Annotated in this window: 28 protein-coding genes and 1 riboswitch (1 of these 29 running past the window's edge); of the genes, 5 read left to right on the plus strand and 23 right to left on the minus strand. The window is 72.0% G+C overall.

All coding sequences use genetic code 11. The features are described from left to right. Window positions 1-407: 407 nt before the first annotated feature. Window positions 408-1232: a slipin family protein gene (locus QSK30_RS21490; RefSeq protein WP_285505240.1), complete on the minus strand. Its 825-nt coding sequence runs from the start codon at window positions 1230-1232 to the stop codon at window positions 408-410. 389 nt (window positions 1233-1621) lie between these two features. On the opposite strand from QSK30_RS21490, the gene QSK30_RS21495 reads away from it, so the two are divergent. From QSK30_RS21495 to QSK30_RS21510, 4 genes are read left to right on the plus strand one after another with little or no spacing between them, the layout of a single operon-like run. Continuing rightward, a complete protein-coding gene (locus QSK30_RS21495; protein ID WP_502871862.1) occupies window positions 1622-4000 on the plus strand; it encodes a phosphoketolase family protein in 2379 nt (792 codons plus the stop codon). After that, window positions 3976-5088, plus strand: a complete 1113-nt coding sequence (locus QSK30_RS21500; RefSeq protein ID WP_285505243.1) for an acetate/propionate family kinase — start codon at window positions 3976-3978, stop codon at window positions 5086-5088. The genes QSK30_RS21495 and QSK30_RS21500 overlap by 25 nt, the downstream gene beginning before the upstream one ends. Then, window positions 5085-7718, plus strand: coding sequence for a magnesium-translocating P-type ATPase (mgtA, locus tag QSK30_RS21505; protein WP_285505245.1), 2634 nt, complete (start codon window positions 5085-5087; stop codon window positions 7716-7718). The genes QSK30_RS21500 and mgtA overlap by 4 nt, the downstream gene beginning before the upstream one ends. Beyond that, window positions 7715-8617, plus strand: a complete 903-nt coding sequence (locus tag QSK30_RS21510; protein ID WP_285505247.1) for a universal stress protein — start codon at window positions 7715-7717, stop codon at window positions 8615-8617. The genes mgtA and QSK30_RS21510 overlap by 4 nt, the downstream gene beginning before the upstream one ends. 698 nt (window positions 8618-9315) lie before the next feature. On the opposite strand, the gene QSK30_RS21515 is transcribed toward QSK30_RS21510, so the two are convergent. From QSK30_RS21515 to QSK30_RS21605, 19 genes are all read right to left on the minus strand, one after another. Next, window positions 9316-11154: an FG-GAP repeat domain-containing protein gene (locus tag QSK30_RS21515; protein WP_285505249.1), complete on the minus strand. Its 1839-nt coding sequence runs from the start codon at window positions 11152-11154 to the stop codon at window positions 9316-9318. Next, window positions 11151-12134, minus strand: a complete 984-nt coding sequence (locus QSK30_RS21520) for a hypothetical protein (RefSeq protein ID WP_285505251.1) — start codon at window positions 12132-12134, stop codon at window positions 11151-11153. Before QSK30_RS21520 ends, QSK30_RS21515 begins: the two co-directional genes overlap by 4 nt. Before the next feature lie 55 nt (window positions 12135-12189). Further along, window positions 12190-12738 carry a WxL domain-containing protein gene (locus QSK30_RS21525; protein WP_285505252.1) on the minus strand — a complete coding sequence of 183 codons (549 nt, stop codon included), beginning with the start codon at window positions 12736-12738 and terminating at the stop codon, window positions 12190-12192. A gap of 222 nt (window positions 12739-12960) precedes the next feature. Continuing rightward, window positions 12961-13398: a Cif family virulence factor gene (locus QSK30_RS21530; RefSeq protein WP_285505254.1), complete on the minus strand. Its 438-nt coding sequence runs from the start codon at window positions 13396-13398 to the stop codon at window positions 12961-12963. Window positions 13399-13439: 41 nt separating this feature from the next. Next, entirely contained in the window at window positions 13440-14597 is a 1158-nt protein-coding gene (locus tag QSK30_RS21535) for an amidase domain-containing protein (RefSeq protein ID WP_285505256.1), read from the minus strand. A 197-nt stretch (window positions 14598-14794) separates the two neighbouring features. Further along, window positions 14795-15109 (minus strand): SIP domain-containing protein, encoded by a 315-nt coding sequence (locus QSK30_RS21540; protein ID WP_285505258.1) that lies wholly within the window; start codon window positions 15107-15109, stop codon window positions 14795-14797. A gap of 119 nt (window positions 15110-15228) precedes the next feature. Next, the gene (gene metE, locus QSK30_RS21545) at window positions 15229-17511 is read right to left on the minus strand and encodes a 5-methyltetrahydropteroyltriglutamate--homocysteine S-methyltransferase (RefSeq protein WP_285505260.1); all 2283 of its coding nucleotides are present in this window, start codon (window positions 17509-17511) and stop codon (window positions 15229-15231) included. Between the two features lie 120 nt (window positions 17512-17631). Continuing rightward, window positions 17632-17843: riboswitch (cobalamin riboswitch) on the minus strand. 558 nt (window positions 17844-18401) lie between these two features. Next, complete coding sequence (locus QSK30_RS21550) at window positions 18402-19427, minus strand: prenyltransferase/squalene oxidase repeat-containing protein (RefSeq protein ID WP_285505262.1); 1026 nt, start codon at window positions 19425-19427, stop codon at window positions 18402-18404. 225 nt (window positions 19428-19652) lie between these two features. Continuing rightward, window positions 19653-20549, minus strand: a complete 897-nt coding sequence (locus tag QSK30_RS21555) for an ECF transporter S component family protein (protein WP_285505264.1) — start codon at window positions 20547-20549, stop codon at window positions 19653-19655. Next, on the minus strand, window positions 20546-22150 hold the full coding sequence (locus tag QSK30_RS21560; RefSeq protein ID WP_285505266.1) for an ABC transporter ATP-binding protein: 1605 nt from the start codon (window positions 22148-22150) through the stop codon (window positions 20546-20548). The genes QSK30_RS21555 and QSK30_RS21560 overlap by 4 nt, the downstream gene beginning before the upstream one ends. Then, complete coding sequence (locus tag QSK30_RS21565) at window positions 22147-23292, minus strand: energy-coupling factor transporter transmembrane component T (RefSeq protein ID WP_285505268.1); 1146 nt, start codon at window positions 23290-23292, stop codon at window positions 22147-22149. The genes QSK30_RS21560 and QSK30_RS21565 overlap by 4 nt, the downstream gene beginning before the upstream one ends. Then, window positions 23292-24281 carry an ABC transporter substrate-binding protein gene (locus QSK30_RS21570; protein ID WP_285505270.1) on the minus strand — a complete coding sequence of 330 codons (990 nt, stop codon included), beginning with the start codon at window positions 24279-24281 and terminating at the stop codon, window positions 23292-23294. Before QSK30_RS21570 ends, QSK30_RS21565 begins: the two co-directional genes overlap by 1 nt. After that, window positions 24278-25153, minus strand: coding sequence for a hypothetical protein (locus QSK30_RS21575; protein ID WP_285505271.1), 876 nt, complete (start codon window positions 25151-25153; stop codon window positions 24278-24280). Before QSK30_RS21575 ends, QSK30_RS21570 begins: the two co-directional genes overlap by 4 nt. Next, window positions 25150-27774, minus strand: coding sequence for a hypothetical protein (locus QSK30_RS21580; RefSeq protein WP_285505273.1), 2625 nt, complete (start codon window positions 27772-27774; stop codon window positions 25150-25152). Before QSK30_RS21580 ends, QSK30_RS21575 begins: the two co-directional genes overlap by 4 nt. A gap of 1115 nt (window positions 27775-28889) precedes the next feature. Then, on the minus strand, window positions 28890-29117 hold the full coding sequence (locus QSK30_RS21585) for a phosphopantetheine-binding protein (protein WP_285505275.1): 228 nt from the start codon (window positions 29115-29117) through the stop codon (window positions 28890-28892). Beyond that, a complete protein-coding gene (locus tag QSK30_RS21590; RefSeq protein ID WP_285505276.1) occupies window positions 29114-29755 on the minus strand; it encodes an isochorismatase family protein in 642 nt (213 codons plus the stop codon). The genes QSK30_RS21585 and QSK30_RS21590 overlap by 4 nt, the downstream gene beginning before the upstream one ends. Before the next feature lies 1 nt (window position 29756). Beyond that, window positions 29757-31394: a (2,3-dihydroxybenzoyl)adenylate synthase gene (locus QSK30_RS21595; RefSeq protein ID WP_502871860.1), complete on the minus strand. Its 1638-nt coding sequence runs from the start codon at window positions 31392-31394 to the stop codon at window positions 29757-29759. Between the two features lie 34 nt (window positions 31395-31428). Next, on the minus strand, window positions 31429-32202 hold the full coding sequence (locus tag QSK30_RS21600) for a 2,3-dihydro-2,3-dihydroxybenzoate dehydrogenase (protein ID WP_285505339.1): 774 nt from the start codon (window positions 32200-32202) through the stop codon (window positions 31429-31431). A 127-nt stretch (window positions 32203-32329) separates the two neighbouring features. After that, a complete protein-coding gene (locus QSK30_RS21605; protein WP_285505279.1) occupies window positions 32330-33124 on the minus strand; it encodes a siderophore-interacting protein in 795 nt (264 codons plus the stop codon). Between the two features lie 111 nt (window positions 33125-33235). Between QSK30_RS21605 and QSK30_RS21610 the strand changes: the two genes are divergently transcribed. Beyond that, window positions 33236-34225, plus strand: coding sequence for an ABC transporter substrate-binding protein (locus tag QSK30_RS21610; RefSeq protein WP_285505281.1), 990 nt, complete (start codon window positions 33236-33238; stop codon window positions 34223-34225). Between the two features lie 67 nt (window positions 34226-34292). Here QSK30_RS21610 and QSK30_RS21615 read toward each other — a convergent pair whose 3' ends face one another. The 3 genes in view from QSK30_RS21615 to QSK30_RS21625 are tightly spaced (each overlapping or abutting the next) and all read right to left on the minus strand, a layout consistent with a single transcriptional unit that may run on beyond the window. Continuing rightward, complete coding sequence (locus tag QSK30_RS21615) at window positions 34293-48521, minus strand: non-ribosomal peptide synthetase (RefSeq protein WP_285505283.1); 14229 nt, start codon at window positions 48519-48521, stop codon at window positions 34293-34295. After that, the gene (locus tag QSK30_RS21620; RefSeq protein WP_285505284.1) at window positions 48518-57208 is read right to left on the minus strand and encodes a non-ribosomal peptide synthetase; all 8691 of its coding nucleotides are present in this window, start codon (window positions 57206-57208) and stop codon (window positions 48518-48520) included. Before QSK30_RS21620 ends, QSK30_RS21615 begins: the two co-directional genes overlap by 4 nt. Then, window positions 57205-57671 carry the 3' end of a non-ribosomal peptide synthase/polyketide synthase gene (locus tag QSK30_RS21625; RefSeq protein ID WP_285505286.1) on the minus strand. The gene runs 19564 nt beyond the window's last position, so 467 of the gene's 20031 nt are visible here — the last part of the coding sequence; its start codon lies beyond the right edge, outside the window; it ends in the stop codon at window positions 57205-57207. The genes QSK30_RS21620 and QSK30_RS21625 overlap by 4 nt, the downstream gene beginning before the upstream one ends.

Genomic DNA, 57671 nt, shown 5'->3' on the forward strand with positions numbered 1-57671 from the left:
GGCAGGGTAAGGGCATCCCCACCCACGGCAAGTTTAGCGGCACTCTCCCCCCACACGAAGCGAGTCCACTAGATCGAGCATCCGTAACGGGACTTGCGTACCAGCGGGGTCGGCCTCACCGCTGCGGATTGGTGGGGGGACGGGACCCTGTCGAGTGCCAGCGGGGCCAGCCTGCCGCTGCGGTACCAGCGGGGCGGGAACCTGTGCTTTCCAGCCGAGCTGGGATCTTGTCGCGTTCCAGCGTGGTTGGCCTATCTGCTGCGGCACCAGCGGGGGGATTCTCTTGCGTTCCGGCGGGGCCGGGAACCTGTTGCGTGCCAGCGTGGTCGGGAATTCTCTTGCGTGCCAGCGACAGCAACAATAGTCCTAAGTGGACTTTAGATTCGCAGCGAGCGTGGTGGTGGTGGTCACCGGACGGTAGCGGGGTGGCCGTTGGTCTCCTCTACCGGTGGTCGGGCCGCGGTCTGGGTCTCGCCGGTTCCGGTGGCCCGGTCGAAGAAGCGGAGCAGCTCGACCGGGAACGGCATCACCAGGGTGCTGTTCTTATCGGCGGCGACGTCCACGACCGTTTGCAACAAGCGCAGTTGCAGTGCCCCCGGGGTGTCGCCCATCGCCGCCGCGGCCTGGGCGAGCTTGGTCGAGGCCTGGAATTCCCCGTCAGCGGCGATGACTCGGGCGCGGCGTTCCCGTTCGGCCTCGGCCTGTCGGGACATCGAGCGCTTCATGGTCTCCGGTAGTGCGATGTCCTTGACTTCGACGCGCTCGATGCTCAGTCCCCACGGGCCCTCGGTCGGGGCGTCGATGACCGCCTTGAGCTCGGCGTTGACCTGGTCGCGGTCGGACAGCAGCGTGTCCAGGTCCGCGCGGCCGATCACCGAGCGCAGGGAGGTCTGGGCGACCTGGGAGACCGCGGTCGGGTAGTGCTGGACGTTGATGATGGCCTTGACCGGGTCGATCACCCGGTAGTAGACGACCGCGTCCACGGTCAGTGTGACGTTGTCCCGGGTGATCGCGCCCTGGGCCGGGATGCCCATCACGATCGTCTGCATGGAGACCTTCCGCAGCCGGTCGACCAGCGGGACGATCAGTTGCAGGCCGGGTTGGCGGATGGTGGGCAGCAGCCTGCCGAAGCGGAAGACGATCCCCTGCTCGTACTGCTGCACCATCCGGACGCCGGAGCCCAGCAGCAGCAGGGCGACCAAGACGATGGCGGCGATGACGAAGGCGGTCATGGTGTCCTCAGCCCGCGGTGCGGGCGGTCGGGTCGTCACGGGGCGCCGGGGGCGGGTACGCCCGGGCGGAGCCGACGGCGTGTCGGGTGGTCTCGTCCGGTCAGCGACCGATCCGATGACCGAGGGGGCGTCGGCTCGGCGCTCGACGGACTCCCGGTAGCACCCACGCTACGCCGCCCCGGCAACCCCGCGGCCGGTCCGGGGCGCGCGCGGGCCGCCCGGTGGGCGCGGGCGCGGGGGCGTAGTGTCGGAGGACCGAGTGCACCTCTTGTGCCCGCGTTTCGCGATCAACCGATGCGACACGACTCGCCTCATTCGACACCCACCACCGTCCCCGGCCCCCGGACGGCACGCCACGAGCGCGATCGCCGCGAGGAGGCACTGCTGTGCTGTCCACCCACGACCACGGACCGGTCCCGGTCATCGACCGCAAGGACCTCGAGCTGCTCGACGCCTACTGGCGCGCGGCCAACTACCTCTCGGTCGGGCAGATCTACCTGCTGGCCAACCCCCTGCTGCGCGAGCCCCTGCTGGCCGAGCACGTCAAGCCCCGCCTGCTGGGGCACTGGGGCACCACCCCCGGCCTGAACCTGCTCTACGCGCACCTGAACCGGGTGATCTCCCGGCGCGGGCTGGACGTGCTGTACGTGACCGGTCCCGGCCACGGCGGCCCCGGGCTGGTGGCCAACGCCTACCTGGAGGGCACCTACAGCGAGGTCTACCCCGACATCACCCAGGACGAGGACGGCCTGCGCAAGCTGTTCCGGCAGTTCTCCTTCCCCGGCGGTATCCCCAGCCACGTGGCCCCCGAGACACCCGGGTCGATCCACGAGGGCGGCGAGCTCGGCTACGCGCTCGTGCACGCCTTCGGCGCGGTGTTCGACAACCCCGACCTGGTGGCGCTCTGCGTGGTCGGTGACGGCGAGGCCGAGACCGGCCCGCTGGCGGCGAGCTGGCACTCGAACAAGTTCCTCAACCCGGTGACCGACGGCGCGGTGCTGCCGGTGCTGCACCTCAACGGCTACAAGATCGCCAACCCGGCGGTGCTGGCCCGGATCCCGGAGCCCGAGCTGGCCGCGCTGCTGCGCGGCTACGGCTACGAGCCGCACTTCGTCACCGGCGACGACCCGGCCACCGTGCACCGGCTGCTGGCCACGACGCTGGACCGGGTGTTCGACCGCATCGCCGCGATCCAGGGGGCCGCCCGCACGGGGCTGAGCACCGAGCGCCCGGCGTGGCCGATGGTCGTGTTGCGCACCCCCAAGGGGTGGACCGGCCCGAAGGAGGTCGACGGCGTCGCGGTCGAGGGGACCTTCCGCGCGCACCAGGTCCCGCTGGCCGCGACCAGGACCAATCCCGAGCACCGCGCGATGCTGGAGGAGTGGCTGCGCGGCTACCGGCCGGAGGAGCTGTTCGACGACTCCGGCAGGCTGCTCCCCCACCTGCGCGCCCAGGCGCCCGCGGGCACCAAGCGGATGAGCGCGAACCCGCACGCCAACGGCGGGCGGCTGCTGCGTGAACTGTCCATGCCGGACTTCCGCGACCACGCGGTGCCGGTCGAGCGCCCGGCGGTCGAGTCCAGCGAGGCGACCCGGGTGCTGGGCGGGTTCCTGCGCGACGTCGTCGCGGGCAACACCGACCGGTTCCGGATCATGGGCCCGGACGAGACCGCGTCGAACCGGCTGGGGTCGGTGTTCGAGCGGACCGACCGGGCCTGGAACGCCGAGACGCTGCCCGGCGACGACCACCTCGCGCGGGACGGCCGGGTGATGGAGGTGCTCTCCGAGCACCTGTGCCAGGGCTGGCTGGAGGGCTACCTGCTCACCGGCAGGCACGGGCTGTTCAACTGCTACGAGGCGTTCATCCACATCGTCGACTCGATGCTCAACCAGCACGCCAAGTGGCTCAAGACCAGCCGCGGCATCCCCTGGCGGGCGCCGATCGCCTCGCTCAACTACCTGCTGTCCTCGCACGTCTGGCGCCAGGACCACAACGGCTTCTCCCACCAGGACCCCGGGTTCATCGACCACGTGGTGAACAAGAAATCCGAGATCGTCCGCGTGTACCTGCCGCCGGACGCCAACACCCTGCTGTCGGTGACCGACCACTGCCTGCGCAGCAAGGACTACGTGAACGTCATCGTCGCGGGCAAGCAACCGGCGCTGACCTACCTGGACATCGACGCCGCCGTCGCGCACTGCGCGCGCGGGGTGGGCATCTGGCCGTGGGCGGGCAACGGCGGCGGTGAGCCGGACGTCGTGCTCGCCTGCGCGGGCGACGTCCCGACCCTGGAGGCGGTGGCCGCGGCCGACCTGCTGCGCACGCACCTGCCCGAGCTCCGGGTGCGGGTGGTCAACGTGGTCGACCTGATGCGCCTGCAATCGGCGTCCGAGCACCCGCACGGGATGTCCGATGTGGACTTCGACGCGGTGTTCACCACCGACAAGCCGGTGGTCTTCGCCTTCCACGGCTACCCGTCGCTGATCCACCTGCTGACCTACCGGCGGGCCAACCACCGCAACCTGCACGTGCGCGGGTACAAGGAGGAGGGCACCACGACCACCCCGTTCGACAACGTGATGCTCAACGACCTGGACCGCTTCCACCTGGTGATGGACGTGATCGACCGGGTGCCCACCCTGCGGGAGAACGCGGCCGAGCTGCGCCAGCGGATGGCCGACAACCGCGCGGCGGCGCGCCGGTACACCCGGGAGCACGGCGAGGACGACCCGGCGATCGCCGGGTGGACCCTGCGGGCTGGGGGCTGACCGTGCGGGTGCTCGTGGTCAACGCCGGTTCGTCGAGCCTGAAGCTGCGCCTGCTCGACCACGACGACGCGGTGCTGCGCGCGGCCGAGCCGACCAGCCCGGCCGGTCTCGCCTGCGCGCTGCGCGGCTGGGAGCGGCCGGACGTCGTCGGGCACCGGATCGTGCACGGGGGCACCGAGTACACCGGCCCGGTGCGCGTTGACGACGAGGTCCGCGCGAGGTTGGAAGAGCTGACCGATCTCGCGCCGCTGCACCAACCCGCCGCGCTGACCGCGCTCGACGAGGTGACAACGCTGTTGCCGGGCGTGCCCGCGGTCGCGTGCTTCGACACCGCGTTCCACGCCGGTATGCCCGCCGCCGCCGCGACCTACGCGGTGCCGGCAGAGTGGCGCGAGCGCTACGCGATCCGGCGCTACGGGTTCCACGGCCTGTCCCACGCCTACTGCTCCCAGCGAGCCGCCCGGATGCTGGACCGGCCGCGGGCCGGGCTCCGCGTGGTGACCTGCCACCTGGGCGCGGGCGCGTCCCTGGCGGCCGTGCTCGACGGTCGGGGTGTCGACACGACAATGGGTTTCACCCCGTTGGAGGGCCTGGTCATGGCGACCCGATCCGGCACCGTCGATCCGGGGCTCGTGCTGTGGTTGCAGGAGCACGGCGGCCTCTCGGCGCACGAGGTGGCAACGGCCCTGGAACACCGGTCCGGGCTCGTCGCGCTGGCGGGTAGCGCGGACCTGCGGGAGGTCGAGGCGGCCGCCGGCCGCGGCGCGCCAGACGCATTGCTGGCGTTGGCGGTCTACACCCACCGACTGGTCGCCGGGATCGCCTCGATGGCGGCGGCGATCGGCGGCTTGGACGTGCTCGCGTTCACCGGCGGGGTCGGCGAGAACTCCGCGACCGTACGCGCTCGCGCGACAGACCGGCTCGCTTTCCTCGGTGTGGCAATAGATCCGGCGGGTAACCGGTCCGCGTCGGGCGACACCGACATCAGCGCGCCGGGGGCCGCCGTGCGCACGGTGGTGGTCGCCGCCCGCGAGGACTTGCAGATCGCCCACGAGACCAGGCTCCTGTCCGAGCGTGCGCCCCGATGACCGCCACCAGGGTCGACACCACCCGGGCGGGAGCGCCCGACGACATCGTGACGGCCGCGTCCCGCCCCGCCGCCGACGTGCTCGCCGAACTCGGCGTCATCGCCGAGCTCGGCCGCACGGCCGAGGAGGTACTGCGCGGGCAGGCGAAGTGGGGCCCGAACGCGGTGTCGTCGCACCGCGCCCGGCTGCTCCCCGTGCTGTGGCACCAACTCCGCTCTCCGCTGCTCGGCCTGCTGTTGGCCGCGGCAGTGGCCTCGGCCCTGTTCGGCCAGCGCGGCGACGCGATTATCATCGCCGCGATCGTGCTCGTCTCGGTGGGGCTGGGCTGCGCCAACGAGTACCGCGCCGAGCGGGCCGCCGAGGCCCTGCACTCCCGGATCCGGCACGGCAGCGGCGTGCTCCGGGACGGTGTCCGGTCCACTGTGGACGTCACCGGCCTGGTGCCCGGCGACGTGGTGGAGCTGCGGCTGGGCGATGTCGTCCCGGCCGACCTGCGGCTGCTCTCGGTCACCGGCCTGGAGTGCGACGAGTCCGTGCTGACCGGCGAGTCCCTGCCGGTCGACAAGTCCACCGGCCCGGTACCGCCCGGCACGCCGCTGGCCGACCTGTCCGGGGCGGCGCTGATGGGCACCGTGGTCCGGGCGGGCTCGGGGGTCGGCGTCGTGGTCGCCACCGGCGCCCGCACCCGGTTCGGCTCGATCGCCGCCGGGCTGGACACCCACCCGCTCGACACCGAGTTCCAGGTCGGGCTGCGCAAGTTCTCGCTGCTGCTGGTCTACGTCGGGGGCGCGCTCACCACGGCGATCTTCCTGGCGAACATCCTGCTGGACAAGCCGATCCTGGACGCGCTGCTGTTCTCGCTGGCGATCGCGGTCGGCATCACCCCGCAGCTGCTGCCCGCGGTGGTCTCCACCAGCCTCGCCGCCGGGTCGCGCCGGATGAGCCGCCGCCGGGTGCTGGTCAAGCGGCTGGTGTGCATCGAGGACCTGGGCAACGTCGACGTGCTGTTCACCGACAAGACCGGGACCCTCACCGAGGGCCGGGTCCAGTACGTGCGCGCGGTCCCCGGCGCTAGCGACACATCTGCGGAAGTCCTGCGGTGGGGCCTGTCGTGCACCGAGGCGGCGGCGCGAACAGGCGGCGGGAGTCCGCTGGACCAAGCCCTGTGGGCAGCACCCGCCGCGGCCGGGCTGCCGACCACCACGCCGGTGGCCACCCTGCCGTTCGACCACGACCGCCGGATGGTCTCCGTGCTCACCCGCGACGCCGCGGGCGCCTCGACCATGGTCACCAAGGGCGCGCCGGAGACCGTGCTGGAGCGCTGCGTGGCCGTGCCCGCCAAGGCGCGCGACGCCCTCGCGGCGGAGTTCGCAGCCGGGAACCGGGTGGTCGCGGTGGCGGTGCGGCCGATGGGCGACCGCACGGCGCTGACTCCGGAGGACGAGCGGGGCCTGCGGTTGAGCGGGTTCCTGGTCTTCCTCGACCCGCCGAAGCGGGACGCCGCCGCGGCGCTGCGCAGGCTGGCCGACCTCGGCATCGCGGTGAAGGTCGTCACCGGCGACAACGCCGCCGTCGCCGTCAAGGTCTGCCGCGACCTCGGGCTGGCCGGGGGCGGCGCGCTCACCGGCGCCGACATCGACGCCCTCGACGACGACGCGCTCGCCGCCGCGATCCCCGAGACCACGGTCTTCGCCCGGGTGGGCCCCGAGCACAAGGCCCGGATCGTGCGGGTCCGGCGGCGCGGCGCGACCGGGGTGGCGTTCCTCGGCGACGGGGTCAACGACGCGCTCGCCCTGCACGCCGCCGACGTGGGCGTCTCGGTCGACTCGGCCACCGACGTGGCCAAGGACGCCGCCGACGTGATCCTGCTCGACAAGGACCTCGGCGTGCTGGCCGACGGTGTCGTGGAGGGCAGGCGGATCTTCGCCAACACCATCAAGTACGTGCTGATGGGCACCTCCAGCAACTTCGGCAACATGGCCTCGGCCGCGGTGGCGTCGCTGTTCCTGCCGTTCCTGCCGATGCTGCCCTCGCAGATCCTGCTCAACAACCTGCTCTACGACACCAGCCAGCTCGCCATCCCCACCGACCACGTCGACGAGGAGCAGCTGCGCCGACCGTCGCACTGGGACATCGCGTTCATCCGCCGGTTCATGCTGCGCTTCGGCCCGCTCAGCTCGGTGTTCGACCTCGCCACCTTCGGGCTGCTGCTGTGGGTGCTGCACGCCGGGCCCGAGGAGTTCCACACCGGCTGGTTCGTCGAGTCGCTGGCCACCCAGACCCTGGTGATCTTCGCGATCCGCACCAGGACCGTCCCGTTCTTCCGCAGCCACCCCAGTCTCCCACTGGCCCTCTCGGCGGTCGGCGTGGCCGTCATCGGCGCGGTCCTGCCCGCGACCCCGATCGCGCACGCCCTGGGCTTCCGACCGCTGCCACCCGCGTTCTACGCGTTGCTGGCGGGCATGGTGGTGGGCTACCTGGTGCTGATCGAGATCGGCAAGCGCTACTTCTACCGCGCGCAACCGGTTCCGCCACCGGCAGTGCCCCCGGCGTCGCGTGGGCTCCGGCGCCGCGCCCGGCGGTTCAGCACGGCCACCCCCACGCCACGACGAACAGGAGTTCCCCGATGAAGGACACCATGTCGCGCCCACCAGTGGTCGCCGGTGTGGACGGATCGGTCTCGGCGCACCACGCCGCCCTGTGGGCCGCGACCGAAGCCGCCCACAGGCAGGTACCGCTGCGCCTGCTGCACGCGGTGGACATCGCCGCGTACGCCCACGCGGGCGGGTTCGGCGCCCCGCACGGCTTCTTCGAAGCGGTCGAGGCCGATGGCCAACGCATGCTGGGCGCACTGCGCGAGGAGTTGCTGGCGGTGCACCCGACCCTTCAGATCGACACCGAACTGCTGGCCGCGGACGCGGTTCCCGCACTGGTGTCGGAGTCCGCCAAGGCGGGCCTGGTCGTGCTCGGTTCCCGCGGCCTGGGCGGCTTCAGCGGCATCCTGGTCGGTTCCACGGCCGTCGCCCTCACCGCCCAGGGCCAGTGCCCGGTGGCGGTGATCCGCGGCCGCACCGCCGACGAGGCCCCACCGACCGATGGCCCGGTGGTCGTGGGCGTCGACGGCACCCCCACCAGCGAGCCCGCCCTGGCGACGGCCTTCGAGCACGCCTCCACGCACGACGCCGAACTGGTCGCCGTGCACGCGTGGACCGACTTCGAGACGGTCACCGCCCACACCTACGCCAACCAGTTCGACGTCGACTGGGACGCGATGGAGAACAGCGAACGCGAGGTGCTCGCCGAACGCCTGGCGGGCTGGCAGGAGAAGTACCCGGACGTGACGGTGAATCGTGTCGTCAGCCGGGACAGGCCGGTGCGGGCTCTGTTGGCCGGCGCCGAGGACGCCCGGCTCCTGGTGGTCGGCAGCCGGGGCCACGGCGGTTTCACCGGCATGCTGCACGGCTCGACCAGCCAGGCGCTGATCTACCACGCGCCGTGCCCGCTGCTGGTGGTCCACTCCGCCCGCTGACCCCGGGGCCAAACTGTACAAACAGGACTCATCCAGGCCGGCACCAACGAGTTCTCGCACTCTCTGAGCCCATGCCCGCTGGTACGCAACACCCGCTACGCCAGTGCTTGATTGGGTGGACTGCCTTCGTGTGGGGGGAGGCGACCGCTAAACTTGCCTCAGTGGTGGGGATGCCCTTCTCCCCACGCTTTTTCCCCACGCGGTCGCCTAGGGGCCCCACGCGAAGACAGTCCAGCCAATCGAGCCTCCGCTTTACTCGGGCAGCTCGTGGGGTGTGCCGCACGCCGACCTACGGTCGACCGTCTTCGGCGGCTCATCGTGGGGGCTGCCCGAGGAAAAGCTGGGGGCTCGATCTAGTGAACTCACTTCGCGCGGGGCCCCTAGAGCACCGCGGTGGCGAAAAAAGGGCGGGTGAAGGACATCCCCACCACACGGCAAGTTTAGCGGCACTCCTCCCCCACACGAAGCGAGTCCACTAGATCGAGCATCCGTAGCGGGACTTGCTTTCCAGCGGGTCGGCCTCATCGCTGCGGATTGATGGGGGCGGGAACCTGTTGTGTTCTGGCGGGGTCGGGGTTCTCTTGCTACCAGCGGGGTTGGCGCGCTCTCCGCTGCTGATGGTTCACACCGCTCCCGACCATTTTTGTCCACTTAGGACTAGCCCCAGTCGGACCTGATGCTCTTAGTTCGCAATCGTGTCAGGCGACCGAGTGGGTGACGGTGGCCGTGTAGGTGCCCACGACCGAAGTCAGCGGTACTGACACGACCAGGGTTGGGTTCCAGGTCGCCTGGTTCGCGCCACTCCCGCTGGTGAGCGTGAAGGCCGTGCGCGATGTCGTGAGGACCTGCGCCGCGCCTGCGGTCGTCTGGCCGGGGGTGAAGGTCCCGGTGCCGGTTGTCGCGGTTGCGGTGCCGGACCAGTACTTCACGTTGGCCAGCGCGACCGTGCCTCCCGTGGTGGTGAACGTGGTGGACGAGACAGTGCTGGTCCAAGCCGCGCTCGCGCTGCCGCGGTTGTCGATGACCTGGATGGCGCCCAGGGCGGCGCTGCCGGTGGCGCCGATCACGATGGCGCCCAGGTTCTTCGTGGCCGGTGCGGTGATCGACAGGGTCCCCGCGGTCACGGTGAGCGTGAAGGACTGGGTGGCGTCCGTGCCGGAGGTGTTGTGGGCCGTGATGGTCAGCGGGTAGGTCCCCGCGGTCGTCGGGGTCCCGGCGAGCGTGGCCGTGCCGTTCCCGTTGTCCACAAAGGTCACACCGGTGGGCAGGGTGCCGGTCTTGGTGACGGTGGGGGTGGGGAACCCGGTGGTCGTGACGGTGAAGGTGCCGGGCACGCTGACCGCGAACGTCGTGCTGTTCGCGCTGGTGATCGTCGGTGCCGACACGGTGGTGGAGAGCAGGACGGACAGGTTGGGCCCGTACTGGTTGGTGACCGCCATGTCGCCGCGGCCGTCGGCGTTGAAGTCGCCTGCCACCACGGAGTACGGCCCACTGCTGCCGACCGAGAAGTCGACCTTGGCGTTGAACGTGCCGCCCGCGTTGCCGGTCAGCACGGACAGGGTGTTCGGGCTGTTGTTGGCCACCACCAGGTCCAGGACCGCGTCGCTGTTGACGTCGGCCGCGGTGACGCCATAGGGGAACACACCCGTGGCGTAGTCGACCTTGGCGTTGAAGGTGCCGTTGGCGTTGCCCGTCAACACCGACACCGTGTTCGGGCCACTGCTGGTGACGGCGAGGTCGGGGCGGGTGTCGCCGTTGAAGTCGGCGACCGCGACCGAGTACGGGCTGCTGCCCACGGTGTAGTTCACCCTGGCGGCGAAGGTGCCGGTGCCGCTGTTGAGGAACACCGACACGGTGCTCGCCGAGCCGTTGGTGACCACGATGTCGGGGCGGTTGTCGCCGTTGAAGTCCGCGAGCGCGATGCCGCGCGGTCCGGCGCCCGCGCCGTCGGTGTAGTCGACCTTGGCCGCGAAGGTGCCGGTGCCGCTGTTGATCAGGACCGACACCGTGCTGGCGTTGTTGTTGGCCACCACGATGTCGGGGCGGTTGTCGTTGTTGAGGTCGCTCATCGCGACGCCGTACGGGCTGGTGCCGGTGGCGTAGTCGACCTTGGTGTTGAACGTGCCGTTCGCGTTGCCGGTCAGCACCGAGACGGTGTTGGACGAGCTGTTGACCACCGCCATGTCGGCCCGGGTGTCGTTGTTGACGTCGGCGAGCGCGATGGCGTACGGGAACGTCCCGGTGGTGTAGTCGACCTTGGTGTTGAAGGTGCCGTTCGCGTTGCCGGTCAACACCGACACCGACGTCGTGCCGCTGTTGGCCACGGCCAGGTCGAGCCTGCCGTCGCCGTTGAAGTCGCGCGTCACGAGCCCGAACGGACTGGCACCGGTGGTGTAGAGGACGGCCGTGGCGAAGGTGGGCGTCGTGACCGCCCCCGCCGCGGGGCTGAGGGACACCAGCGCTGTCGCCACGAGCGCGGCGACCACTCCGAGTTCGGCCCACCGCGCTCTCCTCGCGCGTTGGGCCCGCTCGGTCAAGACCTCCCGAGCGGCTCGAGATCGGCCACTCGGGGGGGATGGCGGTCGGACTTGCGGCGGCGCACGAGCAGGTAGACCAGGACCGCCAAGAGCAGGAGCACGGCGATCGCCAGACCGATCAGCAGCGGCCGGTTGCGGTCGAACCAGGTGTCCGGCGCGACGGTCGCCCCGGTCGCGCCCGCGGCGGAGGGGAAGGTGATGGTGGCGGTCACGGTGCGCTCGAGGGCACCGCTGCGCAGCGTGAGCCGCGCGGTCCACGGTCCGTCCGGCAGCCTGCTGTCCAGCATGATCTGCACCGCGGCGGTGCCGTCGGGCAGCAGGGTGGTGCCCAGGGTGGCGGGGAACGGACCCGCGCTCAGCGAGCCCGGCCCGTCCGAGAGGGCCATGTCACCGGCCAGGTCGACCGCGCGGCCACCGGTGTTGTGCACGGTGGCCAGTACCTGCGGTCGGCCGTCCTGGCCGCGCACGGGGGTCAGGCCGCTGACGGCGAAGTCGGAGGCGGGCTCGCCGCCCGCGCCGACGTCGAGGTAGGTGCGGATCCCGACCCGGCTGGTCAGCAGGACCGCGTCCGCGCCGTCGAACGGCGCGCTGGTCTGCGCCCAGACGACGGCGAACCGCTCGCCGGGGGCGGCGATGGGGTCGACCCTGATGGTGACCAGCACGCGGGCGCTCTTTCCCGGATCGAGGTCGAGTTGGCCCTTGTCGACCGAGATCCAATTCGTCAGCTCGTTGACCGCGCGACCGGGCATCAGCTCGAAGGCGTTGTCGGTGACCCGCGCCGCACCGGGGAAGACCTCGATCCGGCGGACCGTCGACGAGCTGTTGGTGATCTGCACGGCCCGTTTGATCACGGCACCGGGTGCCAGGTGATCGACGATGTAGTTCTGCGCGCGGGGGTCGTCACGACGGCTCACCGGCGCCTCGAGGAGTTTGATCCCGATGGCGTTGTCCGGCTCGTCGGCGCGAGCCGAGGTGCTCATGCCAGCGCTGCTGATCGCGGCCAGCAGAAGTGGCACGAGCACTCGGGACAGGGACTTAGGCGACCTGATGGCTTATCGTCCCGGTGTAGAGGGTGCCCGCCACGGCGGTCAGCGGAATGGCGACGGCGAGCGTCGGATTCCAGGAGATCGTGTTACCCCCGGCGGTGGTGTTGGCGTAGGTGTAGGCGGTGAGCGCGGCGACCGCGCTCGCCCCGGGGGACCCGGCGGTCCCGGCGGTGACGACCGGCGTGCCGGGCGCGGACGTCGCGGTGGTGGCGCCCGGGGTGTAGGTGACCCCCGCGTTGGTGATGGCGACACTGCCCGGTCCGGTGAACCCGGTGGTGGAGTACACGCTGGCCAGCCAGCCCGCGGCGGTCCCGCGCGCGTCATTCACCGTCACTGTCCCGAGTGGACCGTTGACGGTTCCGCCCGGAGCGGTGGAGCCACCGGTCAGGGTGGCCGTCGCGGCGGCGGTGATCGTGAGGGCGCCGCCGGTCGTGGTGAATGTCACGGTCGTGTCGGCCGCGTTCGCGGGAAGGGCGGTGAATGCCACTCCCGCAGTCGCGCCTGCCAGGGCAAGCGCGGCGATGCCTCTTCGATTCATGGTCCTCCTGAATTCGTGGGTGAAATGCGAACTTACCACGTGTCGCGGCAATTAACCACCATTTGCGAATTCAGTAAATGGATCACAAGAATGACACTCACGGTTACCGATCACCGTTTCCGACCTGCGCAATGCCAAGGAAAGCCTGGTTTTCTTTCGATCTCACCCGCGATCAGGTCCGATTGTCACGGTCTGTGGGTGTGGACCGGCCCGCGCCCCGCCCTAGCCGGGGGTGGTCGCCGCGGGCCGTTTCGCCGGGTCTTGCCCGGCCTGGCCGAGCACGACGTACCACCGGTCGTCCTGGCGGGTCAGCGTCAGCCGCTCGACGTACTCCCCGGCCGAACCGGTGCCGCTGAGCCGGGCCGCGGCCACGTCCGGGGAGAGCTCGCTCGAGATGTCGGCGCCGACGAGCCGGATGTCCTGGCCACCGTCGTCCTCGATGCGACGGCGCACGTCCTCGGTGGCGTCGTTGCCCGGGGGCGCGAGCCGCTGCATCGCCGCGGTGTCACGCGCGTTGAGGGCCTGGACGTAGGCGTCGACGGCGGCGCGCGGGGCGTCCGCGCCGGTCTCGGCGGCGGTGCCCGCGCACGCGGTGAGCAGGCCGAGACCGGCGAGGGCGGTGAACAGCCCTCGCCGGTTCCAGTGGGCTGGGTGGCGCACTGTGCGATACCTCGGGTTCGGTGGGCTCGGTCTCAGCGGGCTCAGGTCCGGTGCGCGTAGTACCAGGCGTCCGGCGCCGAGGCGATGAAGCTGCTCAGCGGCTTGTTGTGCGTGTTGTTGCTGTGGTAGGTCACGTACAGCTCATTGGCGTATTGGCCGGAGCCCGACCTGCCGGTGACGAACAACGAGTGGCTGATGTTGTTGTCCCGGTCGAAGTCGACCTGGAGAACATCCGTCACCAACATTTTCCACACGTTGTCAAGATAGCTCGTGCGCCCGGATTCGTGCGCGGCGAACCAGTACCAGTTCTCCGCGGCGGGCCACGAGTAGCTGGTCGTCCAGGTGAAGCTGCCGTAGAACCACTTCGAGTTGTCCGCCCGGCTGTCGCCCGGCCACGACCCCACCGTCGACCACCCGCCGTACCTGGTGATCTGGGAGACGAAGTTGGTGCAGTCGCCGCCGTTGCCGCCGTAGGTCCGGTAGGAGCCGTTGTAGTTCGAGTCGCTGGGCCCCCAGTACTGGTTCGCGTAGTTCAGCATGGCGCTGTAGTCGTAGAGGACCGTCGAGGTGCCCGCCGCGATCCCGGGCTTGGCCGCCGCCGCGGGCGCGGCGCGCAGTTGGGCCTCGGTGGGGCGGTCCACGGCGGTGTTCGGCCGCTTCGCGCCGCTGTTCTCGACCACCGCGGGCGCTGCGGCGGGATCGGTGTCCGGCGCGAGCTCGCCCTGGGCGAGATCGACCACGTCGCCGGTCAGCCGCCACCCGTTCGGGGTCGCCTGGAAGGTGAGCCGACGGTCCACGCCGTACTCCTCGTACTTCGGCGCGTCCGGTAGGGCGCGGGCGAAGTACAGCTTCGTGTGCTCGGTGAACGCCACGTCGACGCTGCTCCCGCGGGCGTCGAACACCGGGTGGAGCACCGCCACCTCCGCGCGGGTGTGCCCGCCGTTGACCTTGCGCAGCAGGGTCCGCCTGGCATCGATGGCGGCCAGGTCCCCCGCGAGTTCCGCGCCGACCGCGGCGTCGACCGCGACCGAGGTGAGCCGGTGCGTGGTGACCCCGTCCGGGGCGGTCAACCGGTCAGCGCGGTCCTGGAGGTAGCGCCGCGCGAGCGTGACGAGTTGCGCCTGGTCGGCCGCGACGACGTCCCCTGGGGTCGCCAGCGCTGGTGCCCCACTCAGCCCGGTACCCGCGACGACGGCCAATACAATTGGAATTATTAATTTTCCCCGCACACTTCCTCCTAAAGGAAGGTTTGACGCTCGAAATATCACCCCTCGCCATCCAAGCTCGCAGCCTGCCCAGGGAAAGACAATCCGCCAATTGGCTTACCCCATTCGAGCGGAAGTGGTCGGACATCACCCGTCGCACCCTAAGGAAATGCACCCGCCGGTGATTGGTTTCAGTGCGCCCGGGTGGCCTTCCAGTAGCCGCAGAACATCGTGCGGTCCTTGGGCGGGCCCGAGCGGACCCAATGCCCGCGCACGGCGACCGCGAGCCCCGACTCCCCCACCGTCCAGCCACAGGAATTGTCCGGCGCCGGCAACGCCTCCGCGGCGGCCAGCACAGCCGATCCCCGCGGCCCGTCCAAGTGGAACGCCCGCATCGAGTAGCCGCGGATGACCGGCCGCTCGCTCTTGGAGATCATCAGGTCGCGCGCGTAGGACACCGCCGTCGACCGGTTCGGCATCCGGGCCAGCGAGTCCGGTGCGGACACCGGGAGGAGGAGCCTCGTCCTCCGCGAAGTTGGCCTACCTGATTTGCGAACAGCCGTGCAGACCAACAGGCGGGCGGCCCGACACCGGACCGCCCGCCTCCTGGGTCCGCCGTGCGTCCCTACTCCCCGCGCACCGTTCGAGCGGCGGTGACGAGGTTGCGCAGGGCGGGGTTGACCTCGGCGTAGCGGCGGGTCTTGAGGCCGCAGTCCGGGTTGCCCCAGAGGCGTTCGGCGGGCACCGCGCGCACGGCCTCCCGCAGCAGTGCGGTCAGTTCGGCGGTGTCGGGGACGCGGGGTGAGTGGATGTCGTAGACACCGGGGCCGACGCCGCGGGCGAAGCCGATGGCGGCGAGGTCGTCGAGGATCTCCATGTGCGAGCGGGCGGCCTCGATGGTGGTGACGTCGGCGTCGAGGCCGTCGATGGCCCCGATCACCTCGCCGAACTCCGAGTAGCAGAGGTGGGTGTGGATCTGGGTCGAGGGCGCCGCGCCCGCGGTGGCGAGCCGGAAGGCGCCGACCGCCCAGTCCAGATAGCACTTCCGGTCCTCGGCGCGCAGCGGCAGGGTCTCGCGCAGCGCGGGCTCGTCGACCTGGACCACCGCGAGCCCGGCGGCGGCCAGGTCGGCGATCTCGTCGCGCAGGGCGAGGGCGACCTGGTCGGCGGTGTCGGCCAACGGCTGGTCGTCGCGGACGAACGACCACGCGAGGATGGTCACCGGGCCGGTGAGCATTCCCTTGACCGGTTTCGCGGTGAGCGACTGGGCGTAGGCGCTCCAGCGCACCGTCATCGGCGCGGGCCGGGAGACGTCGCCGTGCAGGATCGGGGGGCGCACGCAGCGCGAGCCGTAGGACTGCACCCAGCCGAACTCGGTGTGGGCGAACCCGTCGAGCTGTTCGGCGAAGTACTGCACCATGTCGTTGCGCTCGGGCTCGCCGTGCACCAGCACGTCGAGCCCGATCTCCTCCTGCAACCGGATGACCCGCTCGACCTCCGCGCGCATCCGCTCGTCGTAACCCGCCTCGTCGATGATCCCCTTGCGCCGGTCCGCCCGCGCCCGCCGCACGTCCGAGGTCTGCGGGAACGAACCGATCGTGGTCGTGGCCAACGGCGGCAGCCCGAGCCGCTCGGCCTGCGCGGCGGCGCGCTCGGCGTAGGGCGCGCGGGACCGGTCGGTGGGTTCGAGCGCGGCGACGCGGGCGCGGACGACGTCGTCGCGGCGAGCGGCGGCGACCCCGCGGCGCACCTCCTCACCAGAGCGCGCCAACGCCTCGGCGACGACCACACCGTCGCCGCTGAGCACCTTGCCGAGCGTGACGACCTCGTCGACCTTCTGCCGGGCGAAGGCGAACCTGCTCCGCAGCGCCGGGTCGAGGTCGGGTTCGGCGTCGAGATCGTAGGGCACGTGCAGCAGCGAGCACGAGGTCGACACCGCCAACGTCTCGGCCGACCCGAGCAGCGTCGCGCACAACGTGGCGGCGGCCCGCAGGTCCGCGCGCCAGACGTTGCGGCCCTCGATGACACCGGCGACCAGGGTCTTGCGCCGCAGCCCGGTGATGGTCGGGATCCGCTCGGCTGCCTGGGGCCCCGCCACCAGGTCCACCGCGATCGCCTCGACGGCGGTGTCGGCCAAGACCGGCAGCGCGTCGCCGAGGTCGCCGAAGTAACCCGCGACCAGCAGCCTCGGCCGGTCGGACAGCGCTGAGAGCCGGTCGTAGGCCCGGCGCAGCGCCGCCAGCTCGGCGCCGGTGCGATCGGCCACGAACGCGGGCTCGTCCAGCTGGACCCACCCCACGCCCGCCCCGGCCAAGATCGCCAGCAGCTCGGCGTAGCGGTCGAGCAGGCTGTCGAGCAGGTCCAGCGGCGCGAACCCCTCGGGCGCGTCCGGCGCGGCCTTTGCCAGCAGCAGGAAGGTCACCGGCCCGACCAGCACCGGCCGCGTGGTCACGCCGAGCGCCAGCGCTTCCAGGTATTCCGCCACCGGCTTGTCACCGGACAGCGCGAAGGTGGTGTCCAGGGCGATCTCCGGGACCAGGTAGTGGTAGTTGGTGTCGAACCACTTGGTCAGCTCCAGCGGCGCCACCTCGGCGGTGCCGCGGGCCATGGCGAAGTAGGTGTCCAGCTCGCCCAGGCCCAGATCGCGGTAGCGGCGCGGGACGACGCCGAACAGCGCGGCGGTGTCGAGGACCTGGTCGTAGTACGAGAAAGTGTTGCCCGGCAACGAGTCCAGCCCGCTGTCGGTCAGCTCGTGCCAGGTCCGCGCGCGCAGGTCGGCCGCGACCGAACGCAGCCCGGACTCGTCCAGCGCGCCCGACCAGTACCGCTCGACCGCTCGCTTGAGTTCCCGGTTCGGCCCGATCCGCGGATAACCCAGGACGGTGGCGCCGATGGGGGGATTGTTCACGGCTCTCTCCTCGCGAGCTCGAAGAACAGCCCGGGGCGCACGGGCGGAGCACGAGGACGGCCCAGGACCGGGCCGTGTCGCGCGGGCCCACCCGAGAGGCCCCGGACCAGCGCGCACCGGTCGGCACGCGCACCGTCGGCAGATCTTCGGACTCGCGGGCACCCGATCTCTCGGACCTAGTGGCCGTCGCTTCCCAGGCGGATCGCGCCCAGTGCTGATGACGGCGGTCGTTCCCACTCACCGCTGCGGGGCAGTCCCGGACTCGCACCGGGTTCCCTGTTGCCTCGCCACGGGCGCGAACACCCGGGCGAACCAACGGCACCTCGACCATAGCGCTGGGAAGCCGCGTTCGACAGGTGAAATCGCGGTTCCCACCTGTCGGGACCGGTCGACGAGTTGGCCGGGGTGGGCGAAGAGCGCGCTGCCGGAGTACACAGTGCCATCGGAGTTCGTGCTGCTGGATTCGCTGCCCACCACGGTGAACCGCAACGTGGACCGCGCGGCACTGCCCGAGCCGGATCGCGCGGCCACCAGGGCGCTTCGGGACGCGAAGCCATGCTGGCCAGTCTGGTCGCCGCGGTGTTCGGGCTGCCCTTGACCGCTCGTCGCTGCAGTGGAGGCAGTCGTGGCGGCGCACCCGGTGCTGCGGGCGCGGTTCACCGGCGACTCGCTGGTCGTCGGTGCCGAACCTGCGGCGGACGTGGTGACCAGGGTGGACGCCACCGGCGTCTATGGTCCTCAGTGGACAGATCGGCTGGCGGTCGTGGCCGAGGCGGCCGTCGCCGCGCTGGACCCGGCGGCGGGGCGCGTGCTCCAGGTCGTGTGGTTCGACCGCGGGCCCGGCGAACCGTGCCGCCCCCGCCGCACGGGCGGGGGCGGCAGCGGTGGGACTACGGGCAGGCCAGGGTCGGCGCGCCGTTGGACGACCCCGCCGACGACAGCGTGCCCAGCGGCGCCCCGCGCAGGCCCAGGATCGCCTGGGCGGTCGCGCGCGGTGCGGTGCCGGCGTTGAAACCGCTTGCGTCGTAGGCGATCGCGCCGCGCTGGTCGACCGGGCCGGAGCAGGTGACCCGCAACGACACGATGAACTGGTGCGCCTTGACCGCGGCGACGACCCGGCCGCTGGCGCGGAAGGCCTGGCCCGCCAGACCGGTGGTGTTCGCGTTCGGGGTGCCGGAACCGTTGCCCACGGCCAGACCGCCACCCACCTGCTGCTTGGACTTCAACCAGGTCAACGCTTCCTGGGCGTCGGTGGTGCGACCGGTCGCGATCAGGGCCTGCACCACGATGGCGGTGGCGTCGGTGTCGCTGTCGCACGTAGGCGCGCCGTAGAACAGGGGGTAGCCGCCGTCCGGGCACTGAGCGCCCGCGGTGAAGTTCACCGCGGACACTGGGGCACCCGCGGCGGTGCGGTCGAGGGCGATGACGGCGAGCGACTGGGTGAAGGCGTTGCTGTAGTCCCCGTAGATCGAGCGGTCTGAGTAGCGGCCGGACGGGGTGAGCAGCGAGTTGAGCCGCGCGACCAGGTCGACCCCGCCGAAGGAGGCCGGGTTGCCGCCACGGACCTCGACCGCGAGGGCGGTCTTGGCGGTGGCGCCCGCGTAGGCCTCGGTGCCGTCGCCGATGTATCCGGTGAGGACGGTGGGCTGCGCGAGCCAGGTCAGCGCTGCGGCGCCGTAATTGTTGGCGGTCCCGGCCGCGGCGAAGCCGAACACGGCGTCGATGGTCAGACCCGCGTCGGGGTAGGACACGCCGCCGAAGTCGGTCTCCAGGTGGTCGCCGCCGACGAACTGGCGGGCCAGCCACCCGGCGGCCGCGTCGGCGCGGTTGTGGGTCGTGGTCGCGACCGCGGCGGGGGCCGCGACGACGGTGGCGCTCAAGCAGGCCAGGGCGACGAGCGTGGAACGGAGTCTCATGTGGACCTTTCCGGCAGCGCGGGCCGGAACAGGCGCCGTGGCACCTGTTGCCCGGCCCGCGCTCCACGACGGGTGGGGGATCTCGGCGCTCGGGGCGGGCGATCGGACTCGCCACCGCCGGGCAGTGGCTCACCGTTGCGGGTCAGTGCCGGACTCTCACCGGACTTCCCCCGCCACCGGGCGCTATTCGGTTGTGGGCCAAGTCTTTCAGGCGAACCGCAGCCGTCAATCGGCCATCCGGCCGCGCGTGGCGGGCCGAGCGGGCAGGAAGTTCGGTGGCGTGGCCCCGAAGGTGGGTCGGGTGCCGAAGGACGCCTTGCGCGCGGCCCGGCGGAGGGTGGCCAGCACGGCCGGACCGATCACCAGGATCGCCACCGTGTTGGTGATCGCCCGCCCGGTGTCCCAGCCCGCGGTGGAGGTCAGCAGCGTGAACACGGCGAACCGGTGCAGGTTCTCCAGCACCGGGTCGCCGGGCACGTAGGAGATGTGGCCGTCGTGGTAGGGCACCTCGGCGCCGGTGATGAACGGCCAGAACCACAGGTTCATCAGGAACCCGAACAGGTAGGACACCACGATGCCGTAGCCGACCAGCATGGCGATCTCCGCGCGGCCGGTGACCCGGCGCGGCAGCAGGCCCGCCCCCATCCCGATCCACGCCGAGCTGAGCATCTGGAACGGCAGCCAGGGTCCGACCCCCGCGGTCAGCAGCGCCGAGGCGAACAGCGACGTGCAGCCGAGCACGAAACCGAACCCCGCGCCGAAGACCCGGCCGGACAGCACCAGCATGAAGAAGACGGTCTCGATCCCCGCGGTGCCCGCGCCCAGCGGCCGCAGGGCGGCGTTGACCGCCGAGAGCACCCCGAGCATGGCGAGCGCCTTGGCGTCCATGCCGCCCTCGGAGAGCTCGGCGAGCACGATGACGATCAGGATCGGCAGGATGCCGACGAAGACGAATGGGGCGTCTGGTCCGTGCTGCATGCTCTGCGGCTCGACCCGGACCAGCAGTGGCCAGATGAACATCATCAGGCCCGCGAGCGAGGCGAGCACCAGGACGGCGGTCGACCGGGGGCCGACCCGGACGGCCTGGTCCGCCCGCCCCCACTGCCGCACCCGCGCGCTCATCGGGTTCCCTGCGGCAGCGCGGCGGCTACGTCGGCCACGGTCAGCCACTCCGCGCCGAGGATCTTGGCCACCTGGGTGGCGAACGCGGGCGAGCCGCCGAGCACCTCGGCGGTCGGGCCGTCGGACACGATCTCCCCCTCGGCCAACACGACCACGCGGTCGGCGATGGTGGCGACGAACTCCACGTCGTGGGTGGCCACCACGACCGAGCGCCCCTCGGCGGTGAGGGCGGCGATCATCGCGCCGAGCGCGGCCTTGGCCGGGTAGTCCAGCCCGCGGGTGGGTTCGTCGAGCAGCATGACCCGCGGCGCGGCGGACAACTGCACGGCGAGCACCAGCGCCAACCGCTGTCCCTCCGACAGATCACGGGGATGGCGAGCCGGGTCGATCCCCGGCGCGAGCCGGTCCAGCAGGGCGCGGCAGGCCCCCGGTTCCGCGCCGGACTCGGCGTCGGCCGCCGCGCACTCACCGGACACCGTCTCCAGGTAGAGCAGGTCACTGGCGGTCTGCGGCACCAGCCCGACCAGTTCGCGGGCCTTGGCACTGGAGAGCTGCTTGGGATCGACACCCCCGACGCGCACCGTGCCGCCTTGCCGGGGACCCGATCCCTGCAGGGCCCATAACAGCGAGGACTTGCCGGAACCGTTGCGGCCCATCATGGCCAGGACCTCGCCCGCACGCAGGTCCAGGTCGACACCGCGCACCGCGACCGCGGGCCCGTAGCGAACCACGACACCACTGCCGGAGAGCACTGGCGGCCCGGTGAGCGGCTGGGTGCGCCGAGGGGCGGGCCCTAGATCTGCGCGCAGCGGTGTCGCCGCTCGCCGGGCGTCGCGCACCGACAGCGGCAGCGGGTCCCACCGCGCCAGCCTGCCCAGCTCGACGATCGGCGGCACCACCGGCATGGTCCGCAACACCTGTTCCGGCACACCGTCCACCACTGTCCCGTCCCCCGGCACGTAGACCACCCGGTCGGCGAACGGGACCACCCGCTCCATCCGGTGCTCGGCCATCAGCACCGTCGTGCCCAGGTCGTGCACAAGCCGAGCCAGCGTGGCCAGCACGTCCTCGGCCGCGGTCGGGTCCAGCGCCGAGGTGGGCTCGTCGAGCACCAACACCTTGGGGTGCATGGTGAGCACCGAGCCAACCGCGACCCGTTGCTGCTGACCGCCGGAGAGCGTGCGCAGCGCGCGCCTGCGCAGCTCGGCGATGCCCAGCAGGTCCAGCGTCTCCTCGACCCGGCGGCGCATGACCTGCGGCGACACGCCCAGCTGCTCCATGCCGTAGGCCAGCTCCTCCTCGACGGTGTCGGTCACGAAGCCCGCCAACGGGTCCTGACCCACGACGCCGACCAGGTGGGCGAACTCGCGTGGCGGGCGGGAGTGCGTCGGGATCCCGGCCACCGACACCACCCCGTCGAGGTGGCCGCCGGTGAAGTGCGGGACGAGCCCGTTGACCGTGCCCAGCAGGGTCGACTTGCCCGCCCCGGTCTGGCCCGCGAACAGGACGAGCTCACCCTCACCGATGGACAGGGTGATGTCGGCCAGCACCGGTTCGGGCTGGCCGTGGTACCAGAAGGTGACCTGGTCCCATTCGATCACGCGGGCACCTTCTCGATCTGCGGCCCCGGCACGTCCAGGGCGGCGGCGAACGGCGGTTCGGGCGGTGGCGAGAGGAAGGCGGGCAGCACCCCGAGGAGCACACCCGCCAGCGGCGGCCAGGACAGCATCGGCCAGGACAGGACGATCAGCGACGGGTTGAGGTTGGTCGGGTCGACGCTCGAGGTGGCGAACAAGACCACGGCGACGCCCACACCGCTGGCCGCCACGACGATCTCGGCCAGCGACCACCGACCCGGCCGGTACCGGCTGCGGTGCACCCGGGCACCCGCGGCGCGGAAACCGATCAACGCCACGACGAGCCCACCGATGAGCACCGGCGCGGCGAGGAAGCGCGGTGTGGTCCCGTCGAGGGTGGCGTAGACCCCGACGCAGACACCGATCAGGCCCACCACCATCAGCGCGCCGGTGATCAGCCTGGTCCGCGCGCGTACCGTGCCCGCACGCCCATACCCTCGCGAGTCCATCGAGGCCGCCAACCGCAGGGAGCGGTCGAGCGCGTCGGCGAGGACCGGGATGACGATGGCCCGCAACGCGTGGAACCGCTTGTCGCCGGTGCCGCCCCGCAGCTTGCGGGCCCGGCGCACGCGCAGGGCGCTCTCGGCCAGCTGCGGGAAGACCGACAGCGCGACGATCACCGCCGTCCCGGCCTCGTACAGCGCGGACGGCATGGCCTTGAGCAGGCGCTTGGGGTTGGCCAGCGCGTTGGCCGCGCCGAGGCAGACGACCATCGTCGCCAGGCGCAGACCGTCGTAGAACCCGCCCAGCAGCGACTCGGCCGACACGTCGCCGAGCAGGCGGATGCCCGCGGCCCACTCCGGCAGCGGGATCTCCGGCAGGCGCAGGACGATCGTCGACCCCTCGGCGCCGCCGAAGACCAGGCGGAAGAACACCCGGAAGAACACGATCACCGCGCCGAGCACGAGGTAGAGCCGGAAGGCCATCGCCCACGGCGCGTCGGTCCGCCTGGCGACCACGACGTAGCCGACGACGGCCAAGATCGTCAGCAGCAGCCAGGGGTTCGTGGTCCGGCTCGCCGCGACCGCCAGGCCCAGCGCCCACAGCCACCACGCGCCCGGGTGCAGGTCGCGCGGCAGGAAGTACGTCGTGCGGGCGCCGCCCACTAGGCGTCCCTGGCGCGTCTGCGGCGCCGGGCCGTCAGCCACGTCGCCGCGGCCAGCAGCACGACCGCGGCGCCTGCCACCCAGGGCGCGTAGTCGCTCGCGCCGGACTGCTCCTTGACCACCTGGTTGACGTCGGCGGCGTTCTCCCCGCCGGTGTACGCCACGTTCTGCGCCGGGTCGGCGGTCTGCGGCGCGGCGGAGCCGGACCTGGGAACCGGCGGCGGCAGCACCCGACCGGCGGGATCACTCGTCAGCGCGGCCGCCGAGGTGGGTGCCGACGCGCCAGTCGGGACAGGGACAGGGGCGCCCGCCGTCGAGGTGGGTACGGGTGCGGCACCTCGGCCATCGGGGACCGGTGCGGCCGGAACCGGCGGGCTGGGCTGTTTCGCGTTGGGGTCGTCGGAGTCCGGCGGCGGTTCGACCACCGCGACGCACGGCTGCCCGGACGTACCCGGTCGCACCGGGGCGATGCGGGGAACGGGGTTGGAGTCGGCGGTGGCGTTGAGGGAGAACGACCAGCCCTCGAAGCCGCCCTGGGTGAAGTCGCGGTTCTTCACGCCCCACTGGCTGTAGGTCCAGGGGCAGTTGTTGCCCGCGTGCCAGTAGGACCAGTAGCCCGCGCCGGGTGGTGTGTCCACACAGGACTCGCGGTAGTGCTCCCGGCCCTTGATGGGCAGTTCCTCGACCGCCGAGGGCCGGTTCTCGACCCGGCAGATGAACGACTCGCCCCACCGGGCCACGCCCGCGACCTGGAAGCCGGCGCCCTTGAGCGCGTCCAGACCGGTCCCCCTTGTGCCCTGGGGGAAGCAGCGCACGATCGTGGTGCCGCCGAGCTGCTGGAAGTCGACCACCACGGTGACCCCGGTGCCGGTCGCGCAGAACCCGGGCTGCCCCTTGGTGTGGTCGACGGCGAGGGCGGGCCACGGGCTCACGGCGGCCACCGCCGCGGTGACCGCCGTGAGGACGAGGAGCTTGGCGAACCGGGTCACTGCACCGTCAGGGTCGCGGTCGAGTAGACCGAGCCGCCGGTGCCGGTGGCCTTCACCGTGTAGGTGTAGGTCCCCTTCGCCGTCGGGGTGATGGACTGCGTGCCGCCGGGGTTGGCCAACGCGCCGGTCCAGGTGCCGCCGCCGGTGGTGGGCGAGACGGCGAAGGCGGTGACCGCGGTGGCGTTGGTCGAGGTCCAGGTCAACGTCGTGCTCTGGCCGAGGTTGATCTTGCGGTCCAGGTCGTCGACGGACAGGCTCACCGTCGGGTTGCTCGCGCCCACCGCGGGGTTGGTCGGCGTGACGTCGGGGGCGGGGTTGGTCGAGGCGGTCTTGTTCAGCGAGAACGACCAGCCCTCGAAGCCGCCGGGGACCACGTTGCGGTTGAGCGCGCCGTAGCTGCTGTAGGTCCACGTGCTGCCCGACCCGTTGGCGTGCCAGTAGGACCAGTACGCCTCGGCGGGCGGGGTGAACGCGCACGCCTCCTTGTAGGTGGGGTTGGAGGTGCGCGGGATCGTCTCGGTGGACGACGGCCGGTTCTCCAGCCTGCACACGAATCCCAAGCCCCACTGGGCGGTCCCGGCCACCGCGATGCCCGCGTCCTGCAGCGCCTTGATCCCGGTGCGCTGGGTGCCCGGGCTGGCGTTGGGCGAGCAGCGGGTGATGGTCGGCGCGGCGGTGCCGCCGTTGCCGTCGAGGTCGTTGAAGTCGATCACGACGGTGACCCCGCTCAGCGAGTCCGCGCCGGTGCAGATCCCGGCGTAGCCCTTGGTCGGGTCGATCGCCGAGGCCGGCGCGGACCCGACGACGGCCAGCCCGGCGGCCAGCCCGAGGGCGGAGGCCAGTCCGGCGAACAGCGTGGAGATCCTTCTCATGCGGAAACCGCCTTGCGGGTAGTGGTCCGGTGGGTGCGGTGGCGCAGCCCCCAGGAGGCCGCGAGCGCGAGGACGAAGCCGACGCCGAGCAGGCCGACCGCCTGCCAGACCGGCATCCGTTCCGCGGTCTGGGAAACGGCCGCCGCCGCGTGGTCGACCGGCGGCGCGAGCGGCAGCCGCAGGGCCGGGGTCACCGGCGAGTCCGCCGCGGCGACCCACGACCGGCCCGCGACCCCGGGAGCCGCGGCCACGCTGGTGGCCAGATCGCTCTCCGACCCGGTCGCCTTAGCCGCACCGCCGTCCGGGGACAGCAGCGCGCCGAGGGCCCGCGCGGTGGCGCTGACGTCGAGCCCGGCCGCTTGCCGTCCACTTGCGACTATCGCACTCAGAGCAACGTCGGGGGTATCGGGCGATCCCGGGATCAGACCGTCTGATGTGGACTTGTTCGTGAGGGCGGTGGCCGCGGCCACGAGAGCGGAGGAACGCCTCGTCTGCCAACCGGCGGGGACACCGTTGCCCGTGGGTGCGGTGGTGGTCGTCTGGTCTGCGTCGGCGGTCGATCGAGGGCTGCCGTTGAGCGCGAGCACGGCGGTGGCCGTGGCTGCTAGGTCACCGGACGAGCAGCGGTCGGCGCGCAGGTCGACCGGGAAGGTGCCGTCGGCGCATTGTTGGCGGAGCAACGTTTCCAGCGCGGGCGAGCTGTCCGCAGTGGGGGTAGCGATGGTCGCCAGCGTGGCCCACACGTGGCGGCGGACCGATCGCGAGGTGTCAGCCTGCTCGCCGGTGTCGACGAACTCGCCCTCGCCAGTGCGCAGGACCGCCAGGTCGGTCGCCAGGGTGTGCTCGATCTCCGACGAGCCGCCGTCGAAGCCGGCGAGCAGCCGGAGTTTCGCCAGCGGCTCGGCGTAGGCGGCGGCGCCCGGTTCGTACGGGGCGCCGTGGGCGTATGCGCTGATGGAGGCCGGGTCCAGCAAGAACCGCGTGGCGTTGTCGGCCGCTTCGGGCTGTTCTCCCAGCGCGCGCAAGGCGAACACGAGGTCGGCGGTGGCGTCGTAGTCGACGAACGTCCCGCCGTCCTGGGTGACCTCGACGTGATCACCGTCGACGAGCCTGCTCACCAGGAAGGCGGCCAACCGACCGGCCGGCGTGCCTTGACCGACCGCCGTCCCCTGCGGCGGCACCGTGCCCTGGACCGGCTGCGGGGCGGGCGGGACGACCACGGTACCGACCGGGGTGCGCGGACGCGGCGCCCGCGCACCGGCTTTGGCGCTGACCGGCCGTTTCCTCGCCACGGCCGCAGGTTCGACCACCCGCGCAGGCGGGGCAGTCACGGGTGGCGCTGTGGTCGTGGGCGGCGCTGTGGTCGTGAGTGGCGCGGTGGTCGTGGGCCGCACGACCGGTGGAGTCGTTCCACCAGGCGGGTCTTCCCCGCCCGGGACCTTGCCCTTGGCCAGGTCGAGGAAACCCACCTGGGACAACCCGAGCGACGCCTGGGCGCCCGCCCGGATCCAGGTGTCCAGCCCGCTCACCCCGGTCGTGCGCGCGGACTCGTGCTGCTCCGGCGTGTAAGCGATCGCTCCGATGTCGGTGGCCAACGCGGTCCCCGCGTCGGCCGCGGTCACCTGCGCGGACGTCAGGTAGGCCACGCCGCGGGCGACCTCGGCGTCGGACCCGCCCGCCTCGGCGAGCGCCTGGACGATCAGGCCGGTGCTGTTGGTGTTGGGCGCCCCGGTCGTCACACCACCACCCCAGCCACCGCTCGCGGTCTGGTTCGCCTTGAGCCAGGCGATGGTCGTGTCGATGGGGCGGTCGAGCCCCGCCGCGCCCGCGGCCCGGGCGGCCAGCATCGCCGAGAGGGCGAGCCCGGTCGTGTCCCCGTCCGGCGCCGACTGGTCGAACGACTTGCCCTCGTCACACGAGGAGATCTTGAACCCGTTCGGCAGCACGTGGTCGCCGACCTCGGTGGTGGGCACCACCCCGAAGAAGATCCGGAAGTAGCCCTCCGAGCACTGCTGGGTCAGCATCTTGTCGATCGCGAGCTGGTCGTTCTCCCCCACCGCGGCCAACCCGATGACGGCCAGCGCCTGGCCGAACATGTTGGCCTCGTTGCTGACGAAGTCGGCGAAGTCCGGGTTCTTCGAGTAGTCACTCACCCGGCCCTTGTGCGGACCGGACCGCATGATCGCGGCCTTGGTCTCGGCGACCATGTCGTACCCGCCGAAGTGCCGTGGATCACGACCGGCGACCTCCGCGGCCACCAGCGCCTTCGCGGCCTGCCCACCCCGGATGATGGCGTCGTAGCCCTGTCCGGGCAACAACCCGTCCCAGGTGAAGAAGTCACTCGCGTGCCGCCCGTCGTCCAGGAACCGCACCACCGGCTCAGCGAGCTCCCCCTGCCCGGACGCGTACGCGGCGAACAGGATGTCGATCATCAGACCGTGGTCGGGCAACGCCCCACCCAGCGGGTTCTCCAGGGTGCCGTCAGCGGAGAGCTTGCTGGTCAACCAGTGCACGGCGGAACGGGCAGCAGGCCGGTCGGGCACAGCCGAGGCGAGCACGGGAGCACCGGCGAGGACGATCCCGACGATGGAGAACAGCGCGGCCACCGACCGCGAACGCACACCCCGAGCCTGACCCACGCCCTCATCCTCATCCCCACGAGCAGGAAAGGAGAGACCGGCGCGACAACGCCGACGTCACCTCTGCTCTCGCGACAGCGGTACGACATCCACCTGCCCGCACGGTGATCCGACTTGCCACTGGTCAGTGGCCCACGGTTGCGCGACAGTGCCGGAGTTCGACCGGCTTCCCCGTCGCGGGCAGTGAGTATGCAGTTGTTCTTGCCCGAGCGTAACACCCGTCCGCGCGCGACCGACACCACCGAACGGCGGTCCCTCCTCAACACCCCAGGTAGCCGGTCACGCGCCGGACAGTCCACAGTGGATGATCAGCGCGCAGCCGACTTCGAGGCGAACCCCCACCCCGCTGGTCCGCGAGAGCATCCCGCCCCCGCTGGGGGGCAACAGGATGCCGCGCCCGCTGGTTCGGGAGAGAATGCTGACCCCGCTGGTTCGCAAGAGAATGCCGCGCCCGCTGGTACGCAACACCCGCCACCAATGTGCTCGATTTGCTGGACTCGCTTCGCGTGGGGGAGGAGTACCGCTAAACTTGCCGTGTGGTGGGGATGCCCTTCACCCGCCCTTTTTTCGCCACCGCGGTGCTCTCGGGGCCCCGCGCGAAGTGAGTTCAGTGAATCGAGCCTGCGTCTTAGTCGGGCAACCTGTATGAGCTACGCTCGGCCAATTAAAGTAGCCCATACAGGTTGCCCAAGTTAAGAGCGGGGCTCGATCTAGTGAACTCCCTTTGCGCGGGGCCCCGAGAGCACCGCGTGGGGAAAGAGCGTGGGGTGAAGGGCTTCCCCACCACACGGCAAGTTTAGCGGTACTCCTCCCCCACACAAAGGGAGTCCACTAGATCGAGCATTCGTAGCGGGGCCGGCGGTTCCAGCGGTGGGGTCTCTAGGGAGTGAGGAAAAAATGCATGAGGGCAAGCTGGAGGGCGGCTAGGCCGGGCTGGGGCCGAGTTGGGCTGGGACCGGCTGGGCCGGGGCCGAACTGGGGCGGGCCAGGGCTGAAGTGGGAGCTTGAGGGGTGAGGTAAGGCGAGGCGAGCGAGGGGCTTCTGGGTTTGGGCTGTGGACGCGGTAATGGTGCGGTGGGGCTGGCTAGGAACTGGCCCTAGCGGGCCGCTGTGTTTATCAAGGTTGTCCATGCGGCCACGGTTGGGGACTCTGCCAGGTCCGCGAAGCCGATCTCGGTGCCTTGGCCGTGCCAGGTCTCGATCAGGGTAAGGACCCGGATGGAGTCGAGGCCGTGGTCCAGGAGGTTGTCGTCGTCGGCGATCTCGGTCGGTGGGATCTCGAGGAGAGCCGCTACCTGTGCGCGCACCTGGTCGGTGGTGGTCATCGGGGGCCTCCGGCGAGCTGGTCGATGAGTCGTGCGGCGGTGAGCGTGGTGGCGCATCGGCCTGCTGCCCAGCGCAGGGCCATGGCGTGGTCCTCGGCGGAGAAGTCTGCGACTGCGTCGGCGACCAGGAAGGGTTGGATGTCGCGCATGAAAGCGTCCGCTGCCGTCATGAGGCAGCCGATGTGGGCGTAGACGCCGGTGATGATCAGTTGGTCGCGGGAGCCGAGGACGTCGGCGAGTTCGGTGCGGTGGAAGGCGTTGTAGCGCCACTTGGTCATCCGCAGGTCGCTGCCCGCCGGGGTCAGTGGTGCGACGATCTCGGCGTCGGCGGGGTCGGGACCGATGCCGCGGCCCCACATGTCCAGTTGTAGGCCGCGCTGGTCGGTGGTCTGGCCGCCGGGTTGGGCCGAGAAGACCACCGGGATGCCCTGTTCGCGGCAGACGTCGCGCAGCCTGGTGATGTTGCCGACCAGTTCCGAGACCGGTGAGGCGCCGGTCTCGAACGCCCGCAGGAAGTGGTTCTGCATGTCGTGCACCAGCAGGACCGCGCGGTCCGGGTCGCAGGTCCACTCGACCCGGTTCTTCGGCAGCTCCGACTCGGTGGGCATCGGGTACGGGGCGATGGTCGGTAAACCCATGTCATTCCTCTCGGGCTGCGGTGGCGGCGAGCTGGGCGCGCAGGTCCTTGCGGCTGGTCTTGCCGACGCCGGTGTGCGGGAAGCTCGGGACCACCTCGACCCGGTCCGGGATCTTGTAGGCGGCCAGTCCCCTGGCGCGCAGGAACGCGCGCAGCTGCGGACCGGTCGGCGGTGTGCCGAGCGGGACGACGAAGGCGCAGGTCCGCTCGCCGAGGAACGGGTCCGGCACCGCCACCACGGCGGCGTCGTGCACGGCAGGGTGGGCCAGCAAGTGGTTCTCCACCTCCTCGGCAGCCACCTTCTCGCCACCGCGGTTGATCTGGTCCTTGGCCCGGCCCTCGACCACCAGGTGCCCGGACGGCAGTCGCCGGACCAGGTCGCCGGTGCGGTAGAAGCCGTCGTCGGTGAACGCGACCGTGTTGTGCTCGGCGGCGCGGTAGTAGCCGCGGATCGTGTACGGGCCGCGGGTCAGCAGGTGGCCGACCTCGCCCGGCGCCACCTCCACGTCCTCGTCGTCGACCAGGCGCAGCTCGTCGTCCGGGGAGATCGGACTGCCCTGGCTGATCGCGACCAGGTCCTCGTCGTCGTCGAGGCGGGTGTAGTTCACCAGCCCCTCGGCCATGCCGAAGACCTGCTGCAGCGCGCACCCGAGCTCTGGGCGCACCCGGCGCGCCGCGGCCTCGGCGAACTTCGCGCCGCCGACCTGCAGCACCCGCAGGCTCGACAGGTCGGCGGTGTGCCGTGGCGCCGCGTCCAGCCACAGCAGCGCGATCGGCGGCACCACACCGGTGATCGTTACCCGCTCCCGCTCGATCAGCGGGAACACCACGTCCGGGCCCGGTGTGGGCGCCAGCACGATCCGGGACCCCGCGTGCAGCGCGCCGAGCACACCAGGCGAGCTGAGCGGGAAGTTGTGCGCCACGGGAAGCGCGACGAGGTAGACCGACGAGATGTCCAGCCCGCAGATCACCGCGCTCTCGCGGACGCTGTAGAGGTAGTCGTCGTGGGTGCGCGGGATCAGCTTGGGGACGCCGGTGCTGCCGCCGGAGAGCTGGAGGAAGGCAACCGAGCCGGGGTCCGGCTCGGGCAGCTCGCCGTCGGGGTCCACGGGGACCTCGGCGAGCGAAGTGTGCGCGCCCGGGTCGCCGTGCACGTAGACCGCCCGCAGTCCGGGGACCGCGGCGCGGACGTGGTCGGCGAGCGTTCGGTAGTCGAAGCCGCCGTCCCGGTCGGCGATCACGTAGGCGACCGCGTCGGTGTGCTCGCAGAAGTAGGTGATCTCGTTGGCGCGGTGGGCGGGCAGGGCGAACACCGGGATCGCGCCCGCGCGGAACAGTCCGAACACGACGGTGAAGAACTCGGCCACGTTGGGCAGCTGCACGACCACCCGGTCGCCCGGCTCGATCCCCCGGGCGCGCCAGCCGTGGGCCATCCGGGTGGCCCGCTCGTCGAGTTCGGCGTAGGTCCAGCGCCGATCGCCGTCGACCACGGCGACGAGGTCGGCGAAACGGGCCGCGCGCGCGGCGAGGAAGTCGCCGAACGTCTCACCTGTCCAGTGGCCGACCTCGCGGTAGCGGCGCGCGGCCGCGGGCGGGAACGGTACCCAGTCGGGCTCGCCGATGGCTCCCAGGACAGGCACGGGGCGCTCCGATCGATTGTCCACAGTAGATCGCTCACCCGACGAGGGTGGCGCCGCCGTCGACGTAGAGGTTCTGCATGGTGATGTGCCGCGCCCGGTCCGAGGCCAGGAACAGCACGGCGTCGGCGATGTCGGCGGCGTCGGCGATGCGACCGAGCGGGATGCCCACCCGGTAGGCCTCGGGGGCACCGTCGATCACCCGCTGCGGACTGTCCGGCCCGGTCCACAGCGCGCGCTGCATGGCTGTGTCGGTCGAGCCCGGGGACACGACGTTGCAGCGGATGCCGTACGCGGCCAGCTCAAGGCCGAGGCAGCGGGTGAACATGGTGGCCGCTGCCTTGGACGCGGCGTAGGCGGCGAAGTCCATCCGCGGCACGCCCGCGGCGTTGGAGCCGACGGTGATGATCGAGCCCGCGCCGCGCGGCACCATCCGACGCGCGACCGCGCGGGAGGCGAAGTAGACACCGTCGGAGTTGACCGCGAACGTCGACCGCCAGTCCTCGTCCGTGGAGGACAAGACCGGGGCCGCGCGCAGCACACCCGCGACGTTGACCAGGACGTCGATCGGCCCGAGCTCAGCCTCGACCCGGTCGACCACCTCGTCGACGGCCGCCGAGTAGGTGACGTCGGCGGTGTAGGCGCGGGCCCCCGGTAGCTCGGCCGCGACGGACTCGACCTGGACCCGGTCCTTGTCGACCGCGGCGACCCGGACGCCCTCGTTGGCCAAGGCCGCGGCGACGGCGGCCCCGATCCCTTGTCCCGCACCGGTCACGAGGGCGACCCTGCCTGCGAAACCCGAGCCGGACATCAGTGCGCCCCCCTGTGCGGCGGCACGGAGAACCGCCATTGATTAGGTGAGGCTAACCTACTATTTCACCGTCGGACTGTCCATGCCCCTGTGACGGAGTCCCGGGTGGACCCGCCGCGGCGGGTGTCTACAGGCCCGCCTCGGCGTAGATCCCGTCCACCACGTCGAAGTACTGCTCGTCGTCGGCGATCGCCTCCGCCGCCGCGATCTTCGGGTCGATCACCGCGGCGACCTCCCGGTAGCGCCGCTGCCAGCGCTCGGCGTCCAGTCGCCAGTAGCCGATGGTGTCGTAGCACTCGGCGGGCAGCCCCAGCGTGTGCCGCAGGTGCCCGCGGACCGTCCGGGTCGCCGCGGCCTCCCCCGCCACCCACAGGTACTCGTCGACACCCGGTCGCGCCCGGTCGCGGACCGCCTGGACGACGGCCTCGCCAGCACCGCGGTGGTCGGCGTAGACCCACTCGATCGTGGCGTGCGTGACGATGTCCTGCCGCTCGGCCGGGTTGTCCACCACGCACACCGCGTGCCCGGCCACCGTCGGCGGCAGCTCTTCCAAGATCCGGCCAATGGCGGGCAGGGCGGTCGCGTCGCCGACGACCAGCAGCCGCTCGGCGGTCTCGGGCAGGCGGTACTTCCCGGCGGGCGAGCCGCTGATCGTGATCTCGTCGCCCGGGCGCGCCGACCGTGCCCAAGTGGCGGCCACACCCCCCTCGTGCAGCACGAAGTCGATGTCGAGCTCGCTACGCTCGGGGTGCCTGCGGCGGATCGTGTAGTTGCGGGTCAGCTCGCCGAAGCGCACCCGGCAGGACTCGTCGGGCAGCCCACTGCCCTCGTACTCGGCCAGCCCCGGACCGCCGACGGTGATCCGCACCATCAGCGGGGTGACGTGCTCGGTCCGGCGGACGGTCACCCGGTATCCGGTCATGGGGCCCTCTCCTGTGATGGCAGACGCGTTGTCAGAATAGCTTAGCCTCACCTAACCTCCGCGTCACGGTCACCCGACCGAGTCACGCGAACCATCACTTGGAGCAACCACATGAGAGCGACAGCCCACCCGCCTCGGACCTCGACGGGCCGCGTGCTCGCCCTCGCGGCCGCGGGCGTCCTCGCGCTGGCCACGGCGGCCTGCGGCTCCTCCACGGACGCGGGCTCGACCCCCTCGGCAGCCGGGCAGTCCTCGGCGGCGGCCCCGGCGAAGCGGACGGTGCAGACGCCCAAGGGACCGGTCGAGGTGCCCGGTGACCCGAAGAAGATCGTCGCGATCGACTTCCAGATCCCGTACATCCTGCTCGACCTCAAGGCCAACCTGGCGGGCGCGATCGACCTGACCGGCGCCAAGGACGGCGCGCCGTTCAAGCAGCTCACCATCATCGGCACCGAGACCGGCGAGCTGAACTACGACAAGATCGCCGAGCTGGACCCGGACCTGATCCTGGCCGGGGACTACCAGGAGGCGGACTACGAGAAGCTCAAGGACCGCTACCCGACGGTGCTGATCCCGGCCGTCGGCGACATCCCGGGCTGGAAGCCGCAGGTCAAGGCGGTCGCCGAGGCGGTCGGCAAGGCGGGCGAGGTGGACGGGCTGGAGAAGGCCTACCAGGCGAAGGTCACCGAGCTCAAGGACAAGCACAAGGACAAGCTCGCCGGGAAGAAGTGGGCGACGCTGGGCACCTACGACGGGTCCGGCTGGTACCTCTACGACAAGGTGAGCGGCCCCTCGACCGCGCTGGCCGACCTGGGCGCCACCTTCGACGAGGCCACGACCAAGGTGGCCGACGGCAACGTCGCGCAGTACTCAATCGAGCAGCTCAACACGCTCAACGGCGCCGACGTGCTGCTCTTCGACGACCTCGGCCCGCCGGTCACCGCGCCGGGCGCGGCCGAGAAGCTGAAGGCGAACCCGCTCTACACCTCGATCACCGCGGTCAAGGCGGGCAAGGTGTACGACGGCGAGTACAACATCCTCGACTACGGCGACGCGATGCGCGTGCTGACCAAGCTCGACGAGGTGCTCGGCAAGCTCTGATCCCGATCAGAGCGGAACGGGGCGGGTCCACTGTGGACCCGCCCCGTTCTGCTGCGCTCCGACGCCGTCAGAGCCGCTCGCGCAGCAGGGCGCCGAGCCGGGCCGCCATCCGCGGCGAGACGACCTGCGCGTGCCTGCACTCGAACGGGAACGCCTCGACCGCGCCCGACACCAGCGGCCGCCAGTCCTCGGACGCGGGCCGGTGCGTGGACTCGAACCCCTCCTCCGGGACCAGCGCGTCGACCACGACGACGTCGCCGTCGTAGACCGGGTGGACCGCCGAGGCCAACAACCGTTGGCTGGTCAGGTAACTCGCCACGACCGCGGCGATCGTCGCCTCGTCGAACTCGGCCATGATGTCGCCCCGCGCCCGGATGATCTCCACCGCGGCGGGCATGGTCAGCTCATCCCGCTGGGCGGGCGAGAGCGGGTAGTCCAAATCGGACAGAAGACCCACCAGTGCCGCGGTCTCGTCCGTGGGCACGGTGTCCAACGCCGGGTCGAACAGCCGCGAGTCCAGCAGCGCCAGCAGCGAGACCTCCCGCCCGCGCGCCCGCAACTCCCCCGCCATCAGGTGCGCCAGGTTGCCGCCGAACGACCAACCCACCAGCCGGTAGGGCCCCTGCGGCTGGGTGGTGACGATCTCGTCGACGTAGCGGGAAGCCAAGGCGGACAACGACTCGAACCGCGCTGACGGGTCAGCCAGCAATGGCGACTGCAACCCGTACATCGGGATGTCGGGCAGGTGCGCTTTGAGCCCGGCGAACTGCCAGGCGAGTCCGCTCGCCGGGTGTACGAAGAACACCGGCGTGCCCACCCCGGACCGCAGGCGCACCAAGGGCTCCAGCCCGCCCGAGTCCGCCTTGGTGTCCCACCTGGCAGCCAGCGCGGCCACGGTCGGCGCGGCGAACAGCGTGGTGATCGGCAGCACGACCCCGAGCCGGGCGGTGATCGCCGCGCTGAGCCGCACCAACAGCAGCGAGTGGCCGCCGAGGGCGAAGAAGTCGTCGTCCACACCGACCTCGGCGATCCCGAGAACCTCGCCGAACAGTTCGCAGAGCACCCGTTCGCGTTCGGTCGAAGGCCCCCGCACCGCAGCGGGGGCGAAGTCGGGCGCGGGCAGCGCGCGCCGGTTCACCTTCCCGTTGTCGGTCAACGGGAACTCGTCGAGGACGACGAAGGCCGATGGCACCATGTAGTCCGGCAGCCGGTCGGACACCGCGGCTCGCAGCGCCGCCGGGTCGCCACCCACCGTGTAGGCGACGAGCCGGGAGTCCCTGGCCACCACCACCGCGCGGGCCACACCATCCACAGTGGACAGCACCGCCTCGATCTCGCCCGGCTCGACCCGGAACCCGCGCACCTTGACCTGGTCGTCGGCCCGGCCCAGGTACGCCAGCGAGCCGGACGGGGTCCAGCGGGCGAGGTCGCCGGTGCGGTAGAGCCTGCCCGCACCGAACGGGTTCGCGACGAACCTGGCGGCGGTCAGCCCCGGTCGCGCGTGGTAGCCGAGCGCGACACCCGCCCCGCCCAGGTAAAGCTCACCGGCCACACCGGCGGGGACGACCTGGAGCCGCGCGTCGAGCACGTGCGCCTGCGTCGCCCGGATCGGCTCGCCAATGACCACGGGACCACCGTCGACCTCGGCACTGGTCGACCACACCGTGGTTTCGGTCGGTCCGTAGAGATTGACCACTCGGCGAGCCCGCGCGGCGAGTTCGGCGGCCAGCGGTGCAGGCAGTGCCTCCCCGCCGACCAGCACGGTGGTGTCCGCTAGCGATATCCCGGCCTCCAGCACCGCCTGCCACAGCGATGGCGTGGCCTGCATGAACCCGTCGACCGACGGCAGCAGGCGCGGGTCGAGCACCTGCTCGCGCGGCACCACCCGCACGGTCGCACCCAGGGTGAGCGGCACCAGCAGCTCCAGCACCGCGATGTCGAACGACAGCGTGGTCACCGCGTGCACCCGGTCCCCCGGCCCGAAACCGACGACCTCGGCCATCGCGGCGGCGAAGTTCGCCAGCGCGGAGTGCGGGACCAGCACGCCCTTGGGCCGCCCGGTCGAGCCCGATGTGTAGATCACGTACGCGGTGTCGTCCGGATCGGGCAGCGCACCGGGCGTGCCCGCGAACTCGTCGGCCAGGGTCAGCGTGGGCACCGGCACGGGGATGGCTTCGCGCAGCTCAGGGGTGGTGACTAGCAACGTGGGCTGGGCGTCGGTCAGCATGTACGCCAGCCGGTCGGCCGGGTAGCCGGGGTCGAGCGGCAGGTAGGCCGCGCCCGAGCGCAGCACGGCCAGCATCGCCACGACCATCCCGGTCGTGCGCGGCAACGCGAGGGCGACGACCTGCCCCGGCCCGGCGCCCCGCCGGACCAGCTCGCCCGCGAGGGCGTCCACCCGGTCCGCCAGCTCGCGGTAGGTCAGCTCGCCGTCCTCCCCGGTCAGCGCCACGGCCCCCGGCGTGCGGTCCGCTTGGGCGAGCACCGACTCCGGCAGGGTGGCCCGAACTGGCTCGTCGAACCGGTTCCAGCCGGTCAGCAGGGTCGAGCGCTCGGCGGTGTCGAGCAGGTCGACTGAACCGACCCGCAGGCCGGGCTCGGCGGCCAGCGCCGCGACCAGCCGGACCAACCGGGCGGCGATGACCTCGGCGGTGGCCCGGTCGAACAGGTCGTCGGCGTACTCGACGGTGCCGGTGAGGCCGTCGGCCAGCTCGGTGAAGGTGAAGGTGAGGTCGAACCGCGCTGTGGTCGTGCTCTCGGTCTGCTCCGCGGTCTCCACCCCGGGCAGCCCGAGGTCGCGGTCGTCGGCGTCGTGGAAGATGACCATGGTCTGGAACAGCGGGTGCCTGCCCATCGACCGGCCCGGGTTGAGGACCTCCACCAGCCGCTCGAACGGCACGTCTTGGTGGGCGTAGGCGGCCAGGTCGGTCTCTCGGACCCGGCGCAGCAGCTCCGCGAAAGTCGGGTCGCCGGAGACGTCGGTGCGCAGCACCAACGTGTTCAAGAAGAACCCGACCAAGCCGTCGAGCGCCTCGTCGGTCCGCCCAGCGATGGGTGCGCCCAGCGGGATGTCCTCCCCCGCGCCCAGCCGCGACAGCAGGGCGGCGACCGCTGCTTGGGCCGCCATGAACAGCGTGGCCCCCGCCGCTCGGGCCGTAGTCCGCAGCGCTCGCGCGGTCTCGGCGTCGAGGTCGAACCGGACCTCGCCACCGCGGTAGGTCGCCACCGCGGGCCGGGGGCGGTCGACCGGGAGCGCCAGCTCCTCCGGCATCCCGGCGAGCGCGTCCCGCCAGTGCGCCAGCTGCGTCGACACCACGCTACCACTGTCCTCTTCGGACCCGAGCAGCTCGCGCTGCCACAGCGTGTAGTCCGCGTACTGCACTGGCAGCGGCGCCCAGTCCGGCGCCGCACCCGCCTGGCGGGCGGCGTAGGCGGCACCCAGGTCGCCGAGCAGCGGCGCGGTGGACCACTCGTCGGCGGCGATGTGGTGCAGCAGCACGACGATCACCGACTCGGCCGCCGAGAGGCGGAACAGCCAGGCGCGCACGGGGATCTCGGCCGACAGGTCGAGGCCGTACTCCCCCGCCGCCGCGACCAGGGAGTCGACCTCCGCCGGACTCGTGTCGACGACGTCCAGCTGAACATCCACAGTGGACAGCACGTGCTGGCGGGGAACGCCGTCGTGGTCCGGGAAGACGGTGCGCAGGCTCTCATGCCTGGTCACCACGTCACCCAGGGCCAACCGCAGCGCGGCCGCGTCGACCGCGCCGGTCAGCCGGGCCGTCAGCGGGATGTTGTAGGTGGTGCTGGGCCCCTCCATCCGGAACAGGAACCACAACCGCTGCTGGGCGAACGACAACGGCAGCCGCTCCGGCCGCTCGGCGCGCGCCAGCGCCCGCCGGACCGTACCGCCCGCAGGCAGTCGCTCGACCAGACCGGCGACCGTGGACGCCTCGAACACGTCCCGGATGGTCGGCTCCACGCCGAGCACCGACCGGATCCGGCTCACCAGCTTGGTGGCGAGCAGGGAATGGCCACCCAGGGCGAAGAAGTCGTCGTCCAGACCGACTTCCTCCCGGCCGAGCAGGTCGGCGAAGACCCCGGCCACCAGCTCTTCCCGAGGCGTGCGCGGAGCCGGGCGCGGGCCGCCGTCGACCACTGGCTCGGGCAGCGCGCGCCGGTCGACCTTGCCGTTGGCGGTCATCGGGAGCGCGTCGAGGACCACGAACGCCGAGGGGACCATGTAGTCGGGCAGCGCGCTCTTGGCCCAGTCGGCCAGATCCGTGGGCGCGGAGCCGTCGGGCACCACGTGCGCGACCAGGGAAGACCCCTGCCAGACGGTGACGACCGCGGACCGCACGCCGGGGTGGCGCAGCAGCGCGGCCTCGACCTCCTCGAGCTCCAGCCGCATGCCGCGGATCTTGACCTGGTTGTCCGCGCGGCCGACGAAGTCCAGGGTCCCGTCGCCCGCCCAGCGCACCAGGTCCCCGGTGCGGTAGAGGCGGCCTGGGCCGAACGGGTTGGCCACGAACCGTGCCGCGGTGAGGTCCGGCCGGTGCACGTAGCCGCGCCCCAGCAGGTAGCCGCCGACGTACAGCTCGCCCGCGACGCCGGGCGGAACCGGGTTGAGCGCGGTGTCGAGGACGTAGAGCTGGGTGTTCGGGTTCGGGCCACCGATGGAGGTGGCGATCCGGTCGGCGTCGGCGCGGTAGACCACGTGCGAGACGCCGATCGTGGTCTCGGCGGGGCCGTAGCCGTGGTACATCGTGGTGTCCAGCGCGGCCCGGAAGCGGTCGAACAGCTCCGGGGTCAGCACTTCGCCGCCGCACCAAACGTGCTTAAGCCCGCGCAGCGCGGGGGTGCCGTCGGCCAGCTCCAGCAGGGCGTCGAGCATCGAGGACGGCAGGTAGACGAAGGTGACGCCCTCGCCATCGATGAGGTCAAGCAGGTAGCGCGGGTCGCGCTCACCGCCGGGCTCGGCGATGACCACCCGGCCGCCGGTGAGCAGCGGCAGCAGGATCTCGTTGACCGAGATGTCGAACGACAGCGGTGCCTTGAACAGCGCCGCGTCGCCGATCCCGAAGCCGAGCAACCCGCTCTGCCAGACCATCCGCGCGCAGATGGCCTCGTGCCGGATCATCGCGCCCTTGGGCGTGCCGGTGGAGCCCGAGGTGAACATGACGTAGGCCAGCTGCTTGCCGTGCGCGGGCACGTCCGGGCCCGAAGCAGGATGTCCACTGTGGACCCAGCGGTTCAGGTCCGCGGACACGGTGTCCGCGGCGGCAGGCACACCGCCCGGGCCGGTCACGGTGAGCACTGCCCCCGACTCGCTCAGCACGGTCTCCCGACGGGAAAGCGGCCAGGTCGGGTCGAGCGGCACGAAGGCGCCACCCGCCCGCAAGATCGCCAGCAGCGCTACGACCATCTCCGCGCCGCGGGGCAGGCCGATCGCCACCACCCGCTCCGGACCGACACCGCGCAGCCGGAGCTCGTGGGCGAGCTGGCTGACGCGGGTGTCGAGGTCGCGATAGGACAGTCTGGTTGTCCCGGATACCAAGGCGATCTCGTCGGGATGGGCCGCGAACGTGGTGGCCAGCAGCTCCGGCAGGGTCCGGGTGACCTCGGGTTCGGCGGTGTCGTTCCACGTCCGCAGGACGAGTTCACGCTCGTCGGCGGAGAGCAGGTCGACCCGGCGCACCGGCTGCTCGGCGTCGTTGGCGACCGCCGCGAGCAGGCGGACGAGCCGAGCGGCGAGGTTGGCCACGGTGGCGCGGTCGAACAGGTCGGTGGCGTACTCGATCGACCCAGCCATGCCCTCCGGGGTGTCGGCGAAGCCGAACGACAGGTCGAACTTGGCGGTCGTGGCGGCGACGTCGCGGGCGGTGGTCGCGGTGCCGGGCAGCCCGAGATCGCCCTCGTCCCGCGGGGTGTGCGTGACCATGACGTGGAACAGCGGGTGCCGGGCCATCGACCGAGCCGGGTTCAGCAGCTCCACCAGCCGCTCGAACGGCACGTCCTGGTGAGCGTAGGCGGCCAGGTCGGTCTCCCGGACCCGGCGCATCAGCTCGCCGAAGGTCGGGTCGCCGGAGACGTCAGTGCGCAGCACCAGCGTGTTGACGAAGAACCCGACCAGCCGGTCCAGCCCCTCGTCGGTGCGGCCCGCGATAGGCGTGCCCAGCGGGATGTCCTCCCCCGCGCCCAGCCGCGACAGCAACGCCGCGACCGCCCCCTGGACGACCATGAACATCGTGACACCGTTGTCCCGCGCCAGTTCCCGCAGGCGGGCAGCGACCTCGGGCGGCAAGTCGAAACGCAGGTCGGCGCCCCGGTAGGAGGCCACGGCCGGGCGCGGTCGGTCCAGCGGCAGCGCGATCTCGTCGGGCGAGCCCGCCAGCGCGCCACGCCAGTAGGCGACCTGTTGGGCGATCACGCTGCCCGGGTCGTCCTCGGCGCCGAGCAACTCGCGCTGCCAGAGCGTGTAGTCGCCGTACTGCACCGGCAGATCAGTCCACTCAGGACTCTCACCCCGCAGTCGGGCGGCGTAGGCGGCGCCCAGGTCGCCGAGCAGCGGCGCGGTCGACCACTCGTCGGCGGCGATGTGGTGCACCAGCAGCACGATCACCGACTCGTCGCCACCCGTGCGGAACAGCCACGCCCGCACGGGGATCTCGGTGGACAGGTCGAAGGCGTACTCGGTCGCCTCCTGGACCCGCGCGTCGACCTCGGTCGTGTCCACCACGTCCAGCGGGACCACGGCGTCCGCGAGCACCCGCTGGTGCGGCGTGCCGTCATGGTCACCGAACACCGTGCGCAGGCTCTCGTGCCGGGCGACCACGTCGTCCAGCGCGAGCCGCAACGCGGCCGGGTCGACCTCGCCGGTCAGGTGCGCGACGAACGGGATGTTGTTGGTGGCGCTGGGCCCCTCCATCCGGAACAGGAACCACAACCGCTGCTGGGCGAATGAGAGCGGCAGCGGCTCAGGCCGCTCGACCCGGGTCAGCGCCGGGCGCTCTGTGGACACAGTAAGTCGCGCGGCGATACCCGCGACGGTGCGGGCCGCGAACACGTCCCGGATCGAGAGCTCCACGCCGAGCGCGGCGCGCACCCGGGAGGTGAGCCGGGTGGCCAGCAGCGAATGGCCGCCGATGGTGAAGAAGTCGTCGTCCGGGCCCACCTCGGGCAGACCCAGGACCTCGGCGAACAACCCGGCGATGATCTCCTCGGCCGGGGTGCGCGCCGCTCGGCCGCCACCGGCGGCCAGGTCGGGCGCGGGCAGCGCCTTGCGGTCGACCTTGCCGCTGGGCGTGGTCGGCAGTTCGGCGAGCACGACCACGGCGGCGGGGACCATGTTGTCGGGAAGCCGCTTCGCCGCGTGCGCGCGGACGGCGGCCGGGTCCAGCTCCCCGGCGGCCACGACGTAGCCGACGAGTCGCTCGTCCCGCACGGCGACCGACGCGCGGGCGACACCGGGCGCGGTGGCCAGGACGGCCTCGACCTCACCCGGCTCGATCCGGAAGCCGCGCACCTTGACCTGGTCGTCCACCCGGCCGAGGAACTCCAGCGAACCGTTGGCGTCCCAGCGGACCAGGTCACCGGTCCGGTAGAGCCTGCCCCCGCCCGCCGGATCGGCGACGAACCGCTCGGCGGTGAGCGCGGGCAGGTTGAGGTACCCCCGCGCCAGGCCAGGGCCACCGAGGTAGAGCTCTCCCGGCACCCCGGGCGCCACCAAACCGAGCGTGGGGTTGAGCACCACGGCCGCCAGGTTCGCCACCGGCCTGCCGATGACGACGTCGGCGCCCCGAACCTCGGCGAATACAGCATCCACAGTGGACTCTGTGGGGCCGTAGAAGTTGACCGCGGTCACCTCCGCCGTCGCGAGCGCCGCCCACAGCGCCGGGCTGACGGCCTCGCCGCCGGTGCCCACCACGCGCAGATCAGTGTCGAGCAGGCCCTCCTCGATCAACCGGGACAACAACGCCGGGGCAGCGTCGAGGTAGCCGATCCCGTTCGCGCGCACGTAGTCGACGAGCGCGGCGGGGTCCAAGACCGACGCAGGCTCCACAACATGCAGTTCGTGTCCCGCGAACAGCCACAGCAGCCCGTCGACGGACGCGTCGAAGGAAAACGACGCGGCGTTGAGCACTCGCAGGCGCTCCACGGGCATGACCGACGCGCGGTGCGAGGCGAGCAGGTTCACCAAGCCCGCGTGCTCGACCACGACGCCCTTGGGCCTGCCCGTCGATCCAGACGTGTACACCACGTACGCCGCGCCGAGCACCTCAACCGGGGAGAACGGCGCCGGTTCGACGGTGTCGAGGGCGACAGCGGCAGAGCCGAATCGGGGAGCCAGGTCGGCGGTCGTGAGCACGATGCCGGGATTGGTGTCGTAGAGCATGAAGGAAATGCGGTCGTCCGGGTACGCCGGGTCCAACACCAGGTACGCCGCCCCGGACTTCCACACCGCGAGGATCGCCACGACCAGCTCGACCGACGCGGGCAGCGCCAATCCGACGACGTCACCGGCGGCCACGTCCAGTCCGCCCGCCAGGGCAGACGAGCGCTGGTCGAGGTCGGCGAAGGTCAGCGCGCCGTCGGGCGCGACGACCGCGACGGCGTCCGGGGTCTCGGCCACCTGGCGGGCGAACACCGACAGCAGCGAGGTGTCCGCGACCGGGATTCGCGGTCCCTGCCCGGCTTCGGCCAAAGCGAGGCGGTCCTGCGGTGACACAAGATCAACGCTGTGGATCGGGCGCTCGGGGTTCTCCGCCAGCGCGGTCAGCGCCAGGATGAGCCGGTCGGCCACCCGCCGCACCGCCGCGTGGCCGAGGACGTCCGGGCGGAACTCCAGCGACAGCTCGAGCCCGGCCCCGACCTCGGCGGTGAGGGTGAGCGGGTAGTCGGTGGCGTCGGTGCCCGACACCCCGGACACGGTCAGCCCGGCGGCGGCCTCGGCGGCGCCGAGCGCGTCGGTGTCGACCGGGTAGCTCTCGAAGACGGTGAGCGTGTCGAACAGCTCGGGCAGCCCGGTCCCCCGGCGGATGTCGGCCAGGCCGAGGTGCTGGTGCTCGATCAGCACCGACTGGGCCGCCTGCAGCGCGCGGGCCGCCGCGCCCACGGTGTCGGCCGGGTCGACCCGGACCCGCACCGGGACGGTGTTGATGAACAGCCCGATCATCGACTCGACCCCGGGCAGGTCGGCGGGCCGCCCGGAGACGGTCGCGCCGAACACGACGTCGTCGCGGCCCAGTCCGCGCGCCAGGGTGAGCCCCCAGGCGAACTGCACGGCGGTGTTGAGGGTGATGCCCAGCCCCCGAGCGGTCTCGGTGAGCTGGTCGGACAACGCGCGCGAGACCTCGACCGCGACCTGCTCCGGGCGAACCGCGGTGGTCGCCGCGACGCCGGTGCCCGCGACCAGGGTCGGCTCCTCGAGCCCGGCGAGAGCAGTGGCCCACGCGGTGAGCGCGGCTCGCCGGTCCTGTGTGGACAGCCAGGTGAGGTAGTCGGCGAACGGCTTGGGCCTGGGCAGGGCGGTGCCCGCGTAGAGCTGGAAGAGCTCTTGGCCCAGCAGCGGTGTCGACCAGCCGTCGAGCAGCACGTGATGGTTGGTGATCACCAGGCGGTGGCCGCCGTCGGGCAGCCGGACGAGCAGGAACCGGATGAGGGGCGCCGTCGCCGGGTCGAACCGGGTGTCGCGGTCCGCGGCGAGCAGGGCGTCGAGGTCACCGGTCGCCTCACGCCACGGGGCTCGGACCCCGTCGAGGACGAGCTGCACGGGCTCGCCGGAGGGGCGGGCGCGGAAGCAGGCGCGCAGGTTCGGGTGGCGCTCCAGCAGGGCGTCGGCGGCGGTGCGCAACCGGGCGGCGTCGACCGGCCCCTCCAGGTGCAGCACGGTCTGGACGGTGTAAACGTCCTGGTCCGCACTGTCCAAACCGGACAGGAACAGCAAGCCCTCCTGCAACGGCGTGAGCGGCCAGACCTCCGCCAGCCGTGGCTCGGCTGCCGCCAGCGCGTCGATCTCGCCCTGGTCGATCGCCACCAGGGGGAAGTCCGACGGCGTGTGACCGCCGGTGGCGCTGCCCAGCTCGGCGAGCGCGGCGAACCAGTGCGCGCCGAGTTCGGCGATCTTCGCGGCGGTCAGGACGCCGTCGGCCCAGGTCCAGTCGACGGTGAGCACCGGGCCGCCGGGTCCGTCGAGGGTGGTGAGGTCGATCTGCAGCGCGTGGTCCAGCGGCATCGCGGGGTCGGCGCCGCCGCCGATGCCCGCCACCGGCTCCCACGGACCGGCCTCGGCCGCGCCGGAACCGAACCGACCGAGGTAGTTGACCAGCACCTGCGGCCGGTCGAGCGCGGCCAGGCGAGCGGCGGTGTCGGGGTTGAGGTGGCGCAGCAGTCCGTACCCGGTGCCCTCGCCGGGGGTCGCGCGCAGCTGTTCCTTGACCCGCTTGAGGGTCGCGGCGACGTCGGTCGGGTCGATGCCCGCCAGCCGGACCGGGTACAGGCTGGTGAACCAGCCGACGGTGCGGTGCAGGTCGGCGCCGTCGACCAAGCCCTCGTCGCGGCCGTGGCCCTCGCGGTCGAGCAGCAGCGCGGTGCGACCGGGCCGCCACCGCGCGACGGCAACGGCCAAACCGGCCAGCAGCACGTCGTCCACGGTGGCGTGGAAGCGAGCGGGGACGTTGGTGAGCAACGGTTCGGTGAGCGCGGGCGCCAACTCCGTGCGGTGCGTACGCGCGGTCGCGAGTGTGTCCGCCGCGGTGAGGGCTCGGGCGCCGAGCGGCGGGTCGCCGCCGTCGAGCACTCCGACCCAGTGATCGAGCTGCGCGGTGTCCGCGGCGGCCTCGACCAGTCCGGTGGCCCAGCGGCGGAACGACGTGCCGACCGGCGCGAGCTCGTGGCCGTCGTGCGCGGCGGCCAGGTCGGGCAGCAAGATCCGCCAGGACACGCCGTCGACCACCAGGTGGTGCGCGGCGACCAAGACCTGGTCACCGGCCAGCACGACGCGAACGACAACGCCGGCCGCCGGGTCCAATTCACCGAGCACGGCGTCCACGTCCAGCCGCTCCGCCACGCTGACCACGGTGCGCGCATCGATGCGTTCAGCGACCAGCAGCCCCTCAGGGGTCAGCCGGGCGCGCAGGACCTCGTGGATGTCCAGCACTGCCTGCACCGCGCGGACCAAGGCGGACTCGGTGAGTCCGGCGGGCGCTCGGACGACCTGGACCTGGGCGAACCGGTCGATCGGACCACCCAGCTCGAGCAGGTCGCGCATGATTGGGGTGAACGGGACGAGACCAACCCCCGCACCCGCCTCCTCAGACACCGGGACGGTGTCCGTCGTGGCGACCGTGGCGAGCGCCGCAGGCGTGCGCTGCTCGAACACATCGCGCGGGGACAGCCGCAGGCCCGCCGCGCGGGCCCGGCTGACCAGCTGGATGGAGACGATGCTGTCGCCGCCAAGGGTGAAGAAGTCGTCGTCCACCCCGACCGTCGGCAGGCCGAGCACCTGGGCGACCAGGTCGCGCAGCAGCGCCTCGGCGGGGGTGGCGGGCTCGCGACCCGCGGTGACCAGTCCGGCGAAGTCGGGCGCGGGCAGGGCCGCACGGTCGACCTTTCCGTTGGGCAGCAACGGGAACTCGTCGAGCGACACCACCGCGGCGGGCACCATGTGCTCCGGCAGCACAGCACTGGCGTGCGCGCGGGCGGCATCCGCGTCGCCGGTCACGTACGCCACCAGCCGGGCAACGCCGGGCTGGTCCTCGCGCACCACGACGACCGCGCGGCCGGCGACCTCGGCGAGCACGGACTCGACCTCGCCCGGCTCGATCCGGAAGCCGCGCACCTTGACCTGGTCGTCGGCCCGACCGACGAACTCCAGGGAACCGTCGGCGGACCAGCGGACCAGGTCGCCGGTGCGGTAGAGGCGGCCGTCGCCGAACGGGTTCGCCACGAACCGCTCGGCGGTGAGCCCAGGTCGGTTCAGGTATCCCCGCGCGACACCGGGGCCCCCGAGGTAGAGCTCTCCCACGACCCCGGGGCCGACCCGGGTGAGCGCGGTGTCCAGCACGTGCGCCGCGGTGTTGGCGACCGGGCGACCGATGACGACGTCGACACCCGCCACCGGCGCGACCACGGCGTCCACAGTGGACTCGGTGGGGCCGTAGAAGTTGAACGCCTCGGCCCGCGCCGCCGCTAGCCGCCGCCACAGCGCGGACGGCACGGCCTCGCCACCGGTGCCGACCACGGCGATGTCGGTGTCCAGCAGTCCGGCGTCGACCACCTGCGTCAGCAGGGCAGGCGCGGCGTCGAGGTAGCCGATGCCGTGGTCGCGCACGTAGTCGACCAGCGCGGCGGCGTCACCCATGAGATCCGCGTCCGCGATGTGCAGTTCATGGCCCGCCAGCAGCCACAGCAACGGGTCGAGCGCGGCGTCGAAGGAGAACGACGCCGCGTGCACCACCGACCCCGGCCGCATCACCGATACGCGGTGCGCGGCGAGGAGGTTGGCCAAGCCCGCGTGCTCGACCACCACCCCCTTGGGCCGCCCAGTGGACCCAGAGGTGTAGATCACGTACGCCGCGCCGTCGGCGGGCAGCGCGAAGGTTTCTGCGGGCAGGTCCGGCAACTCGCGGAGCACTACCGCAGGCTCGGCGTCAGTGAGCATGAAGTCGATCCGCTCGGCCGGGTAGCCGGGGTCGACGGGCAGGTGGACGCCACCGGCCTTCCACACCGCGAGCAGCGCGACGACGGCGTCGGGCGAGCGCGGCAGCAGGGAGGCGACCACCGACCCCGGGCGAACATCCTGATCACGCAGCCACGCGGCCAGCCTGCCCGAGCGTTCATCGAGTTCAGCGAAAGTCAGGGTGCTGTCGGCGTGCCGGACCGCGATCGCCTCGGGCGTGGCCGCGACGCTGTCGGCGAAGACCTCCAGGACCGAGCCACTGACCTCGACCACCGGCCCACGACTGGCCGTGTCGATCGCCTGTCGCTCCACATCGGACAACAGATCAAGGGTGCGCACCCGGGTCTCGGGAGCCTCGACGAACGCCGCGAGGGCACTGATCAGCTTGCGTGACAACAACTCCGTCGTCATGCCGTCGATCACGTCCGGTCGGTGGTCGATCCACGCGGTCAACCCGTCGGTTGCCTCGGCGGTCAGCGTCACCGGGTAGTTGGTGTCGTCGGTGCCCTCGGCGCTGAGCACGCGCAGGCCCGCGGTCGCCTCCGCCTTGCCCAGAGCCGCCGTGTCGACGGGGTAGCTCTCGAAAACGGTGATCGTGTCGAAGAGCTCCGCGAGCCCGGTGTGTCGCTGCACGCGGGAAAGCCCCATGTACTGGTGGTCCATCACCCTGGCCTGCTCGGCCTGCACGCGCCGCAGGAAGTCGGCGACGGTCTCGGCCGGGTCGAGCCGCACCCGCACCGGCACGGTGTTGATGAACAGCCCGATCATCGACTCCACACCGGGTAGGTCGGCGGGCCTGCCGGACACCGTCGCGCCGAACACGACATCGGCCCGACCGAGGTGCCGGGCGAGCACCAGCCCCCAGGCCGCCTGCAGCACGGTGTTGACCGTGATCCGCAGCGAGCGGGCCACCTCGGCGAGCCGGGTCGCCAGCTCGTCGGTCACCTCGACCGGCACGCGCGCGGTGAGCGAGCCCGAGTTGGACGCTCCGGGCGGGCCGAGCAGCGTCGGCTCGGTGACCCCGGCCAGCGCCGCAGCCCAGGTGCGCTCGCCCGCGTCGCGGTCCTGCCGCGCCAGCCACACCAGGTAGTCGCGGAACGGCCGCACGCGGCGCAGTCCGGACGCCTCGCCGCGGGCTCCGTAGATCTCGAACAGCTCGCCGAGCAGCAGCGGCGTCGACCAGCCGTCGACCAGGATGTGGTGGTTGGTGAACAGCAGCCGGTAGCGGTCCGGGCCCAGCTTGGCGACCAGGAACCGCACCAGCGGCGGGGTGGCCAGGTCGAACCTGGTCGCCCGGTCGCGCTCGAGGATCCGCGCCCACTCGTCCTCGGCGTCGGCCCGCTCGGACAGGTCGACCTCGACCCACGGCAGCCCCACCCGCGCGGGGATGAGCTGCACGGGCCGGTCGCCCTCCTCGGCGGAGAAGCACGCGCGCAGGTTCGGGTGGCGGCGCAGCAGCGCCTGCGCCGACTCGCGCATCAGCTCGCTGTCCAACGCGCCCTCGACGTCCAGCACGGTCTGCACCGTGTAGATGTCCACAGTGGACTTGTCGTAGCCCGCCAGGAAGAGCAGCCCCTCCTGCAGCGGCGACAGCGGCCAGATGTCCTGCAGGCTCACGGGTTTCTCCACTTGGCCTCGAAACGGTCGATCTGGTCCTGGGCCAGGCCAGGGAAGAGCAGGTCGGACGGGGTCAGCCCGCCCGCGCCGGACTCGGCGCCGTGCTCGGCGACCGCGCGCAGCGCCCCGGCGACGCAGGTGGCCAGGTCCCGGATGTCGCGCTCGTCGAACACCCGGTCCGGGAACGTCCAGGCGACCGAGAGCTCCGGTCCCTCGACGGTGCTGATGTCGACCTGGAGCGGGTGGTCGACAGGCATGTCCGCGTCCGCGCCGCCGCCGATGCCGGGCAACGCCGACCACGCGCCCGTCGAGTCGGCCGCGGTGTCGAACCGGCCGAGGTAGTTGAACAAGATCTGCCCGCGACCCGTCAGGTCCGCGGCCGTGTCCGGGTTGAGGTGGCGCAGCAGGCCGAACCCGATGCCCTCGCCCGGCGTGGCGCGCAGTTGCTCCTTGACGCTCTTGACCGCGGTGCCCGCCTCCGGGCCACCGGCGAGCGCGTCGGCGACATCGATGCCGGAGACGTCGAGCCGGACCGGGTGCACGCTGGTGAACCAGCCGACCGTGCGGTGCAGGTCAGCGCCCTCGACGGTGTCCTCGTGCCTGCCGTGCGACTCCAGGTCGACGGTCACCGCGGGCCGGTCGAGGCCGTGGAACCGGCTCGACCAGCGCGCCACGCCCAGCGCCAGCCCGGCGAGCAGGACGTCGTCCACCTCGGCGTGGAACAGCTCCGGGACCGGGCCCAGCAGCGGCTCGGCCACGTCGGCGGGCACCGTTGTGACCACTCGGCGCAGGGTGACGACGGTGTCCTCGGCGGTCAGGCCGCGCTCCCCCAGCGGGGGCTCGTCCCCGGCCAGCACGCCGGTCCAGTGCGGCAGCTCGGCCAGTCGCTCGGGCGATCGGGCGGCCTGGTCGAGCCCGGTGGCCCAGCGGCGGAACGACGTCCCGACCGGGGCGAGGTCCTTGCCCGCGTAGGCGTCGACCAGGTCCGGGACCAAGATCCGCCAGGACACGCCGTCGACCACGAGGTGGTGCGCGGCGAGCAGGACGCGTCCCGGCGACCACACCACGCGGAACACGTGCCCCGCGTGCGGGTCCAGTTCGTCGAGCACCGCGTCCACGTCGAGCGGTCCCGGGATTCGCCGGACCACCGACTCGGCCCGCACGGCCCCGGGCTCGGCGATGAGCAGTCCGCCGTCGGTCAGGGTCGTACGCAGCACGTCGTGGGTGTCCAGGAGCCGCTGCACGGCCGCCACCAGCGCGGACTCTGTGAGGTCGTCCGGCGCCACCAAGACCTGGGTCTGGGCGTACCGGCGGATGGGCCCGCCCTGGTCGAGCAGGTCGCGCATGATCGGGGTGAACGGCACGAGCCCGACGCCCGCGCCCGCCTCCTCGGCGACCGGCGCGTCGGACTGGACGACCAGTGCCAGCGCGGCCACCGTCCGCTGCTCGAAGACGTCCCGTGGGGAGAACTTCAGCCCGTCGGCCCGGGCCCGGCTGACCAGCTGGATGGAGACGATGCTGTCGCCGCCCAGGGCGAAGAAGTCGTCGTCCACGCCGACCGAGGGCACACCGAGCACGTCGGCGAAGAGGGCGGCGAGCGCCGCCTCGGTCGCGTTGCCCGCGCCACGATCGGACACCATCGCCGCGAAATCGGGCGCGGGGAGCGCCGAGCGGTCGGTCTTCCCGTTGGGCAGCAAGGGAATCTCGTCGAGGACGACTACCGCAGCGGGCACCATGTGGTCGGGCAGCACGGACGCCGCGTGCGCGCGCACCGCCACCGGGTCGGTCCCACCGACCACGTAGGCGACCAGCCGGACAACACCCGGCTGGTCTTCCCGCACGACGACAACAGCCCGGTCCACCACCTGACCGAGAACAGCCTCGACCTCACCGGGCTCGATCCGGAAACCACGCACCTTGACCTGGTCGTCAGCCCGACCCAGGAACTCCAGGGAGCCCTCGGTGTCCCAGCGCACGAGGTCGCCCGTGCGGTAGAGCCTGCCCGCACCGAACGGGTTCGCCACGAACCGCTCGGCGGTCAGCGCGGGCTGCCCCAGGTAGCCGCGGGCGATCCCAGGGCCGCCGAGGTAGAGCTCGCCCACCACACCCGGAGCGACCAGCCCCAGGGCGGTGTCGAGCACGTACACCGCCGAGTTGGCCACCGGACGACCGATCACCGGCCGGTCACTTCGGACGGGCGCCTGCACCGCGTCCACTGTGGACTCAGTGGGTCCGTAGAAGTTCACCGCGTCCACATCGGACTCAGCGAGCCTGGCCCACAGGGCGGCGGGAACGGCCTCACCGCCGGTGCCGACCAGCGACACACCGGTGTCCAACAGGCCCTCGTCAACGAGGGTCGCCAGCAGCGCGGGCGCGGCGTCGAGGTAGGCGATCCCGTGCTCGCGGACATGCCGCACGAGTGCGGCCGGGTCACCGACGGGCGCGCCGACGTGCAGCGCGTGCCCAGCCGCCGACCACAGCAGCGGGTCGATCGAGGCGTCGAAGGCGAACGACGCGGTGTTCAGCACCGGCCCCGGCCGCATCACCGACGCGCGGTGCGCGGCCAGCAGGTTCGCCAGTCCGGCGTGCTCGACCACGACGCCCTTGGGGGTGCCGGACGAACCGGACGTGAAGATCACGTACGCCGCGCCGACAGCCTGCCCGGACACCCGGGGGAAGGCCGCCAGGTCGAGTTCGTCGAGCGCGATCCCGGGCAGGTCGACGGCGCCGATGGTCAGGGTCACCGTGGGTCGGGCCTGCTCGGTCATCAGCCGCAACCGCTGCGCCGGGTACTCGGGATCGAGGACCAGGTGGGCGGCACCCGCCTTCCAGGTGCCCAGGATCGCCGCGACCAGCCCGGCCGACGGCGGGAGCGCGAGCGCCACCACGTCGCCCGGACGCACGCCGCGGTCCACCAACAGACCCGCGATCCGCTCCGACCGCTCGGCGAGGGCCCCGTAGGTCAGGGTTTCGTCGGGGCCGACGACCGCGACCGCGTGCTCGTCCTGGGCCGCGAAGGCTTCGAGGATCGTCTCCTGGACTGGAACCGCTGGACCGCGTCCCCAATCGAGCACGGTCGCCCGTTCGGCGTCGGACAGCAGGGAGAGCGTGTGGACCCGGCTCGACGGTGTCGCGAACGCCGCGAGCGCGCGGCAGAACCGCTGCGCCCACTCCCCCGCTAGCCCGAGGTCCACTAGGTCTTCGCGCACGTCCAGCCAAGCGGCGGAACCGTTGACAGTCAACGTGATCGGGTAGTTCGTGGCGTCCGCGCCGGTGACAGCGCCGACCCGGAACCCGGCCGCGGACTCGGCCCGGTCGAGCGCGTCGGTGTCGATCGGGAAGCTCTCGAACACGGTGAGCGTGTCGAACAGCTCGCCGACGCCGACCGCGCGCTGCACGTCCGCCAGCCCGGCGTGCTGGTGGTCCAGCACGCGGGCCTGTTCGGCCTGCACCCTGGTCAGCAGCTCCGCGACGGTCTCGACCGGGTCGAGGCGCACCCGCACCGGCAGGGTGTTGATGAACAGCCCCAGCATCGCCTCGACGCCGGGCACCTCCGGCGGTCTGCCTGACACCGTGGCGCCGAAGACCACGTCGTCGCGGCCGAGGCCGCGCGCCAGGGTCAACCCCCAAGCGGCTTGGACCAGCGTGTTGAGCGTGACCCCTCGGTCCCTCGCCACACCCGCGAGGCCGGCGGGCAGCTCTACCTCCACCCGGGTCGGGAGCGCGCCCGCGCGGGACGCGCCCGCCGGGGCCACCAGCGTCGGCTCGGTGATCCCAGCCAGGGCACCGGCGACGGCCTCGACCCCGGAGTCCCTTGTGGACAGCCAGGTGAGGAAGTCCCGGTAGGGGCGCGCGGCGGGCAGCGCGGCACCGGCGTACGCCTCGAAGACCTCGCGCACCAGCAGCGGGGTGGACCAGCCGTCGAGCAGCACGTGGTGGAAGGTGATCAGCAGCCGCACCCGGTCGTCGGCGACCCGGCCGACCAGGAACCGCAGCAGCGGAGCGGCCGCGACGTCGAACCGGGTGCCGAGGTCGCGTGCGACCAGCTCGTCCCACTCGGTGTCGTCGGTCACGACCTCGCGCCAGGGCAGTTCGACGGCACCCGGGACCACCAGCACCGGGTCGCCGGAGCCGACGTGGTCGATCGCGGCCCGCAGGCTGTCGTGCCTGCGCAGCACCGCCTCGGCGGCGGCGCGCAGCCGCGCGGTGTCGACCTCGCCGGTCAGCTCACAGGAGAACTGCACGGTGTAGACGTCGTCGCCGGTGTCGTCGAACCCGGACAGGAACGCGATTCCCTGTTGTAGTGCGGTCGGTGTCCAGACGTCGACCAGCCCCGGGTGCCGCTTCGCTAAGGAGTCCACATCAGACTGTGCGAGGGCGGCCAGGGGGAAGTCCGACGGGGTGTGGCCGCCCGCCCCGGTCGAGGCGTGCCGGTCGATGGCGTGCAGCGCGGCCACCCACCGGTCGGCCAGTCGCGCCACCTCGTCCTCGGTGAATTGGGCCACAGGCCAAGAGAACGCGGCTGACAGGACTCCGTCGGTGGTCACCGCGTTGATGTCGAGCGCGTGTCCAACCGGCAGCGCGGCATCGGCGTCGCCGCCGAGCGCACCCGCTTCCGGTGCTCCCGACCACGGGTCGCCGGTGCCTTGCCCACCGAAGCGACCGAGGTAGTTGAAGAGGATCTCCGGCGTGGTCCGGTCGACGTCCAGCAAGCCGAAGCCGAGCCCGTCGCCGGGCACGGATCGCAGGTTCTCCTTGACCCGCTTGAGCGCCGCCCCCGCCGCCGGTCCGCCAGCGAGGGCGTCGGCGGTGTCGATCTCGCCGAGGTCGAGCGAGACCGGATAGAGCGTGGTGAACCAGCCGACCGTGCGCGCGAGGTCGGCGCCCTCAACGGCGTGCTCCTCGCGGCCGTGGCCCTCCAGGTCGACCACCGGGCGCCCGGAGGCGAGGGCCAAGGCGGTGAGCAGGACGTCCTCGACGCCCGCGTGGAACGCCGCCGGGACCGACCCCAGCAGCCGAGTGGTCACGTCGGCGGGGAGTTCGACCCGCAGCGTGCGCACCGTGGACACGGTGTCCCGAGTGGGAACCACCTGCTTGGCATCGGGGTCCGCAATCGCTTGCCAGTAGGCGGATTCACTCGCGCGGTCCTGGCCTGCGAGAGCCAGGGCCCAGTCGCGGAACGAGGTCCCCACGGGCTCGAGCGCCTTGCCGGTCACCGCGTCGGCGAGGTCGGGCACCAGGATGCGCCACGACACGCCATCCACGACCAGGTGGTGCGCGACGAGCAACACGCGTCCGTCCAGCCACACCACCCGGACCATCTCACCCGCGGCCGGGTCCAACTCGCTGTACGCGCGGTCTGCGGCGGCCGCGAAGTCGGTCCCGGGAACCCTGCTCACCAGCGACGCCGCCTGGACCGAGCCGATCGGCCGGACGTCGAGGGAGTCGCCGGTCAGGCGGGCGCGCAGGATGTCATGGATGTCCACAAGGGACTGAACGGCGCTGGTGAGCCGGTCCAGGGTCAGGTCGGCGGGCGCGATGAGGAGACGGGCCTGGGAGACCCGGTTGATCGGGCCGCCACGCCGGAGCAGCTCCCGCATGATCGGCGTGAGCGGCAGCGCCCCCGTTCCCTGCGACGCCACCACCACGGTCGGTACCACCGCGACCTCGGCGATCCTCGCGACAGTGCGCCGCTCGAAGACGTCGCGCGGGGAGAACCTCAGTCCCTCCGCGCGCGCCCGGCTGACCAGCTGGATCGACACGATGCTGTCGCCGCCCAAGGCGAAGAAGTCGTCGTCCACACCGACGGCGGGCAGACCGAGCACCTCGGCGAACACGGACGCCAACGTTTGCTCGGCGGCGGTCTCGGCTTCGCGCGCGGTGGTCAGCCCGGCGAAATCGGGCGCGGGCAGGGCCTTGCGGTCGACCTTGCCGTTCACCGTGAGCGGGATGCGCTCCAGCACCACCACGGCAGCGGGGATCATGTGCTCGGGCAGGTCCCGGCCCGCGTGCGTGCGCAGGTCCAGGCTGTCCACTGTGGAGTTGCTGGTGGCCGTGACGTAGGCGATCAGCCGGTTGTCGCGGACGACGGCGACGGCCTGGGCCACCGACTCGTGCCGGGCCAGCACGGACTCCACCTCGCCCAGCTCGATGCGGAACCCGCGCAGCTTCACCTGCCCGTCGGCGCGGCCGAGGTACTCCAGGGTCCCGTCCACCCAGCGCGCCAGGTCGCCGGTGCGGTAGAGCCTGCCCGCGCCGAACGGGTTCGCCACGAACCTCGTCGCGGTGAGCCCAGGGCGGTTGAGGTAGCCGTCGGCCAGACCGGCACCGGCGACGTGCAGCTCGCCGATGACACCGGGGGCCACCGGCGCGAGACCGGCGTCGAGCACGTACGCGCGCAGGTCAGGGATCGGGACACCGACGTCCGGGCCACCGTCCTCGGCGTCGTGCTCGGTGAGCGGGCGGTAGGTGACGTGCACGGTGGTTTCGGTGATGCCGTACATGTTGACCAGCCGGGGCGCGTCATCGGCGTGCCGCGCGTACCAACCCGCGAGGGTGCGCGGGTCGAGCGCCTCGCCGCCGAAGATCACATACCGCAGCGCCAGCTCGGCCCCGCCCCGAGCGCGGTCGGCCTCGTCGAGCTGGTGGAACGCCGACGGCGTCTGATTGAGCACGGTGACCCGCTCGCGCGCGAGCAGGTCGAGGAACGCCTCGGGCGAGCGGCTCGTGGCGTGGTCGACCACGACCAGCGTGCCGCCGCGCAGCAGGGCGCCCCAGAGCTCCCAGACGGAGAAGTCGAAGGCGTAGGAGTGGAACAGGGTCCAGACGTCGTCCGGGCCGAAGCCGAACCAGTGGTCGGTGGCGGACAGCAACCGGTCGACGTTGCGGTGCGGGACGAGAACACCCTTGGGTGTCCCGGTCGACCCGGACGTGTAGATCACGTACGCGGGGTGATCGGCCGTGACGGTTGGTCGCTGTCCGGCCGGAGCGGTGTCCGCAGTCGTCACCACGGGCACGGCGAACTGGTCGCGCAGCTCGGGCGTGGTCACCACCAGCGTGGGCGCGGCGTCGGACAGCATGAAGTCGAGCCGGGCGCGCGGGTAGTCCGGGTCGAGCGGCAGGTACGCCGCCCCCGACTTCAGCACCGCCAGCACAGCCACGACGAGGTCGGCCGAACGCGGGAGCGCCACGGCGACGATCCCGCCGGGGACGGCACCGCGCTCGACGAGCACGTCCGCGACGGCATCGGACCGAGCGTCCAGCTCGGCGTAGGTCAGCCGCTCATCGCCCGCGACCAACGCCAGCGCACCCGGCGCCTTGGCAACCTGTTCAGCGAACCTGGCCGGGATGGTCGCAGGGACGATTTCCTCGGTGTTGCTGGGATTCCAGCGCTGGACGACGTCTGTCCGCTCGCTCGCGGACAACCCGTCGACCTTCGCCACGGGCAGGTCCGGGGCGTCGACGAGCGCCGTGAGCACCCGCACGAGCCGCTCGGACAACGCGACCGGGTCGACCAACCCGGGCCGGTACTTGAGCAGCAACTCGGGGCCAGCGGCGACGAGCGTCGCCGGGTAGTGCGTCGCGTCGCGCGTCTGGCCCGCGCGCACCGACAGCCCAGTGGCGGACTCGGCGCGGCCCAGGGCCGCGGTGTCGACGAAGTAGCTCTCGAACACCGTGAGGGTGTCGAACAGCTCCCCGATGCCCGCCGCGCGCTGGATGTCGGCGAGCCCGAGGTACTGGTGGTCCATCACAGCGGCCTGCTCGGCCTGCACCCTGGTGAGCAGTGCCCGCACCCGTTCCGCCGGGTCGAGCCGCACCCGAACCGGCACGGTGTTGATGAACAGGCCGATCATCTCGTTGACCCCGGCCAGCTCCGGCGGCCTGCCGGAGACCGTCGCGCCGAACACGACGTCGGTGCGACCGAGCGACCGGGCCAGCAGCAGCGCCCACGCGGCCTGCACGACGGTGTTCAGCGTGACGCCGCTCGTGCGCGCCAGGTCCGCCAGCCGGTCGGTGAGGCCGTCCGGGAGCGGGATCGGGCGCTGCTCGGCGGAACCCGCCGGGTCGGCGCCCGGAGCGAGCAGGGTCGGCTCCTCGATCCCCCGCAACGCCTGCGCCCACGCGGCCTGGGAGGCTTTGGTGTCCCTGGCGCGCAACCACATCAGGTAGTCGCGGTACGGCCGCACGGCGGGCAGCCTGGTGGCGTCGCCCTTGGCCGCGTAGAGCTGGAACAGCTCCCGCGCGAGCAGCGGTGTGGACCAGCCGTCGAGGAGGATGTGGTGGAACGCGATCAGCAGCCGGTGGCCGCCACCGGTCGTGGCCAGCACCATGCGCAGCAGCGGGGGCTTGGCGAGGTCGAACCGGTCGGCCCGGTCTTGGGCGAGCACGTCGTCCCAGTCGGGCTCGACCAGCTCGCGCCAGGGCAGCTCGACCCGGCTCGGCACCGGCGCCACGACCGCGCCGTTCTTGCGCCGCCGGAAGCACGCTCGCAGGTTGGCGTGCCGGTCGAGCAGCGCTTGGCCTGCGGCTCGCAGCACCGCGGGGTCGAGCGGGCCGTCGAGGTCGAGGGTGAACTGCACGTGGTACGGGTCGACCGGGGTGTCGGCGTACTCGCTGTGGAACAGCAGGCCCTGCTGCAGGGGTGAGAGGGGCAGGACGTCGTCGAGTCCTGGCTTGCGCGTGTTCACGAGCTCCACTCCGAATCGAACTCGTCGAGCTCGTCTTGGGACAGGTCAGCGAAGGTGAGGTCCGAGGGGGTGTGGCCACCCGCGCCCGCCTCGGCGTGCCGGGCCAGCGCCCGCAGCGCGTCGAACCAGGCGTGCGCCAGCTCGCGGGCGTCGGGCTCGGCGACGACCGCGCCGCCCCAGGCCCAGGTGGCCGAGAGCCGCGGCCCGTCGGGACCGTCGAGGGTGATGGCGTTGACCTGCAGGGCGTGCGAGATGGGCAGCTCGGGGTCGACGGCGCCGCCGAGCCCGGTCCCGGCCCAGTCGCCGTGCTGCTCGGCCCCGATGTCGAACCGGCCCAGGTAGTTGACCAGGACGTCCCTCGGCGGCAGGTCGTGGTCGCCGAGGCCGAAACCGATGCCGTTGTCCGGGATAGCGCGCAGGTGCTCCTTGACCCGCTTGACCGCCTCGCCCGCCGCGTGGCCGC

Source organism: Actinokineospora sp. NBRC 105648, assembly GCF_030269645.1.
Classification (GTDB): Bacteria; Actinomycetota; Actinomycetes; order Mycobacteriales; family Pseudonocardiaceae; genus Actinokineospora.

Coding starts and splice junctions, on each gene's coding strand:
- QSK30_RS21490 (WP_285505240.1), bottom strand. CDS start 1,232: ATGACCGCCTTCGTCATCGCCGCCATCGTCTTGGTCGCCCTGCTGCTG.
- mgtA (WP_285505245.1), top strand. CDS start 5,085: ATGACCGCCACCAGGGTCGACACCACCCGGGCGGGAGCGCCCGACGAC.
- QSK30_RS21510 (WP_285505247.1), top strand. CDS start 7,715: ATGAAGGACACCATGTCGCGCCCACCAGTGGTCGCCGGTGTGGACGGA.
- QSK30_RS21520 (WP_285505251.1), bottom strand. CDS start 12,134: ATGAGCACCTCGGCTCGCGCCGACGAGCCGGACAACGCCATCGGGATC.
- QSK30_RS21525 (WP_285505252.1), bottom strand. CDS start 12,738: ATGAATCGAAGAGGCATCGCCGCGCTTGCCCTGGCAGGCGCGACTGCG.
- QSK30_RS21550 (WP_285505262.1), bottom strand. CDS start 19,427: ATGAGACTCCGTTCCACGCTCGTCGCCCTGGCCTGCTTGAGCGCCACC.
- QSK30_RS21555 (WP_285505264.1), bottom strand. CDS start 20,549: ATGAGCGCGCGGGTGCGGCAGTGGGGGCGGGCGGACCAGGCCGTCCGG.
- QSK30_RS21575 (WP_285505271.1), bottom strand. CDS start 25,153: ATGAGAAGGATCTCCACGCTGTTCGCCGGACTGGCCTCCGCCCTCGGG.
- QSK30_RS21585 (WP_285505275.1), bottom strand. CDS start 29,117: ATGACCACCACCGACCAGGTGCGCGCACAGGTAGCGGCTCTCCTCGAG.
- QSK30_RS21590 (WP_285505276.1), bottom strand. CDS start 29,755: ATGGGTTTACCGACCATCGCCCCGTACCCGATGCCCACCGAGTCGGAG.
- QSK30_RS21600 (WP_285505339.1), bottom strand. CDS start 32,202: ATGTCCGGCTCGGGTTTCGCAGGCAGGGTCGCCCTCGTGACCGGTGCG.
- QSK30_RS21605 (WP_285505279.1), bottom strand. CDS start 33,124: ATGACCGGATACCGGGTGACCGTCCGCCGGACCGAGCACGTCACCCCG.
- QSK30_RS21610 (WP_285505281.1), top strand. CDS start 33,236: ATGAGAGCGACAGCCCACCCGCCTCGGACCTCGACGGGCCGCGTGCTC.